General features: G+C 65.4%; 44 protein-coding genes (1 of these 44 running past the window's edge). 24 read left to right on the forward strand and 20 right to left on the reverse strand.

What is annotated here, in order from left to right; translation table 11 throughout:
• Positions 1-798 carry the 5' portion of a sulfurtransferase gene (locus L6D89_RS27350; RefSeq protein ID WP_236171448.1) on the reverse strand. It extends 57 nt beyond the left edge of the window, so the window shows 798 of its 855 coding nt (coding positions 1-798); the start codon lies at positions 796-798; the stop codon falls past the left edge of the window.
• A gap of 79 nt (positions 799-877) precedes the next feature.
• On the opposite strand from L6D89_RS27350, the gene L6D89_RS27355 reads away from it, so the two are divergent.
• Positions 878-1,672: a lysophospholipid acyltransferase family protein gene (locus L6D89_RS27355; protein WP_236201743.1), complete on the forward strand. Its 795-nt coding sequence runs from the start codon at positions 878-880 to the stop codon at positions 1,670-1,672.
• A 22-nt stretch (positions 1,673-1,694) separates the two neighbouring features.
• Here the strand turns inward: L6D89_RS27355 and L6D89_RS27360 are convergent, their stop codons facing one another.
• Positions 1,695-2,756: an SMP-30/gluconolactonase/LRE family protein gene (locus tag L6D89_RS27360; protein WP_236201744.1), complete on the reverse strand. Its 1,062-nt coding sequence runs from the start codon at positions 2,754-2,756 to the stop codon at positions 1,695-1,697.
• A 133-nt stretch (positions 2,757-2,889) separates the two neighbouring features.
• Here L6D89_RS27360 and rnd point away from each other — a divergent pair, with 133 nt between their 5' ends.
• From rnd to L6D89_RS27375, 3 genes are all read left to right on the forward strand, one after another.
• A complete protein-coding gene (gene rnd, locus L6D89_RS27365; protein ID WP_236201745.1) occupies positions 2,890-4,029 on the forward strand; it encodes a ribonuclease D in 1,140 nt (379 codons plus the stop codon).
• A gap of 33 nt (positions 4,030-4,062) precedes the next feature.
• A complete protein-coding gene (locus L6D89_RS27370; protein WP_236171444.1) occupies positions 4,063-4,356 on the forward strand; it encodes a YcgL domain-containing protein in 294 nt (97 codons plus the stop codon).
• Positions 4,357-4,605: 249 nt separating this feature from the next.
• Positions 4,606-5,538, forward strand: a complete 933-nt coding sequence (locus L6D89_RS27375) for a D-2-hydroxyacid dehydrogenase (RefSeq protein ID WP_236171443.1) — start codon at positions 4,606-4,608, stop codon at positions 5,536-5,538.
• Between the two features lie 147 nt (positions 5,539-5,685).
• Here the strand turns inward: L6D89_RS27375 and L6D89_RS27380 are convergent, their stop codons facing one another.
• Positions 5,686-6,279 (reverse strand): nitroreductase family protein, encoded by a 594-nt coding sequence (locus tag L6D89_RS27380; RefSeq protein ID WP_236201746.1) that lies wholly within the window; start codon positions 6,277-6,279, stop codon positions 5,686-5,688.
• Positions 6,280-6,526: 247 nt separating this feature from the next.
• Between L6D89_RS27380 and L6D89_RS27385 the strand changes: the two genes are divergently transcribed.
• Positions 6,527-6,976 carry a YcgN family cysteine cluster protein gene (locus L6D89_RS27385; RefSeq protein ID WP_236175062.1) on the forward strand — a complete coding sequence of 150 codons (450 nt, stop codon included), beginning with the start codon at positions 6,527-6,529 and terminating at the stop codon, positions 6,974-6,976.
• Position 6,977: 1 nt separating this feature from the next.
• On the opposite strand, the gene L6D89_RS27390 is transcribed toward L6D89_RS27385, so the two are convergent.
• Both L6D89_RS27390 and L6D89_RS27395 read right to left on the reverse strand, forming a co-directional pair.
• Entirely contained in the window at positions 6,978-7,325 is a 348-nt protein-coding gene (locus L6D89_RS27390) for a CPCC family cysteine-rich protein (RefSeq protein WP_236201747.1), read from the reverse strand.
• Complete coding sequence (locus tag L6D89_RS27395; protein ID WP_236201748.1) at positions 7,325-9,385, reverse strand: S9 family peptidase; 2,061 nt, start codon at positions 9,383-9,385, stop codon at positions 7,325-7,327. Before L6D89_RS27395 ends, L6D89_RS27390 begins: the two co-directional genes overlap by 1 nt.
• Before the next feature lie 103 nt (positions 9,386-9,488).
• Between L6D89_RS27395 and L6D89_RS27400 the strand changes: the two genes are divergently transcribed.
• The 4 genes from L6D89_RS27400 (at position 9,489) to L6D89_RS27415 (ending at position 11,870) form a co-directional block, all read left to right on the forward strand.
• A complete protein-coding gene (locus L6D89_RS27400) occupies positions 9,489-9,959 on the forward strand; it encodes an MFS transporter (RefSeq protein ID WP_236175059.1) in 471 nt (156 codons plus the stop codon).
• Between the two features lie 64 nt (positions 9,960-10,023).
• Positions 10,024-10,470 (forward strand): HIT family protein, encoded by a 447-nt coding sequence (locus tag L6D89_RS27405; protein WP_236201749.1) that lies wholly within the window; start codon positions 10,024-10,026, stop codon positions 10,468-10,470.
• Between the two features lie 3 nt (positions 10,471-10,473).
• Positions 10,474-11,247: a class II glutamine amidotransferase gene (locus L6D89_RS27410; protein WP_236175057.1), complete on the forward strand. Its 774-nt coding sequence runs from the start codon at positions 10,474-10,476 to the stop codon at positions 11,245-11,247.
• A gap of 98 nt (positions 11,248-11,345) precedes the next feature.
• On the forward strand, positions 11,346-11,870 hold the full coding sequence (locus tag L6D89_RS27415) for a DUF2937 family protein (RefSeq protein WP_236201750.1): 525 nt from the start codon (positions 11,346-11,348) through the stop codon (positions 11,868-11,870).
• 128 nt (positions 11,871-11,998) lie between these two features.
• Here L6D89_RS27415 and aceK read toward each other — a convergent pair whose 3' ends face one another.
• A complete protein-coding gene (aceK, locus tag L6D89_RS27420; RefSeq protein WP_236201751.1) occupies positions 11,999-13,735 on the reverse strand; it encodes a bifunctional isocitrate dehydrogenase kinase/phosphatase in 1,737 nt (578 codons plus the stop codon).
• A 151-nt stretch (positions 13,736-13,886) separates the two neighbouring features.
• Here aceK and L6D89_RS27425 point away from each other — a divergent pair, with 151 nt between their 5' ends.
• A complete protein-coding gene (locus tag L6D89_RS27425) occupies positions 13,887-14,384 on the forward strand; it encodes a GNAT family N-acetyltransferase (protein ID WP_236175054.1) in 498 nt (165 codons plus the stop codon).
• 85 nt (positions 14,385-14,469) lie between these two features.
• Positions 14,470-15,375, forward strand: coding sequence for a DMT family transporter (locus L6D89_RS27430; protein WP_236201752.1), 906 nt, complete (start codon positions 14,470-14,472; stop codon positions 15,373-15,375).
• Positions 15,376-15,836: 461 nt separating this feature from the next.
• On the opposite strand, the gene L6D89_RS27435 is transcribed toward L6D89_RS27430, so the two are convergent.
• The 5 genes from L6D89_RS27435 to L6D89_RS27455 all read right to left on the reverse strand — a co-directional run bounded on the left by L6D89_RS27435 (position 15,837) and on the right by L6D89_RS27455 (position 20,322).
• Positions 15,837-16,742 (reverse strand): DMT family transporter, encoded by a 906-nt coding sequence (locus L6D89_RS27435; RefSeq protein ID WP_236201753.1) that lies wholly within the window; start codon positions 16,740-16,742, stop codon positions 15,837-15,839.
• 618 nt (positions 16,743-17,360) lie between these two features.
• Positions 17,361-18,407, reverse strand: a complete 1,047-nt coding sequence (locus L6D89_RS27440; protein ID WP_236201767.1) for a polyamine ABC transporter substrate-binding protein — start codon at positions 18,405-18,407, stop codon at positions 17,361-17,363.
• A 260-nt stretch (positions 18,408-18,667) separates the two neighbouring features.
• A complete protein-coding gene (cysK, locus tag L6D89_RS27445; protein ID WP_236201754.1) occupies positions 18,668-19,642 on the reverse strand; it encodes a cysteine synthase A in 975 nt (324 codons plus the stop codon).
• An 80-nt stretch (positions 19,643-19,722) separates the two neighbouring features.
• Positions 19,723-19,923, reverse strand: a complete 201-nt coding sequence (locus tag L6D89_RS27450) for a helix-turn-helix transcriptional regulator (protein WP_236201755.1) — start codon at positions 19,921-19,923, stop codon at positions 19,723-19,725.
• A 9-nt stretch (positions 19,924-19,932) separates the two neighbouring features.
• Entirely contained in the window at positions 19,933-20,322 is a 390-nt protein-coding gene (locus L6D89_RS27455; RefSeq protein ID WP_236201756.1) for a hypothetical protein, read from the reverse strand.
• A 231-nt stretch (positions 20,323-20,553) separates the two neighbouring features.
• Here L6D89_RS27455 and L6D89_RS27460 point away from each other — a divergent pair, with 231 nt between their 5' ends.
• The 4 genes from L6D89_RS27460 (at position 20,554) to L6D89_RS27475 (ending at position 24,296) form a co-directional block, all read left to right on the forward strand.
• On the forward strand, positions 20,554-21,399 hold the full coding sequence (locus tag L6D89_RS27460) for an AAA family ATPase (protein ID WP_015476360.1): 846 nt from the start codon (positions 20,554-20,556) through the stop codon (positions 21,397-21,399).
• A 135-nt stretch (positions 21,400-21,534) separates the two neighbouring features.
• The gene (locus L6D89_RS27465) at positions 21,535-22,716 is read left to right on the forward strand and encodes a vWA domain-containing protein (RefSeq protein ID WP_015476361.1); all 1,182 of its coding nucleotides are present in this window, start codon (positions 21,535-21,537) and stop codon (positions 22,714-22,716) included.
• Positions 22,717-22,941: 225 nt separating this feature from the next.
• Positions 22,942-23,961, forward strand: coding sequence for an AraC family transcriptional regulator (locus L6D89_RS27470; RefSeq protein ID WP_236175048.1), 1,020 nt, complete (start codon positions 22,942-22,944; stop codon positions 23,959-23,961).
• A gap of 119 nt (positions 23,962-24,080) precedes the next feature.
• Positions 24,081-24,296: a DUF3079 domain-containing protein gene (locus L6D89_RS27475; protein WP_024765270.1), complete on the forward strand. Its 216-nt coding sequence runs from the start codon at positions 24,081-24,083 to the stop codon at positions 24,294-24,296.
• A gap of 75 nt (positions 24,297-24,371) precedes the next feature.
• Here L6D89_RS27475 and L6D89_RS27480 read toward each other — a convergent pair whose 3' ends face one another.
• Positions 24,372-24,938 (reverse strand): hypothetical protein, encoded by a 567-nt coding sequence (locus L6D89_RS27480; protein ID WP_236175047.1) that lies wholly within the window; start codon positions 24,936-24,938, stop codon positions 24,372-24,374.
• 169 nt (positions 24,939-25,107) lie between these two features.
• Positions 25,108-27,567, reverse strand: coding sequence for a DUF3772 domain-containing protein (locus L6D89_RS27485; RefSeq protein WP_236201757.1), 2,460 nt, complete (start codon positions 27,565-27,567; stop codon positions 25,108-25,110).
• A 253-nt stretch (positions 27,568-27,820) separates the two neighbouring features.
• Between L6D89_RS27485 and L6D89_RS27490 the strand changes: the two genes are divergently transcribed.
• The 4 genes from L6D89_RS27490 to L6D89_RS32660 all read left to right on the forward strand — a co-directional run bounded on the left by L6D89_RS27490 (position 27,821) and on the right by L6D89_RS32660 (position 31,522).
• Positions 27,821-28,861, forward strand: coding sequence for a histone deacetylase family protein (locus tag L6D89_RS27490; RefSeq protein ID WP_236175045.1), 1,041 nt, complete (start codon positions 27,821-27,823; stop codon positions 28,859-28,861).
• A gap of 104 nt (positions 28,862-28,965) precedes the next feature.
• Positions 28,966-30,063 carry an extracellular solute-binding protein gene (locus L6D89_RS27495; RefSeq protein ID WP_236175044.1) on the forward strand — a complete coding sequence of 366 codons (1,098 nt, stop codon included), beginning with the start codon at positions 28,966-28,968 and terminating at the stop codon, positions 30,061-30,063.
• A gap of 210 nt (positions 30,064-30,273) precedes the next feature.
• A complete protein-coding gene (locus L6D89_RS27500; RefSeq protein WP_236201758.1) occupies positions 30,274-31,212 on the forward strand; it encodes a DMT family transporter in 939 nt (312 codons plus the stop codon).
• A 175-nt stretch (positions 31,213-31,387) separates the two neighbouring features.
• Positions 31,388-31,522, forward strand: coding sequence for a PA1414 family protein (locus L6D89_RS32660; protein ID WP_276574846.1), 135 nt, complete (start codon positions 31,388-31,390; stop codon positions 31,520-31,522).
• 62 nt (positions 31,523-31,584) lie between these two features.
• Here the strand turns inward: L6D89_RS32660 and L6D89_RS27505 are convergent, their stop codons facing one another.
• The 6 genes from L6D89_RS27505 to speB form a co-directional block, all read right to left on the reverse strand.
• On the reverse strand, positions 31,585-32,310 hold the full coding sequence (locus L6D89_RS27505; protein WP_236175042.1) for an MBL fold metallo-hydrolase: 726 nt from the start codon (positions 32,308-32,310) through the stop codon (positions 31,585-31,587).
• A gap of 426 nt (positions 32,311-32,736) precedes the next feature.
• Positions 32,737-34,338, reverse strand: a complete 1,602-nt coding sequence (locus L6D89_RS27510; RefSeq protein WP_236201759.1) for a 5-guanidino-2-oxopentanoate decarboxylase — start codon at positions 34,336-34,338, stop codon at positions 32,737-32,739.
• Positions 34,339-34,438: 100 nt separating this feature from the next.
• Positions 34,439-35,818 carry a sodium:solute symporter family protein gene (locus L6D89_RS27515; RefSeq protein WP_045212329.1) on the reverse strand — a complete coding sequence of 460 codons (1,380 nt, stop codon included), beginning with the start codon at positions 35,816-35,818 and terminating at the stop codon, positions 34,439-34,441.
• A 133-nt stretch (positions 35,819-35,951) separates the two neighbouring features.
• Positions 35,952-37,466 (reverse strand): purine-cytosine permease family protein, encoded by a 1,515-nt coding sequence (locus tag L6D89_RS27520; protein ID WP_236201760.1) that lies wholly within the window; start codon positions 37,464-37,466, stop codon positions 35,952-35,954.
• Between the two features lie 25 nt (positions 37,467-37,491).
• On the reverse strand, positions 37,492-37,902 hold the full coding sequence (locus L6D89_RS27525; RefSeq protein WP_236175039.1) for a YybH family protein: 411 nt from the start codon (positions 37,900-37,902) through the stop codon (positions 37,492-37,494).
• Between the two features lie 16 nt (positions 37,903-37,918).
• A complete protein-coding gene (speB, locus tag L6D89_RS27530; protein WP_045212323.1) occupies positions 37,919-38,878 on the reverse strand; it encodes an agmatinase in 960 nt (319 codons plus the stop codon).
• 288 nt (positions 38,879-39,166) lie between these two features.
• On the opposite strand from speB, the gene L6D89_RS27535 reads away from it, so the two are divergent.
• The 4 genes from L6D89_RS27535 to L6D89_RS27550 all read left to right on the forward strand — a co-directional run bounded on the left by L6D89_RS27535 (position 39,167) and on the right by L6D89_RS27550 (position 43,242).
• A complete protein-coding gene (locus tag L6D89_RS27535; protein WP_024765259.1) occupies positions 39,167-40,063 on the forward strand; it encodes a LysR family transcriptional regulator in 897 nt (298 codons plus the stop codon).
• Positions 40,060-40,653 (forward strand): tRNA-uridine aminocarboxypropyltransferase, encoded by a 594-nt coding sequence (locus tag L6D89_RS27540; protein WP_236201761.1) that lies wholly within the window; start codon positions 40,060-40,062, stop codon positions 40,651-40,653. The genes L6D89_RS27535 and L6D89_RS27540 overlap by 4 nt, the downstream gene beginning before the upstream one ends.
• 363 nt (positions 40,654-41,016) lie before the next feature.
• Positions 41,017-42,627 (forward strand): ABC-F family ATP-binding cassette domain-containing protein, encoded by a 1,611-nt coding sequence (locus tag L6D89_RS27545; protein ID WP_236201762.1) that lies wholly within the window; start codon positions 41,017-41,019, stop codon positions 42,625-42,627.
• Between the two features lie 177 nt (positions 42,628-42,804).
• Entirely contained in the window at positions 42,805-43,242 is a 438-nt protein-coding gene (locus L6D89_RS27550; RefSeq protein ID WP_236201763.1) for an acetyltransferase, read from the forward strand.
• A 117-nt stretch (positions 43,243-43,359) separates the two neighbouring features.
• On the opposite strand, the gene L6D89_RS27555 is transcribed toward L6D89_RS27550, so the two are convergent.
• Positions 43,360-43,716, reverse strand: coding sequence for an antibiotic biosynthesis monooxygenase (locus L6D89_RS27555; RefSeq protein WP_236201764.1), 357 nt, complete (start codon positions 43,714-43,716; stop codon positions 43,360-43,362).
• A gap of 74 nt (positions 43,717-43,790) precedes the next feature.
• On the opposite strand from L6D89_RS27555, the gene soxR reads away from it, so the two are divergent.
• A partial coding sequence (soxR, locus tag L6D89_RS27560) for a redox-sensitive transcriptional activator SoxR (protein WP_236201765.1) occupies positions 43,791-44,224 on the forward strand: 434 nt, incomplete at its 3' end.

Genomic DNA, 44,224 nt, shown 5'->3' on the forward strand with positions numbered 1-44,224 from the left:
GGCGTACAGGCGGCCCATGGGATAGCCCGCCAGGCTCAGGGCGAACAGGTTGTGGCAGGCGGTGACGCCGGAGCCGCAGTAGGCCACCAGGTCCTCGGCCGGACGTCCGCGCAGCAGGCCGGCGAAGCGCTGGTGCAGGTGCTCGGGGCGCAAGAAGCGGCCGTCGTTGCCGAGGTTGTCGGTGAAGGCCGCGCACTGGGCGCCGGGGATATGCCCGGCGACCGGATCGATGGGTTCGACCTCGCCACGGAAGCGCGGCAGTCCGCGGGCGTCGATCAGCGGCAGTTCGGCGTTGCCGAGCTTGCTGGCCAGTTCGCTGGCGCTGATCAGCAGGCTGTTGTCCGGCTCGCCCTTGAAGTCGCCGGGGCGCAGCGGCGTTTCGGCGGTGGTCAGGCGCAGGCCGGCGTTGCGCCAGGCGGTCAGACCGCCGTCGAGCAGGTACACACCCTCGCTCTTGCCCAGCCAGAGCAGCAGCCACCAGGCGCGGGCGGCGAAGGCGCCGGGACCGTCGTCATACAGCACTACTTCGCTGTCGGCGTTCAGCCCCCAGGCGCGCAGATGTTCCAGCAGGTGCTGCGGGTCGGGCAGCGGATGACGGCCGGTGACCCCGGGAATCACCGGAGCGGAGAGATCCCGGTTGAGGTCGGCGAAGTGTGCGCCGGGGATGTGGTTCTCCTGATAGCTGCGCGCGCCGTAGGCGGGGTCTTCGAGGGCGAAGCGGCAGTCGAGCAGGACGAGATTCGGGTCATCGAGGCGGGCGGCCAGTTGCTCGGGCGTGAGCAGGCGGGCTTGAGTCATGGGCGCGTTCCTGTGTCGTGACGGGGCTGAGGCGCATCATAAGGCTTGTACGATGAAAAGTTGGGGGGAGTTGGCGAACATGCACAACCGGCAATCGGCACCGCGCAAGGCGGGCCCGCTGCGCGTCGCCCTGGTGGGGCTGGCGACCGTTCTGATCACCCTGGGCTACAGCGTCCGGGTCCTGGTGCTGGGCGCCATCGGCCGGCTGCGCCGCGCCAAGGTCGACGGCTTCACCCGCGACTGGTCCGGCAGCCTGCTGCGCCTGACCGGTGCGCGCCTGAGCCGCCATGGCGAGGTACCGGACTTCGGCGATGGCCGCCGCTACATGATCCTCTGCACCCATTCCAGCTTCTACGATATTCCGGCGATTTTCGTGACCATGCCCGGCTCGATCCGCATGCTCGCCAAGCGCGAGCTGTTCGCCGTGCCGGTGTGGGGCGCGGCCATGCGCGCGGCGGAGTTCCCATCCATCGACCGGCACAACCGCCACCAGGCCATGGCCGACCTGGCCAGGGCGCGGCAGATGATGGAGAGCGGCATCGTGCTCTGGGCTGCGCCCGAGGGCACGCGCTCCAGGGATGGCAGGCTGCAGCCGTTCAAGAAGGGCTGCTTCCGCCTGGCCCAGCAGACCGACGCGATCATTGTTCCGGTGGCGATTCGCGGCATCCAGCAACTGCTGCCGGCCGGCGGCCTCAAGCTGAATCTCGGGATGCCGGTGGAAGTGCATGTCGGCGCGCCGATCGATTCCACCGACTTCACCGAGCGCGGCGTCGATGCGCTGATGAGCGAGGTACGCGGGCGCATGTTGGAGCTGCTGGAGCCTTCCGCGCACCCCGTGTCGGCGCCGGCCCTGGAGGAGCAGGCGCCGGCTTGAGGCGTCAATCGGGCTGCTGCCCTCAGTGGATGGGCAGGCGGCCGATGCGATCGTTCTCCAGGCTGCCCAGGTAGAGCACGCCGTTCACCGGCTTGGCTGAAGTCACCATGCGCAGGTGCTGGCCGCTGGTGTCGTGCAGGCTGCGCACGATCTCGCCTTGCTCGTTAACCTGGATCACCAGGCCATAGGGCACCGGCTTGGGCAGGACCGCGCGCGGCAGCTTGGTCAGTTGGCGTTTCAGCCAGGGCAGTTGCTGGATCATGTCGGCGTCGGCCTTGCGCGGCGAGGGCAGGGCCACCCAGAAGGTGCCGCTGCGGTCGCTGGCGAGGTTGTCCGGCAGGCCCGGCAGGTTGTCGATGAACACCTCGTGCTGCCCGGCCTTCTCGCCCTTGAGCCAGTAACGGGTGATGCGGTAGCGGTAGGTTTCGTTGACCAGTACGAAGTCCTCGTGCTGCGACAGCGCCACGCCATTGGCGAAGTACAGGTCCTTGAGCAGCGTCTCGGTCTTGCCGGTGGTCGGGTCGTAGCGCAGCAGGCGGCCGTGGGGGCGGGCTTCGAGCAGGTCGAGAATATAGTCGGGCTGGTGGAAGCGGCTGGAGGCGTCGCTGAAATAGATGCGGCCATCGCTGGCGATGTCCAGGTCGTCGGTGAAGGCGAACGGAATACCGTCGGCCGAATCGCTCAGCACGCGGATCTTGCCTTGCGGATCGACCTCCAGCAGGCCTTTCCAGGCATCGGCAACGATCAGCTTGCCGCTCTTGTCGAACGCCAGGCCCAGCGGGCGGCCGCCGGTTTCGACAAAGGTTTCGGCCTTGCCGTCGGCGCCGATGCGCACGATGCGCCCGTCATCCAGCCCGGCGAATACCCGCCCCTGGCTGTCCACCGCGGTGTCTTCCGGGCCGACGATCTGGCCCTGGGCGAGGAGTTCGGCCTTCATCAGCGTGTCGTTGGGTTCCATCACGCCGGTCATCGGCGGCGCCTTGGGAGGCGTCCAGGCCAGCGGATCGATGGGGCTGGGCGTGAAGGCCAGGTAAACGGCAAGGGCGGCGACCAGCAGGACGATCAACCCGAGAAGCTTCTTCATGGAAAGCTGCCTTATTGTTGTTGTGGGCGGGGCAAAGCGTAGAGACCGCTGGCCGATCGTCACAGACCGATGACCGAGTGGAATGCTCGCACATCATGCATCTCTATATAATGCGCGCACCGAAACGAAGGAGATGTTCGTGACCGTCCTCGACATTCAGTGGATTCGCGACGATGCCACCCTGGAGCACAAGTGCCAGGACTGGAAAGAACTGCCGTACCTCGCGCTCGATACCGAGTTCATGCGTGTCGATACCTTCTACCCGGAAGCCGGGCTGGTGCAGGTTGGCGACGGCAGCGGGGTGTGGCTGATCGACCCGCTGCTGATCCGTGACTGGTCGCCGTTCGCTGCCGTGCTGGAGTCGCCGGTGGTGGTCAAGGTGTTCCATGCCTGCGGCGAGGACCTGGAAGTCTTCCAGCGTCTGACCGGCAGCCTGCCGCAGCCGCTGTTCGACACCCAACTGGCCGCCGCCTACCTCGGCATGCCGCACTCCATGGGTTACTCCAAGCTGGTGCTGGAAATCCTCGGCCTCGACCTGCCCAAGGACGAAACCCGCTCCGACTGGTTGCAGCGCCCGCTGACCGACATGCAGGTGCGCTACGCCGCCGAGGATGTGCAGCACCTGGCCGAGGTCTATGTGAAGCTGGCGCCGCGCCTGAGCGACGAGAAGTTGCAGTGGCTGCTGGCCGATGGTGCCGACCTGACCCAGAACCAGAGCCGTGTCAGCGATCCGCAGCAGGCTTACCTCGACGTCAAGCTGGCCTGGAAGCTCAATCCCCAGCAGCTGGCCGTGCTGCGCGAACTGTGTGTCTGGCGCGAGGAGCAGGCGCGGTTGCGCAACAAGCCGCGCAACCATGTGCTGCGCGAGCACACCCTGTGGCCGCTGTCGCGCTTCCAGCCTGGCGACAAGGTTGCACTGGCACGCATCGACGACATGCACCCGCGTACCGTGCGCCAGGACGGCGACACCCTGATCGCCTTGATCGCCCATGCGGCGAAGCTGCCCGAGGCCGATCGCCCGCAGACCCTGCCCGAGCCGCTGCCGCGCGAGATCACCCCGGTATTGAAGAAGCTGCGCGAAGTCGGCCAGAAGCAGGCCGAGCGCCTGGAGATGGCGCCCGAACTGATGTTGCGCAAGAAGATTCTCGAAGCCCTGCTCAAGACCGGCTGGCCGAACGGCCCCTACCAGTTGCCCGATTCGCTGCAAGGCTGGCGTCGCGAGCTGATGGGGCAGGCCCTGCTGGACAGCCTGGCTGCCCCCACTGCCGAATAACGCGGCTCACACCATCACGCAGAAAGAACCGATATGAAACGCATCTGCTCCATCTACAAGAGTCCGCGCAAGAACGAGATGTACCTGTACGTCGACAAGCGTGAAGCCCTCAGCCGCGTGCCCGAGGCGCTGCTGGCCGCGTTCGGCGCGCCACAGCACGCCTTCGACCTGGTCCTGAGCCCCGAGCGCCAGTTGGCTCGCGAGGACATCAACGTAGTGCTGGAAAACATCGAGAAACAAGGTTTTCACCTGCAGATGCCGCCGGCGGAGGAGGAGTACATCCAGCACCTGCCGGAAGAATTGCTGCGGCGGAACGATCCGGTCTGATCCTGACTTCCTGATCTTCCCCGTCAAGCCGCGAACTCGCTCAGTGCTGGCACTGTGCAAGTTCGCGGCTTGAGCGCATTATGCGCTCAGAAACAGGGTTCAACGGAGCGGAACGCTTGGTCTCTGGCTGTGTCTATAGCCGCCTGACTTCCCTAGAACTGACCACGTTTATCCCAGGGAAGCTCCCTTGAAGCGAGTCCAGATGCGCCAGCCGGAAATGCTCCACCGTTCGAAGCGAAAGGCCTGACCATGCGCCTGCTCGTACTCGATCGCGAACACTCCCTCTACGCCGCCCTGCTGATGGCGGCCGAACCCCGTTTGACGGTGATCTCCGGCAACAACCCCGACACCCTGGTGGAGGCGGCGGCAGAGTGCCCGGTGTGGCTCGGCGAGCCGACCCTGGCGGCACAACTGCTGCGCCAGGGCGTGCATCCGGTATGGATCCAGTCCAGCTGGGCGGGCATCACCCCGCTACTGGCCGACGACCTCCCCAAGGATTACGCCCTGACCCGTGCCGTCGGCATCTTCGGCCAGGTCATGACCGAATACCTGCTCACCTACATGCTTGCCCACGAACGCCAGTTCCTCGGCCGCCTGGCCAGCCAGGTCGGCGTGCAGTGGGACGACCGCGCCCCGGGCAGCCTGAGCGGTCGGCAGATACTCATTGTCGGCACCGGTGAGATCGGCCAGGCGGTGGCACACATGCTGGCGCCCTTCGGCGTGGACCTGGTCGGCGTGGCGAAGAACCCGCGCGCGCTGGTGCCCTTTGGGCGCATGGGCGGGCTGGATGACCTGCCGCGCCTGGCCGAGACCGCCGACTATGTGATCAACCTGCTGCCCGACACGCCGGAAACCGCGGATATCTACAACCTCGCGTTGTTCCAGCGGATGAAGCCCACCGCATTGTTCCTCAATGCCGGGCGCGGCACTTCGGTGGTCGACGAGGACCTGGTCGCGGCGCTGGAAGCCAACCAGCTGGCCGGCGCGGTGATCGACGTCTGTCGCCAGGAGCCGCTGCCGACTTCGCACCCGTTCTGGCACACACCACGCCTGCTGCTGACCGGCCACACCGCCGCGCCGACGCTGCCGAGCCTGCTGATCGACCTGTTCCGCGACAACCTCACGCGCTTCTGGGCGGGACAGGCGATGCGCGGCGAGGTGGATTTCTCCCGCGGTTACTGATCGTTGCGTACATGAAAAAGGCCCCTTTCGGGGCCTTTTCTTTTGCTCTGCTGTAGGAGCGAGCTTGCTCGCGAATCTGCACGGTACGGAGCTATGCGGTTCGCGAGCAAGCTCGCTCCTACAAGTGCGGAAGCCCGGGGCGGGGGCTTACAGCGAGAAATCGCCCTCGGCGACGATCTCCGCCAGCGGCCGGCGCGCATTCGGTACTTCGCGGGCCTGCAGGCTCTCGGAGAGGATCGACTTGTCGCCCAGTTTGCCGATGGCGATCACCGCGTGGATCTCGTGATCCGCCGGGACCTTCAGCTCGCTGCGCGCCAGTTCGCGGTCGAAACCGGCCATGCCATGGGTATGCCAGCCCGCCAGGCTCGCCTGCAGAGCGAGGAAGCCCCACGCCGAACCCGTGTCGAAACTGTGCCACAGGGCAGGCTTCTCTTCGCTGGAGCCGGGCGGAGCGAAGGTGGTCTTGGACAGCACCACCACCAGCGCCGAGGCGTGTTGCGCCCAGCCGCGGTTGAACTCGCCGAGCAGGTTCAGGTAGCGCTGCCAGTTCGGCGTGTCGCGCAGGGCGAAGAGGAAGCGCCAGGGCTGCGAGTTGAAGGAGGACGGCGCCCAGCGCGCGGCCTCGATGAAGCTCAGCAGAGTCTCCTGGGGAATGGCTTCGCCGCTGAAGGCGCGGGGCGACCAGCGATTGATGAACTGCGGGTCGATGGGGTGCTCGGAAACGCGAGGGTTGGCGCTCATGGTGGCTCCTTGAAGGGCGTGGAATCTGCCGATGGTGCCGTGGTCGGCCGGGCATCGCGGTGGGGGCGGGCGGCTGGTGGGTCTCGCGGCACTGGTAGCAGGCAGGCGGACCGGGCCCGTGGGGCGATCAAACTAACCAGCGCGACGCGCTCTGGCAAGCGCCGCGCGGTCAATGGTCGCCTGCGCTTGGCCTTACTGCTCGCGAGGCTTAAACTTTGCGCCCCGTGAAATAGCACCTGATTAAAAAATGGCCGCCAAAGTCGAACCCTTCTGGAAACGCAAGACCCTCGACCAGCTCGATCAGGAAGAGTGGGAGTCGCTGTGCGATGGCTGCGGCCTGTGCTGCCTGCAGAAGCTGGAGGACGAGGACGACGGTACCGTCTACTACACGCGCATTGCCTGCAAGCTGCTGGACCTGAAGACCTGCCGCTGCACCGATTACGCCAACCGCCGCGCCAGCGTACCCGACTGCATCCAGCTCACTCCGGCCCAGGCCGACGAGTTCCGGTGGCTGCCGCCAACCTGCGGCTATCGCCTGGTATCCGAAGGCAAGGACCTGCCGCTGTGGCACCATCTGGTCTGCGGTGATCCGGACGCGGTGCACCACGAGCGCATTTCGCAGTCCGGACGCATGCTCGCCGAGGGTTCGGTAGCGGAGGACGATTGGGAAGAGCACCTGATCTTCCGCGCCGGCTGAGTCAGCCCAGCGCCTGCGTGCGCAACCAGTAGCAGGCTTCCTCACCTGTCAGTGGGGCCTCGCCATCCGGCAGGTCCACGCGCTTTTCCCATAGCGGGAACCAGCGGTCATCTTGCTCGTCGTCGATGGTCGCCGGGCGCACCTGCGTGCGCAAGCGCCGTTCGCAGGCGCCCCATTGCACGAAGTTGACCTGCGCCTCGATCAGGCTCACGGCGTTGGCACCGCCGCGTGCGTCGGGGAAGCACAGCTGCAGGTGATCATCTTCCCAACAGCAGATCTCGCAGGTTTCGTACGACCCCGGAGGGTCGCCGAAACTGAAGTAGCCGCAGCAGGGGCAGGTGTAGAGCATCAGGCGTTGCCTTCGATGCCCAGTACCTTGAACAGGAAGGCGTACTCCAGCGCGACATCCTTCAGGCCCTGGTAGCGGCCGCTCATGCCGCCGTGGCCGGCGCCCAGGTCGGTCTTGAGCAGCAGCAGGCGCTCGTCGGTCTTGCTGACGCGCAGCTTGGCCACCCACTTGGCGGCTTCCCAGTACTGCACGCGGCTGTCGTTGTAGCCGGCCACCACCAGGAGTGCCGGGTAGTCCTGGGCGCTGACGTTCTCGTAGGGCGCGTAGGCACGGATGCGCTCGTAGACCTCAGGCTCCTGCGGATTGCCCCACTCGTCGTACTCGGTGACGGTCAGTGGCAGGTCAGGGTTGAGCATGCTGTTGAGCACGTCGACGAAGGGCACTTCGGCAATGGCGGCGGCGAACAGCTGCGGGCTCTGGTTGAGCACTGCACCGATCAGCAGGCCGCCGGCGCTGCCGCCGCTGATGGCCAGTTGCGCCGGGGTGCTGTAGCCGTGGCTCAGCAGGTGCTCGGCACAGGCGATGAAGTCGCTGAAGGTGTTCTGCTTGTGCTCCAGCTTGCCGGCGCGGTACCAGGCTTCACCCAGTTCGCCGCCGCCGCGCACATGGGCGATGGCGAAGACGAAGCCGCGCTCGAGCAGGCTCAGGCGCGCGTGAGAGAACCAGGGGTCGAGGCTCTCGCCGTAGGCGCCGTAGCCGTAGAGGTAGAGTGGCGCCGGCTGGCCACGAGCGATGCTCTCGAGCACATCGCGGCGGCCGACCAGGCTGATCGGCACCTGTACGCCGTCGCGGGCGACCGCCCAGAGGCGGCGGCTTTCATAGGCGTCGGCATCGAACGGGCCTTCCACCGGGGTCTGCTTCAATACCTTCTGTTCGCCGCTGGAAAGCTCCAGCTGGCGGATCTGCGCCGGACGGTTGAGGGCTTCATAGCGCAGGCGGATCACCGCGCTGTCGAACTCCAGGCTGTCCTGCACGTAGAGGTTGTAGGCGGCGTCCGGCAGGTCGACACGGTGCGCCGGTTGGCCGTGCGGGTGGACTTCGACGATCGGCAGGCCGCCTTCGCGCAGGCTCAGGGTCAGCGCGCTGGCGCTCAGGGTCAGGCCTTCGAGCATCACGTCGTCGCGGTGCGCCACCAGCTCGCGCCAATGGGGGCGCATCGGCTGCGCTTCGCTGGCCTGGTAGAGGGCGAAGTTGATGCCGGTCTGGTTGCTGCGGATCAGCCAGGCCCAGTCACCCTCAAGACGACCGTGGTCCGGATAGTACTCGTGGCCTTCCTCGCGGGGCGCCAGGCAGACGAACTCGCCTTCCGGCGTGCTGGCGTCCAGTACCCAGGCCTCACTGGTGGTCTTGCTGTTCAGCAGCAGCACCAGTTGGCGCTCGGAGCTGGCGCGGTAGCAGTTGAGGAAGAAGCGTCCGTCAGATTCCTCGAAGATCAGCTGTGCGCCGCTTTCGCCCAGGCGATGGCGGTAGAGTTTGTGCGGACGGTGGGTGTCGTCCAGCTCGCCGAAGAACAGCGTGCGGTTGTCGTTGGCCCAGGTCAGGCTGCCATCGCAATCGTCGAAGGGCAGGGTGGTGACGCTGCCATCAGCCAGTTCCTTCACGTACAGGGTATATATCTCGTCGCCACTGGTATCCAGGCTGTAGGCCAGCTTCGAATGATCGGGACTGATGCTGAAGGCACCGACCGACAGGAAACCGTCGCCAGCCAGGGCGTTCGGGTCCAGCAGCAACTGCTCGGCGCTCTCGTCGACGCTCAGCGAACCATCGGCCGGGCGCGGGCTGCGGTAGTGGCGCGGGTACTCGTCGCCAGCCGTGGTGCGCTGGTAATAGAGCCAGGGGCCCCAGGGCGTGGGCAGCGACAGGTCGGTCTCGCGGATACGGCTCTTGATCTCCTGGAACAGCGATTCGCGCAGGTTCGTCTGAGGAAGAAGCCGATCTTCGAGGTAGGCATTTTCTGCTTTCAGGTACTCGAGGACGTCTTCCGCATCGCGGTTTTCCAGCCAGGCGTAAGGATCGGCGGCGGCCTCGCGGCGGGCGATGGGGGGCTGGCGGTCAGTCATGGCGAATCCTCGGCGGCGGCATGGATGACGCCTGGCTGCGCACCCACGGGGAAAAGGAGCTATCATACGCACCCCTCTGTCGACACCGCACGTACGTACGCGCATGAACGAACACGATTACACGCTTGCCTGGGGCGCCTATATCGCCGCCGGCCTTGGCCTGACCCTGGTCTGGTTCCTGATGACCGGCTGGATGTGGCGCTGGCTGCGCGAACCCCTGCGGGTGATCGTCATCGTCCTGCTGTTCACCCCGACCCCAGTGGACCCGGCGAACAACCTGTACGCCCCGGCGATCGCGATCACCGCGCTGGATGTGGTGTTCAAGGTAGGCAACAACGCCTGGCGCGCCGTCTCCGATCTCGCCCTGGTACTGCTCGCGGCGTTTGGCCTGTACCTGCTGTTCGTGCTGATCCGCTGGCCGCTGGAGCGCTCCATGAAGAAGCGCCGCCAGGAGAAGATCGACGAAGACGAGCCGACCCTGCGCCAGTTGATGCAGCCTGAACTGGTTGAGGGCGTGGACTCCCACCCCAGCGAACGGCACGACAACCGCGCGCGGATCGAACCGCGCCTGTAGTCCGGCCTTGCGTCCCGCCCTGCACGCGTCCAGCATGAACTGAACGGCCTTTCGAGGAGTTCCCATGGACTGCGTGTTCTGTGCCATCGCGGCCGGTCGCGTGCCGGCCCGTACCCTCTACGAAGACGATCATTTCATCGTGCTGCTGGACATCTATCCGCTGCGCCCTGCGCACCTGCTGCTGGTGGCCCGCGAGCACGCGACCTTTCTGCACCAGCTCTCCGAGGCGGCGCAGCAGGACCTGATCCCGCTGGCCGAGCGCATGCAGCGTGTGTTGCGCCGCGCGGGCTATGGGCGGGTCGGCATCAACCTGCTGGTCAACGATGGTCCTGCGGCCAACCAGCATGTCCCACATTTTCATCTGCACCTTATCCCGCGCGAGTTGAGCGACTTGCCGGCGCTGCTGCTGCGCGCACTCACGCGGTTCCTGCCGTTGGGGCGGAAAAGGATGCAGAATCGCCTGGAACGCGAGCTGCATCAGCTGCGCGAGGCACTGATGGAGGAGAACTGATTCATGTGCGAGTTGCTCGGCATGAGCGCCAACGTCCCGACGGACATCGTCTTCAGCTTCACCGGGCTGATGCAGCGCGGCGGCGGCACCGGCCCGCACCGCGACGGCTGGGGCATCGCCTTCTATGAAGGACGCGGAGTGCGGCTGTTCCAGGATCCGACTGCGAGCGTCGACTCGGAAGTCGCGCGCTTGGTGCAGCGCTACCCGATCAAGAGCGAGTCGGTCATCGGCCATATCCGTCAGGCCAACGTCGGCAAGGTCTGCCTCTCCAACACCCACCCCTTCGTGCGTGAAATGGGCGGGCGCTACTGGACATTCGCCCACAACGGCCAGCTTGCCGACTTTCATCCCGAACCCGGGCTCTATCGCGCCGTGGGCGATACCGACAGCGAAGCGGCGTTCTGCGATCTGCTCAATCGTGTGCGCCGCGCCTTCCCCGAGCCGGTGCCGGTGGAAGTGCTGTTGCCCACCCTGGTCACCGCTTGCGCGTCGTATCGTGAGAAGGGGGTGTTCAACTGCCTGCTCAGTGACGGCGACTGGCTGTTCACCTTCTGCAGCACCAAGCTGGCCTGGATCACCCGCCGTGCGCCGTTCGGCCCGGCGCGGCTGCGCGATGCCGACCTGACCGTGGACTTCCAGTCGGAAACCACGCCCAACGACGTGGTGACGGTGATCGCGACCGAGCCGCTGACCGATAACGAGAACTGGACCCTGATGCAGGGCGGCGAATGGATGCTCTGGTGGCGCGGCGAGATCGTCACCCAGGGGCGTATCTGAGCGGGACGTGAGGCAGTCCCGGAAGTGGTGGGACGCGATGGGCGAGAATCGCCGCTGCCTTGCCTCTGGCATGCAGCTCACAAGAACAAGGGGGAAACATGCTGCGCAGTTACATTCGCATGGTGCTGTTCGCGCTGGGCCTGATGGTCGCGGTGCAGGTGCCGGGCTTCATCAAGGACTACGCACAACGCGTCGATGCCCACCGTATCGAGGCGGCCCAGGCGCTGGAAGGCTTCAAGGGGACTTCCGGGCAGTTCTTCCAAGGCGACCTGAATGCTCTGGTGGCGCACTATCGCGGCAGCCCGGACCCGGTTTTCCAGCGCGATGCCGACAATATCGAGCGGCTGATGCGCCGCGCCCAGCTGTTCGAGAACGAATGGCAGGCCCTGCAGGGCACCTGGTACCAGCGCGCCGTGCACATGGTGACGGCGCCGAACCACGAGCTGCTGCAGGAGACCTATGCCAATTATCGCTACCAGGTGGTGCTGGAGCCCGAGGCCATCGGCTGGGCGCTGGCCGGCGGCCTGCTGCTGGCCTGGATTGCCGAGGTGCTGATGGCCTCGGTGGCGGCGCTGGTCGGCCTGGGCGACAACCGCCGCGCTTCGCGGCGGCACTGGAACTGATACCGCCGACGGCTTTTCTGTAGGAGCGAGCTTGCTCGCGAACCCTTGTCAACCTGACGTCCTGCTGTCAGGCGGGACACCGATGTTCGCGAGCAAGCTCGCTCCTGCAAGGTGGTGCCTGAGGTCCGCTACCGCGCCAGTGCTTCTTCTGGCGACTCATGCCGGCGGTAGGGGAAGACATCGATCACTTTTCCCGCGCGAATCTGCTCCTGCAGCCCCTTCCAGTAATCCGCGTCGAACAGGTTGCCGTGCAGCTTGGCGAATTGCCGGCGCAGCTTCAGGTCGACGAACAGGAAGCGTGGGAATTCCTCCGGGAACACGTCCATCGGCCCCACCGAGTACCAGGGCTCGGATGACATCTCGTCCTCCTCGTAGCGCGCCGGCGGGATGTGGCGGAAATTCACTTCGGTCAGGTAGCTGATCTCGTCGTAGTCGTAGAACACCACCCTGCCGTGGCGGGTGACGCCGAAGTTCTTCAGCAGCATGTCGCCGGGGAAGATGTTCGCCGCCGCCAGTTGCTTGATCGCCAGCCCGTAGTCATACAGTGCCTCGTGTACCTGGGCTTCGGTGGCGTGCTCGAGGTAGAGGTTCAGCGGCGTCATGCGGCGCTCGGTCCAGCAGTGGCGGATCAGCACCACGTCGTCTTCCAGCACCACCGTGGAGGGTGCGACGTCCAGCAGCTCGGCCAGGCAGTCCGGGTCGAACTTGCTCACCGGGAAGCGGAAGTCGGCGAACTGCTGGGTGTCGGCCAGGCGGCCGACGCGGTCGTGGTTCTTCACCAACTGGTACTTCTGGATCACCGTGGCGTGGTCTACGGTCTTGGCCGGGTTGAAGTTGTCCTTGATGATCTTGAACACCGTATTGAAGCCGGGCAGGGTGAACACGCTCATCACCATGCCGCGCACGCCCGGGGCCATGACGAAGCGGTCGTCGGTGGCCGCCAGGTGGTTGATCAGCGCGCGGTAGAACTCGCTCTTGCCCTGCTTGTAGAAGCCGATGGAGGTGTACAGCTCGGCGATGTGCTTGCCCGGCAGCAGGCGCTTGAGGAAGGCGACCATCTCCGCCGGCACCGGCGCGTCGACCATGAAGTAGGAGCGGGTGAAGGAGAAGATGATCGAGACCTCGGCCTCGTCGGTGATCACCGTGTCGAACTGGATGCCGCGCCCTTCGTGGTGCACCAGCGGGAACACCAGCGGCCATTGCTCCTCGGGGGTGAACAGGCGGCCCACCAGGTAGGCGCCCTTGTTGCGGTAGAACACCGAGCCGATCAGCTCGATGGTCAGGGTCGGGTCCTTGCACACCCAGTCCGGCAGGTTGGCGTGCAGCAGGTGATCCATGCGCTCCAGGTCGCGCTCGCGGTCGTCGTAGTCCACGGCGAAGCGGTAGTCGTCGAAGATGTTCTCCAGCGCCTGGCGTAGCTTGCCGCCTGGGCGGTAGAGGCGCGTGTGCGGATCGCGCGAGTGGGCGCGTAGCGCGGGCCGGGTGGTGTGGACGAACATCGTGCCGTCGCTGATGTTGTCGTGGCTGAACAGGCCGCAGAAGATCGAGTTGAACCAGGTCTCCGCCAGCTCGTCGTCCAGCCGCGGGTCTATGAGGGTGATGTAGGCGCTCTTGGCGATGGGCCAGCGCTCCACGTCCACCAGGTCGATACCGGCCATGGCGCGGGTCAGGCGCTCGACGGTCTCGGCGACCTTTTCCTCGTACAGGTTAATGCGCTCGGCCGAGGCCTGCTGCGCTTCCTGCCAATGTGCCTGTTCGAAGCGTGCGGGCGCGCCGGCGGTGATCCGGTGGAACTGCGCGCGGTAGTCGTCGAAGCCTTCGAGGATCAGGGTCGCGATCTCGGTCGCCGGCCAGTGCTGAGCCATGGGAGCGCCTCTGCAGAATTCTTGTGCAGCGAGCTTAGCCACGGCCAACGGCGAGGGAAAGGGCGAATTCTCCGGACGATCCTTCAGCTTTCCCGGGCGTATCCCACGTATGCTGGTCGGCCCGTTCTTTCTGGCAAGGAGCTGACAAACGATGGACGGCATCCGCATCGAACGCTGCACGGAGCAGCACATCAATGGCCTCGCGGCCCTCTACAACGAGCCTGCGGTCGCTCGCCAGCTGCTGCAGATGCCGCACCAGGCGCCGGAGCTATGGCGCAAGCGACTGGTACTGGATGACGAGCGTCGGCTGACGCTGCTGGCGATGCACCAGGACCAGGTGGTGGGCAGCGCCAGCCTGGAACAGTACCCGCGCGTGCGCCGGGCGCATTGCGGCAGTATCGGCATGGGTGTGGCAACTGCCTGGCAGGGCCGGGGAGTCGGCACACGCTTGCTGGCGGAACTGATGGAAGTTGCCGACAACTGGATGGGCTTGCGCCGTGTCGAGCTCACCGTCTTTTCCGACAACCAGCCTGCCATCGCGCTGTACCAGAAGTTCGGCTTCGAGGTGGAGGGGCAATTGCGCGAATACGCCATTCGCGACGGCGTCTACACCGACGTGCTGAGCATGGCGCGCCTGCGCAGGAGCTGATGGTGGACTTTGAAAGTCAGCTGTGGATGGATGTGATTCTCCACCAGCGTAGTCTGGTGGCCTACCTGCCCTGGAGCTGTTCGCGATGAATCCCGCCGCCCTGCTGAACCTGCTCGCTCTGGCCGCCATCTGGGGTGCCAGCTTCCTGTTCATGCGCCAACTGGTGCCGGCCATCGGGGTAATGCCGACGGCGTTTTTCCGGGTGTTCCTGTCTGCGCTCGGGCTGGTGGTCATCCTGCTGGTGCTGCGCACGCGCTGGGATTTCCGCGGCAAGCTGGGGCGCATCCTGATCATCGGCGTAATCAGCTCGGGTATCCCGGTGCTGATGTACAGCCTGGCGGCGCAGACGTTGCCGGCCGGCTATTCGGCGATCTTCAACGCGACCACGCCGCTGATGGGCGTGCTGATCGGCTCGCTGTTCTTTGGCGAGGCGCTGACTGGCGCCAAGTCGCTGGGCGTGTTGCTGGGACTGGCGGGGGTCGCCGTGCTGACCCGCGCCGGCCCGGTGCCGTTCGATGCCGGGCTGCTCTGGGGGGCTGCCGCCTGCCTGGTGGCGACCACCTGCTACGGCTTCGCCGGCTTCATCACCAAGCGCTGGATCAACGACCAGGGTGGCCTGGACTTCGGCGTCTCGGCGCTGGGCAGCCAGACTGGTGCGACGCTGTGCCTGCTGCCGTTCTTCCTCGGTACCAGCCTGGACATGCCGCTGGCGCCGCTGCTGGAGCCGAAAGTCCTGCTGGCCCTGGCCGGGTTGGGTTTTCTCTGCACGTCCTTCGCCTACGTCCTGTACTTCCGCCTGCTGGCCAGCATCGGCCCGCTGAAGACCATGACGGTGACTTTCCTGATCCCGCCCTTCGGTGTGTTCTGGGGGGTACTGCTGCTGGACGAGTCGCTGTCCTGGGCGCACCTGCAGGGTGGCGTGCTGATCGCCGCGGCATTGTGGCTGGTGCTGCGCCCGGCGCCGGTGGCGAAGGTGGAAGCGGCGGGGTGATTGGGTAGTGAGGGGCGGGCGCTGAAAGTTCGGTGCAGCAGGTTCCCCTCACCCCAGCCCTCTCCCTGAGGGAGAGGGGGCCGTTCGTGGCGGCTGACACAAGGGCTTCTCCCTGCACCCAGACCGTCCCCTCTCCCAGAGGGAGAGGGAGCCGTTCGTGGCGGCCGACACAAGGGCTTCTCCCTGCACCCAAACCGTCCCCTCTCCCTGAGGGAGAGGGGGCCGTTCGTGGCGGCCGACACAAGGGCTTCTCCCTGCGCCCAAACCGTCCTCTCTCCCAGAGGGAGAGGGGGCCGTTCGTGCCGGCTGACACAGGGGCTTCTCCCTGCACCCAAACCGTCCCCTCTCCCTGAGGGAGAGGGAGCCGTTCGTGCCGGCCGACACAAGGGTTTCTTCCTGCGCCCAAGCTGTCCCTCTCCCCTTGGGAGAGGGTTAGGTGAGGGAGTCACCCTCGCAGCGGGCTATCCGTTATCCACCGCTTGTGCGTTCCCAGCGCCCTGCGCCGGAGCCGTCTTGCGAAACACCAGCATCAACCCCATCACGATCAGCCCCATACCCAGCAGGCCAAGGGCGGACAGGCGATTGCCGAACACCGCGTAATCCATCAGCGCCGTGACCGCCGGCACCAGGTAGAACAGGCTGGTGACGTTGACCAGGTTGCCCGCCGCGATCATCCGGTAGAGCAGCACGGTGGCCAGCACCGAGACCATCAGCCCCATCCACAGGGCACTGAGGATGAACGCAGCATTCCACTCCACGTGCAGTGGCTGGAACGGCGCCACGGCGACGCACAGCGCCAGCCCGGCGATGTACTGCAGCGGCAGGGTACCCAGCGGGTTCTCGCGAATGTTCTTCTGCAGGATCGAACCGCCGGTGATCGACAGCAGCGCCAGCAGGCAGCAGGCCAGCCCGGCGAAGGTCAGCCCGGACAGTCCGATGCTCTGGTAGACCACCATCACCAGCCCGATCAGCCCGAGCGCGAGACCGGCAAGGCGCGGCGCCGAGTGCCGGCGTTCGAGCAGGAAGCTGGTGAGCATCGGCTGCACGCCCAGTACCGTGGCGATGACGCCGGGGGTGACGTGCAGGTCCAGCGCCATCAGGTAGAAGATCGGATAGATGCCCAGCATTACCAGGCCGGTAAGCACGGCGTGGCGCACCTGTTTGCGCTCACGTGGCCAGCGCAGGCCGATCAGTGGGGAAATGACCAGCAAGGCGAGCAACGCGGTGCCGAAGCGAGCGATGAGGAACACCATCGGCGATGCATGGGCCAGGCCCCACTTGCTGATGATGGCGGCGCTGCTCCACAGCAGCACGAACAGCGAGGTACTGGCCAGGCCGGCCAGGGAAGAACGAGTGAACGAAATCATGCAATGCACCTGTCGTCAGGCAGATCACGACCGGCCTGCGCAGGGCCGGACACATACCGGGAGCCGCGTGAGTTGAACGCGGAAAACCAGGCGGTGAAAAACGCGTGAGGCGTCAGAAGCTCACGCCGGGTGGCGGGTAGGCCGCACCGGGTGGCGGAGGCGACGCGACAGCGACGACAGGAGGGGGAGGGCAGGCCGCGCCCGCACCCGCGCCGCGTGCCGGGGAGGCTGCAGCGCTGATTGCCGGATCGGGCAATGGGTATCGGGACATGGACGGCGAACCTGTTCAGTGGCGCAGCAACGGTGCTGCGTGGACTGACTATAGCGGCGCCGAAAGCCGCTGGCGAGCCCTGTGCGAGTCGCGCGGCAATCTGCGATTCCTGCGACAGAAACGACAACGCGCACAGGCTGCTCGTGGGCTGGCGCTTTTCGCAGGGGCGAGCCTGCTCGCGAACCGATTCCGTCGCGGCGCCCGTTCGCGAGCAGGCTCGCTCCTACAAGGCGTTCGCCTCCGGCATTGCTCAGGGGAGCGGGCTCCGTCTGCGAATCCGGCCCGGTGCAATCGGCAGAAACGACAACGCGCGGCCAGGGCCGCGCGTTGTCAGGCAAGGGTGACGCTTACTTGCCGGTCTTGATGGTGTTCCAGGTGCGGGTACGCACGCGGTCGATCTTCATCGGCATGGATTCGAGGGCGAACAGCTTGGCCATCTTGTCCTGCGGCGGGTAGATCGCCGGGTCGGCCTTGATCGCCTTGTCCACCAGCGGGTCGGCGGCCAGGTTGCCGTTGGCGTAGTGCACGTAGTTGCTCACGCCGGCCATCACTTCGGGGCGCAGCAGGTAGTTCATGAAGGCGTAGGCGGCCTTTTCATCCGGCGCGTCGTTCGGCATGGCGACCATGTCGAACCACAGCGGCGAGCCTTCCTTCGGGGTGGAGTACTGGATTTCCACGCCGTTCTTGGCTTCCTTGGCGCGGGTGGCAGCCTGCAGGATGTCGCCGGAGAAGCCGACGGCTACGCAGATCTCGCCGTTGGCCAGGTCGCTGACGTACTTGGAGGAGTGGAAGTAGCGGATGTACGGACGCACCTTGAGCAGCGCTTCCTCGGCCTTCTTGTAGTCATCCAACTTCTGGCTGTGATGCGGCAGGCCCAGGTAGTTCAGGGTGATCGGCAGCAGTTCCGGGCCGTTGTCCAGCACCGCTACGCCACACTTGGCCAGCTTTTCCATGTACTCGGGCTTGAAGAAGATGTCCCAGGAATCGATCGGCGCGTTGTCGCCGAGGACTTCCTTGATCTTCGCCGGGTTGTAGCCGATGCCGGTGGTGCCCCACAGGTAGGGGAAGCCGTGCTCGTTGCCCGGGTCGTTCACTTCCAGCGCCTTCATCAGCACCGGGTTGAGGTTTTTCCAGTTCGGCAGCTGGCTCTTGTCTAGCTTCTTCAGCGCGCCGGCCTGGATCTGCTTGGCCATGAAGTGGTTCGACGGCACCACGATGTCGTAACCGGATTTACCGGTCATCAGCTTGCCATCGAGGGTCTCGTTGCTGTCGTAGACGTCGTAGGTCGCCTGGATGCCGGTTTCCTTGGTGAAGGTCGGCACGGTGTCCGGGGCGATGTAGTCGGACCAGTTGTAGATCTTCACGCTGTCGGCCTGGGCGGCGCCGGCGGCCATCGTGAGCGAGAGTGCAAGGGTGGAGAGCAACGGGGCGGAAATTTTCATTCTTGTGTTCCTGACAACGGTGCGGAAAACCCCGGCCATCCACGAAAGATGGGCGACGCTGTGTCGCGGGGCTGGGCAAGAATTAACCATTTTGCCGGAACATGGCGAGGGGCCATGGCTGCCTGCGGGTCCGCAGACAGCGCACGTGACCCAGGCCGCACCCGATCGGAACGGCCGGTAGGAAACTGCCCCGGAGCGGGGCAGGTAATGTCTTACTGGACCAGTTCCTGGTCCTCGAACAGGCCGTCGAAGAGCATGGTGGAGAGGTAGCGCTCGCCCGAATCCGGCAGCACCACCACGATGGTCTTGCCCTGCATGGTCGGTTCTTCGGCGAGCTTCACTGCGGCGGCCATGGCAGCGCCGCTGGAGATGCCGCAGAGAATGCCTTCTTCCTGCATCAGGCGCAGGGCCATGTTCTTGGCGTCCTCGTCGGCAATGGTGGCGACGCGGTCGACCAGCGACAGGTCGAGGTTCTTCGGCACGAAACCAGCGCCGATGCCCTGGATCTTGTGCGGGCTGGGCTTGATCTCTTCGCCGGCCAGTGCCTGGCTGATCACCGGGGAGGCGACCGGCTCCACGGCTACCGAAAGGATCGGCTTGCCCTTGGTGTTCTTGATGAAGCGCGACACGCCGGTGATGGTCCCGCCGGTCCCCACGCCAGCCACCAGCACGTCCACTGCACCATCGGTATCGTTCCAGATTTCCGGGCCGGTGGTCTTCTCGTGGATCGCCGGGTTGGCCGGGTTGTCGAATTGCGCCGGCATGAAGTACTTGGCGGGGTCGCTGGCGAGAATTTCCTCGGCCTTGGCAATGGCGCCCTTCATGCCCTTGGCCGGTTCGGTCAGGACGATTTGCGCGCCCAAGGCCTTGAGCACCTTGCGCCGCTCCAGGCTCATGGAGGAGGGCATGGTCAGGATCAGCTTGTAGCCACGGGCGGCGGCGACGAAGGCCAGGCCAATGCCGGTGTTGCCGGAGGTCGGTTCGACCAGGGTCATGCCCGATTTCAGACGGCCACTGGACTCGGCATCCCAGATCATGTTGGCGCCGATCCGGCACTTCACCGAGTAACCCGGGTTGCGCCCTTCGATCTTGGCCAGGATGGTGACGCCGCGCGGGGCGATGCGGTTGATCTGGACCAGCGGCGTGTTGCCGATGGACTGCGCGTTGTCGGCGAAAATGCGGCTCATGATGCGTTCCTTAGGTTGGAGCTGTGCAGACCCAGCAGCCTATGCCCGGCGGGCTTCGTAGTCCAGTCGGGGCGCCCGGCTCAGTCGGGCTGTGCGTCGCTGAAGATGGCCTCGATGGGCAGGCCGAAGGCGCGGGCTATACGAAAGGCCAGCGGCAGGCTGGGGTCGAACTTGCCACTCTCGATGGCGATCACGCTCTGCCGCGAAACGCCCAGTTGCGCGGCGAGGTCCTGCTGGCTCCAGCCGTGCTCGGCACGCAGTTCCTTGAGGCGATTGTGCATAGGTCTTCCTCAGGCAAAACGCCGGCGCAGCAGCACCACGGCAACCCCGTAGGCGGCCCAGAACAGCGGGAAAGCGAGGATCACCGGAAAGCGTGGCCAGGCGGCGTACTGTTCGAGGAAGCCCCAGGCGCTGAACAGCCCGACCACCACGCCGCCGGCCAGCATCGCCGCGCGGGACAGGAGGAAACGCAGGAACTCGTCCGGCTCGCTGCACAGGTAGCGGTCGAATACATAAAGCATCGCCAGCAGCGGCAACGCAGGAGAGGCGGCGGCCAGGACGCGCAGGACATACGGCAGCTTCTGCAGGTCCAGCCCCCAGCTGATCAGCGCCACCAGGGCGGAGTAGAGGAACATGAGGGCGGCGCAGGACAGGGTGTAGCGGCGCAGGGCGGGATTCATCGCGGTCTCCATTTGATGTAAAGCAAACTTAACATCGGGAATTCTGCGATGTAAAGTAAACTTGTCATCGGCAGGCCAATCGCGATCAGTCATCCCCTGACCCGCCATTCAATGACTGAATGCCGCGTCTGCGTTCACACTCGCCTTGGCTGCGCGGTATAGTCGCAGCTTGTCCGACCATTCGCCCGGCCCGGCAGAACGCCCGGCCCGCTATCGTTCGAGGATTCACCGATGAAGTTCGAAGGCACCCAGTCCTACGTCGCCACCGACGACCTCAAGCTGGCGGTCAACGCCGCCATCACCCTGCAGCGCCCGCTGCTGGTGAAAGGCGAGCCGGGCACCGGCAAGACCATGCTCGCTGAGCAGTTGGCGGAGTCCTTCGGCGCCAAGCTGATCACCTGGCACATCAAGTCCACCACCAAGGCCCACCAGGGCCTCTACGAGTACGATGCGGTGAGCCGCCTGCGCGACTCGCAGTTGGGTGTGGACAAGGTCCACGACGTGCGCAACTACATCAAGAAGGGCAAGCTCTGGGAGGCCTTCGAGGCCGAGGAGCGCGTGATCCTGCTGATCGACGAGATCGACAAGGCCGACATCGAGTTCCCCAACGACCTGTTGCAGGAACTCGACAAGATGGAGTTCTTCGTTTACGAGACCAACGAGACCATCAAGGCCAAGCAGCGCCCGATCATCATCATCACCTCGAACAACGAGAAGGAACTGCCGGACGCCTTCCTGCGCCGCTGCTTCTTCCACTACATCGCCTTCCCCGACCGCGAGACGCTGCAGAAGATCGTCGACGTTCACTACCCGAAGATCAGCGGCACGCTGGTCAGCGAGGCGCTGGACATCTTCTTCGACGTGCGCAAGGTGCCGGGCCTGAAGAAGAAGCCTTCCACCTCCGAGCTGGTGGACTGGCTGAAGCTGCTGATGGCCGACAACATCGGCGAAGCCGTGCTGCGCGAACGCGACCCCACCAAGGCCATCCCGCCGCTGGCTGGCGCCCTGGTGAAGAACGAGCAGGATGTGCAACTGCTTGAACGCCTGGCGTTCATGAGCCGCCGCGCTTCGCGCTGATCACCGAATCTGCTCTTTTGTTTTAGGAGCGAGGGGGACGCCTAGTCCTTGCTCGCGAACCTTGCTGACTCGCAGAGAGCTTCGCGAGCAAGCTCGCTCCTACGAAGAGCACCTGCTTCATGAGAGGGTGCAGCCATGCTGCTCAACCTGTTCAACGAAATGCGCGCGGCCAAGGTGCCGGTGTCGGTGCGCGAGCTGCTCGACCTGATCGATGCGCTCAAGCACCGCGTCGTGTTCGCCGACATGGACGAGTTCTACTACCTCGCCCGCACCATCATGGTGAAGGACGAGCGCCATTTCGATAAGTTCGACCGGGCCTTCGGCGCCTACTTCAAGGGCCTGGAAAAGCTCGACGACCACCTCAAGGCGCTGATCCCCGAAGAGTGGCTGCGCAAGGAATTCGAGCGCCTGCTGACCGACGAGGAGCGCGCGCAGATCCAGTCCCTGGGTGGCCTGGACAAGCTCATCGAGGAGTTCAAGAAGCGCCTGGAAGAGCAGAAGGAACGCCACGCCGGCGGCAACAAGTGGATCGGCACCGGCGGCACCAGCCCGTTCGGCTCCGGTGGCTTCAACCCCGAGGGCATCCGCGTCGGCGACGCCGGCAAGCGCCAGGGCAAGGCCGCCAAGGTCTGGGACCAGCGCGAGTACAAGAACCTCGACGACCAGGTCGAGCTGGGCACGCGCAACATCAAGATCGCCCTGCGCCGCCTGCGCAAGTTCGCCCGCGAAGGCGCGGCGGAAGAGCTGGATATCGACGGCACCATCGACCACACCGCGAAGGACGCCGGGCTGCTCAACATCCAGATGCGTCCCGAACGCCGCAACACCGTGAAGCTCCTGTTGCTGCTGGATATCGGCGGCTCGATGGACGCCCACGTGAAGGTCTGCGAGGAACTGTTCTCGGCCTGCAAGACCGAGTTCAAGCACCTCGAGTACTTCTACTTCCACAACTTCATCTATGAATCGGTGTGGAAGAACAACCTGCGCCGTTCCAGCGAGCGCACCGCCACCTTCGACCTGCTGCACAAGTACGGGCCGGACTACAAGGTGGTGTTCGTCGGCGACGCCGCCATGGCGCCCTACGAGATCACCCAGGCCGGCGGCAGCGTCGAGCACTGGAACGAGGAGGCCGGCTATGTCTGGATGCAGCGCTTCATGGAGAAGTACAAGAAGCTCATCTGGATCAACCCGTACCCCAAGGACACCTGGAACTACACCGCCTCCACCGGCCTGGTGCGCGAGCTGGTGAAGGAACAGATGTTCCCGCTGACCCTGAGCGGCCTGGAAGAGGGCATGCGCTTCCTTTCCCGTGGTTGAACTCTGCCGCGTCTGAGCACCGGGACGGTGCGTCCGCAGCGTCCCGATGTCCGCAAAGGTAACCCCGCAGCGGAGGCTCGAAACTTCCGCATCACGCCCGAGGCCCCGTAAGATGGGGATCGATCCGGCCAGGCTGGGTGGCCGGCACGCAACTTGCCTGCTCCTGACCTGCCCCTGCGCTGGTAACACTGACGGGGGCGCCGTAGCGTCTACGATGGGCATCGAATGAATCCTCTGACCTTCTCCCGCTCCACCTGGCTCAACTCCCTGCACATGACCTCGCTGACCGTCGCGCTGATGGAGTCCGAGGGGCACAGCCGCGAGTCCATCCTCGAGGGCAGCGGTATCACCGGCGACGACCTGCTCGACCTGCGTCGGCTGGTCAGCCCCTGGCAGGAACAGCAGGTCTTCGGCAATGTGCAGAATCTCGCCGGCGAGCCCGCACTTGGCCTGCGCCTGGGCGTGCGCACGCGGATCACCGCCTATGGCCTGCTCGGCTACGCGCTGATCTCCGCGCCGACCCTGGGCGAAGCGCTGCGCATCGGCCTGAGCTACCCGGTATTGCTGGGCACCTACTTCCACCTCGCGCTGGAAGTGGACGGCGACATGGCCTGGCTGGTCGCCACCGGCTACGGCGAAGAGGAGGAGTTGCGCCCGTTCAACACCGAGCTGTGCCTGGGCTCGCTGAAGGTGGCCTGCGCCGACCTGCTCGGCCAGCCGCTGCCGCTGGTGCGCGCGGAGTTCGACTACGAGGGCCCGGTCGATCGCCGTGCTGCCTACGCCACGTTGTTTGGCTGCCAGTTGAGTTTCAATTGCGCGCGCAGTGCCATCGGCTTCCCTGCCAGCTGGCTGGACATGCGCCTGCCGCTGGCTGATGCCGTGACCCACCGCGAGATGCTCGAACAGTGCCGCCGCCAGAACATCGACCTGGCCGCCCGTCGCGCCTGGCTGGACAAGGTCCGCGCAATCCTCGGTGAGCGCCTGCAGGAACCACCGGGCCTGGAAGAACTGGCGCGCCGCCTCAACTGCTCCTCGCGCAGCCTGCGCCGCCACCTGCAGCAACAGCAGACCAGCTACCAGCAACTGCTCGACGAATTGCGCTTCGCCCGTGCCAAGGAACTGCTGCAGGACGGTGACATGCCGATCTACCGAATCGCCGAGGAACTCGGCTTCAGCGAAACCGCCAGCCTGCGCCACGCCTTCCAGCGCTGGAGCGGCCAGCCGCCGAGCCACTTCCGCGCTTGAGAACCGTGCGCAGGAGCAGCGCCTGAAATTCGCGCGCAGTTGCCGTAGATCAAGGAGCAGGCGCGTCTGACAGGCATAGCCTTCAGGAATCCCACAAGGAAACCTCCGAGGGCCTGACCATGGCCAAGAAATTCCCGCTCAATCCACCGCACCCCGAACGCATCTGCTGGGGCTGCGACCGCTACTGCCCGGCCACCAACCTGGCCTGTGGCAACGGTGCGGACCGCACCATGCACCCGGCCGAGATGCTCGGCGATGACTGGTATCAATTCGGTGATTGGGGTATCGAGGCGCCGAAAACGATTTCTGCCGTGCAACTGGAGCCTTCCAGCTAGCACACACCCGCGCCGTTGCGGCGCCGGCCATGAAAAAGCGCGCATTCCCTCCCCGGAATGCGCGCTTTTTCGTCATCAGCCCTTGGCGGGCGTGATGCCGTAGATCTTCTGGAAGCGGGCGATCAGGCCGACCGGCTTCTTCTCTTCCTTCTGCATCAGGTACACCACACGCTCGCCGTTGGGGCCGCTGGCGATTTCGGTGTGGCGGAAGATCGGCTCGCCCAGGCCGTTCATGTCGACCATGTCGCCATAGCGCTGGGCTACATAGATCACGCCTTCCTGGCGGATTTCTCCGTAGAAGCCGGCGGCCGGCGGCAGGCTCTGCTTGTAGAACTGGTAGGAGGCGACCTTCTTCGCGTCCTTGTCCTTGTCCTCGGCGCGCACGACCAGGACGACGTTCTGGCCGAACTTGTCCTTCTCGCCGACTTCCTTGGTGTAGGCGGTCTTGCCGGTCACGATGTAGTCGCGGTAAACGGCGGCGTCATCGAACAGGTAGAGGGTTTCGTCAGTACGCACCAGGTACCAGTCGTCGTTGTTGGGCGTGGCTTCCTTGCTGGCTACCGGAGCCTGGGCGGCGCAGCCAGCGAGGGCGGCGACGAGCAGAGCGATGGATGCAGCTTTGTTGGCTTTGTTATTGAACATCTCGGGGGCTTCCCTGGGGTTGAAAGCCTGCGAGTTTCACGGCGCCACATAACCGATTGATGACGGGCAAATGACGAATTGTTTCCGGCCGCAAGCGCCTGGAATTCGTGGCTGCGTGCGGCACGGATGGCTACGCGAGGCTGCTGCGGGCGGTCCCGCAGCAACTGCTCTAGGGCTGGGGTTTGGGCAGGGGAGTTTCCTCTGCCGAAGGCTCTGGCACCTCGTCGGTTGGCTCGCCGCGGGTGAGCGACGGTCGCTGCAGGATCAGGTTCTGGGGCGTAGAGAGGTTGATCCCGGCCTCGCGCAGGCCACTGAAGATGGTGAACAGCAGGTCGCTCTTGGTGCCGTACACCGCTCGCGGGCTGCTGACGTTGCCGGAAGCTGCCAGCGTCAGGCCGGTGGCGCTGAGGTCCTTGAAGGTCACCGAAGGAGCGGGTGTCTCGACGATGTTCTCGTGCTCGGTGTAGGCCTTGAGCATCAGCTCGCGAACTTTCTGCACGTCGGTGTCGAGCGGCAGGGTGAGGTTGATGCCGACCACGCCCAGGGCGCTGCCCATGGTCACGTTGCGCACGTTCTGCGAGATGAACTGGGAGTTCGGCACGATCACTGTGGACTGGTCGGACATCTGGATTTCCGTGGCGCGCACGTTGATGCGGCGGATGTCGCCCTCGACGCCGCCGGTCAGGCTGACCCAGTCGCCGACCTTGACCGGACGCTCGGTGAGCAGGATGAGGCCGGAGATGAAGTTCTGCACGATGGCCTGCAGGCCGAAACCGATCCCCACCGAGAGGGCACTGACCACCCAGGTCAGGCTGGTGAGGTTGATGCGCAGCGCCGAGAGCACCAGCAGCACCAGGATGACCATGCCGATGTAGCCCACCAGGGTCACCAGCGATGCGCGCATGCCCACGTCCATGCTGGTTTCCGGCAACAGCTCGTCGGCCAGCCAGCGCTTGAGCAGACGCAGGCCGAACAGCCCGGCGGCGAGGGTGCCGAGTGCCAGCAGGATGTCCTGCGGGACGATGTTCAGCCGGCCCAGGGACTGGCCGCTTTCCACCAGTCGCACCAGGCCCTGGAGCAGCTCGCCGGGGCTGGTGCCGGTGGTGGAGAAGGCGATCAGTACGGTGGACAGCACCAGCAGGGTGCGCCCGGCACCGGTCAGCAGGGTGGCGAACTGCGCCTGATGGCGAGGGTCGACACCGAGGTTCTCGGCCAGCCGCGCGCCGAGCTTCTGCCTGGGCGAGAGCAGCGCTTCGCAAAGGTCGACGAACAGGGTCGTGAGCAGGTAGCCCGTGGCACAGACGACGCTGGCCCAGAGCAGTTTGCCGGCGAGGAAGTAGGCCAGCGACAGGTAGCCACTGACCAGCGCCAGGACGATCAGCAGCACGGTGATCATCATTGCCAGCACGATGATCCCGGCCAGCGCCGAGGTCTCGTGGCCCTCGGTCTCGCGACGGGCGCGACGGTAGCGGTACAGCGCGATGGAGAACAGCACGGCGGTGGCGATGGCAGTGATGGCGTTCACCGCAACGGTCAACGCCAGGCTGGCGCCGCTGACGCTGTTCAGGCGCTCCTGGGTGCCGAGCACCAGCAGCAGCCAGGCCATCAGCCAGGGGAAGGGGGAGAGGGCGTCGGCCACCGGGTCGGGGAGGTCCGGCAGGCGCCAGGACGGTCGCTGCACGGCGAGCAGGGCGCGGCCCAGGCCGGCGGTGAAGGTGCAGAAGATCACCAGGGTGAGCAATTGATCGCCCAGGCTGGTCATGCTGCCGTTGAGTTGATCGTGCCAGTCCAGCCCCTCGCGGATCAGCGCGGCACCGCCGCCCAGGGTAACGATGGTGGCGAGGCTGACTGCCACGGCAAGGGCGCTGCGACGCAGGCGGCCCACCGGAATCCAGCGGATCATCGCCTTGGTCAGCAACTGTTCCAGCAGGCGCCGGCCGGGAATCCACAGCAGCGCTCCGAGGACCAGACAGCCGATGAAGGGCCAGCGGTGCTCGGGTTGCCAGGTCAGCGCAAAGGTATCGCCGATCTGCCCGCGAACCGCTTGCAGGCGGGACAGGTCATCGTCGGTGGGGCGGATCAGGCTCGACCAGAAGCGCGGGCTCAGCGGCGGCGGGTAGCGCGTGGCGATCTGCGAGTTGAACTGGCTGCGGCGCAGATTGACGATCTGTGCGGCGAGATCCTGGGCGTTCTTGTCCAGCTGGTTGGCGCGGTCCTGCTGCTTCTGCTGCTGCTTCTGCTCGGCCAGCAGGTCGTTGCGCTGGTTGGTAAGGCTCTGTGCTTCATTGGGGGTGGCGGGGCCGAGTACCTTGAGCTGGTCGTCGCTGCGCGCCAGTTGCGAGCCGAGATCGGTGGCGCTCTGCTCGGCGCGCGCCTGAACCTGCAGTGCGGCCTGGCGCAGGTTGGAGAGCAGGCCGTCGTCGCTGTCGGCGGAAACGCGCTGGCGGATCAGTTCCAGGCGCTCGCTCAACTGGTCGAGGCTGGCGTCTTCGGGCAGCTCGGGCAGTTCGATGGTGTCGCCGGCCTGGACATCGGTCGGCTCGTCCGCCAGCACGACGCCGGCGCCGGCCAGCGCCAAGGTCAGCATCAGCAGCGCACGGCTGCAGGCGCGTATGAAGGTTTCCCGCATATTCCCCCATCCTGTGGTCAAAACGCTTGTCGGTGTTCGACCGGCCAAAGGCCGGGACAATTCCCTGGAGCATAGCGCCGCAGTGGCTGGCCTTTGCCGGGGGAATCCGGATAATCAACGCATGCAGATGGTTAAGGGTCAGAAATTCTGGCCACATCGATCCCCTTTTGGCCGCTTCCGCTGTTTTGTGCAGCGCAGTCGCTGGGCAGAATTCCCGTCACCGGACAACAAGAATCCTTCAGAGGGTACTCCCATGCTTACCGTGTACAGCGATGATCACCGCCTGCATTTCGGCCAGTCCGAACTGGTCGACGGCAAACTCCAGCCCTGCTTCGAGATGCCTAGCCGCGCGGATACCGTGCTGGCCCGCGTAAAGTCGCAGAATCTGGGCGAAATCATCGAGCCCAAGGATTTCGGCATGGAGCCGATCCTGCGCGCGCACAACACCCGCTACGTCGAATTCCTCAAGGGCGCCTGGGCCCGCTGGGCGGCCGAAGGCCACAGCGGCGACCTGGTCTCCACCACCTTCCCGGGCCGCCGCCTGCTGCGTGACGGTCCGATCCCGACTGCGCTGATGGGCGAAGTGGGCCACTACAGCTTCGACACTGAGGCGCCGATCACCGCCGGCACCTGGCAGGCCGTGTACAGCTCGGCCCAGGTCGCGCTGACCGCCCAGGACCACATGCGCCAGGGTGCCAACACGGCTTTCGCTCTGTGCCGTCCGCCGGGCCACCACGCCGGCAGCGACTTCATGGGCGGCTACTGCTTCCTGAACAACGCCGCCATCGTCAGCCAGGCGTTCCTCGACCAGGGCGCCAAGCGCGTGGCGATCCTCGACGTCGACTACCACCACGGCAACGGCACCCAGGACATCTTCTACCGCCGCAACGATGTGCTGTTCGCCTCGATCCACGGCGACCCGCTGGTGGAGTACCCGTATTTCCTCGGTCACGCCAACGAGCACGGCGAGGGCGCCGGTGAAGGCTACAACCACAACTACCCGCTGCCCCATGGCACCGGCTGGGATGGCTGGTTCGCCGCGCTGGACGATGCGTGCCGGAAGATCGCCGACTATGCGCCGGACGCGGTGGTTGTATCGCTGGGCGTGGATACGTATAAGGACGACCCGATTTCCGAGTTCAAGCTGGACAGCCCGGACTACCTGAAGATGGGCGAGCGCATCGCCGCACTGGGTATCCCGACCCTGTTCATCATGGAAGGCGGTTACGCGGTGGAGGCCATCGGCGTCAACGCGGTGAACGTGCTGCAGGGCTACGAAGGCGCTGCACGCTAAGTAGAGAAGATCGGGCGGATGAATTTCCGCCCGATTGCTTTTTATGGCTCGCGACCCGTCGTTGGTAATGGTCAGAGTGCGAGCGCATCCAACTGGGGAAGGACATGAACAAGAATACCGCGCTGCGCGGCCTGCTCGCCGCCGCCACCCTCGTCACCGCCGGTGCCGCCAGCGCCGCGCCGGAAGTGCGCATCTACAACTGGTTCGACTACATCGGCCCGGACACCCTCAAGGGCTTCCAGAGCGAGACCGGCATCAAGCCGCAATACGACGTCTACGACAGCAACGAAGTACTGGAAGCCAAGCTGCTTTCCGGCCACTCCGGCTATGACGTGGTCGTGCCCAGCGACAGCTTCCTGCCCAACTACCTCAAGGCCGGCGTGTTCCAGCCGCTGGACAAGAGCAAGCTGCCGAACTGGAAGAATCTCAATCCCGCCCTGCTCAAGGTGCTGGAGAGCAAGGACCCGGGCAACCAGTACGTGATGCCCTACATGTGGGGCACCAACGGCATCGCCTACAACGTCGACAAGGTCAAGGCCGTGCTCGGCGACAACGCGCCGGTGGACTCCTGGGACCTGGTGTTCAAGCCGGAGAACCTGGCCAAGCTGAAATCCTGCGGCGTGGCCTTCCTCGATTCGCCCACCGAAGTCATCCCGCAGGTCCTGCATTACCTCGGCCTGTCGCCGAACAGCCACAATCCGGACGACTACAAGAAAGCCGAGGCGCTGCTGGCGCAACTGCGCCCGCACATTACCTACTTCAGCTCCTCGAAGTTCGTCACCGACCTCGCCAACGGTGATGTCTGCGTGGCCCTGGCCTGGTCCGGCGGCGCAATGCAGGCGGCCAACCGCGCGAAGGAAGCCAACAACGGTATCCACATCGAGTACCGCATTCCCAAGGAAGGCGCCGCAGCGTGGTTCGACGTACTGGCGATTCCGAAGGACTCGAAGAACGTCGAGCAGGCCCACGCCTTCCTCAACTACCTGCTGCGCCCGGAAGTGGTCGCGCCGATCTCCGACTATGTCGCCTACGCCAACCCCAACCAGGCGGCGGACGGGCTGATCTCCAAGGAGCTGCACGACAACCCCAACGTCTACCCGCCGGCGGACGTGCAGGCCAAGCTGTTCTCGGTGGAAATGCTGCCGCCCAAGCTCGAGCGTATCCGCACGCGCACCTGGACCCAGGTGAAATCCGGCAAATAATGTCGCCCACGGCGCTCTGAACAGCGGATTTCCGTTGGCGGCCGAGCGCCGCGAACTGGCATGATCGGCGGACCTTCTTCGAGGAGGTCCGCCGATTTTCATTGGGCTTCCCGAATATCCTCAATTGCTGAGCCTTGAGCGCTGAGCTTTGCTGCCGAGCCTTGCCATGACCTGCCGTGCTGCTGCACACGCCTTCTCAGGGAGGCGTTCATGAATTCCCCAGCCACTATCGTTGAGCGCAAGGGCGCCGATGCCTTCGCCATCCAGGTCATGACCGGCCTGTGCATCATCTGGGGTATCCAGGCGGTGATGGTGAAACTGGCTGCCCACGACATCGCGCCGATCATGCAGGCCTTCGGCCGCAACCTGGTGGCCGCCGTGGTGGTGGGGCTGCTGATGTGCTGGCGTGGCGGTTGGGAAGGCTTCCTGCGCCATGGCACTGTCAAGGGCGGGCTGCTGGCCGGCGTGCTGTTCGCCGCCGAGTTCTTCTTCATCGCCCAGGGGCTGGTCTACACGTCGGCCTCGCACATGGCGGTGTTCATCTATACGGCACCGATCTTCTCGGCGCTGGCGTTGCACTTCCTGCTGCCCAGCGAGCGCCTGCGGCCGCTGCAGTGGCTGGGGATCGGTGTGTGCTTCGCGGGGATCGCGATGTGCTTCGGTGGCGGGTTCGAGCTGGCGAACATGGATGGCCGCATGCTGCTGGGCGACGCCTTCGGTGTGCTGGCCGGCTTCGCCTGGGGCATGACCACGGTGGCCGTGCGCACCACGCGGCTGTCCGAGGCCAAGCCGATCCTCACGCTGTTCTACCAGTTGCTCATCGCTGCGCTGCTGCTGCCTTTCGCCGCGCTGGCGCTGGGCAAGACCCAGGATGTGAGCTTCACCGCCATCGGCGTGGGCAGCGTGCTGTTCCAGGGCCTGGTGGTGTCGTTCTTCAGCTACTTCACCTGGTTCTGGCTGCTGCGCCGCTACCTGGCATCGAACCTGGCGGTGTTCTCCTTCATGACGCCGATGTTCGGCATCGCCTTTGGCGTGCTGATCCTCGGCGAGCCACTGACCCTGAACTTCGTCGCGGGCGCCGTGCTGGTGCTGGCCGGCATCACGCTGGTGAGCAGCGAACAGTGGATCCGGCGGATGCTTCGTCGCTGATATGGGAATTGTCGCGCTCTTGATTCAGGTCAGGCGCCGCGATGAGGGAAGACGATAGTCTTTGTTTCAAGGAGTGAGTGGCACGGGCGGAGAGTGGGACGCCGGGCTATTCTTCCTAGGGCGGCCCATGGTGGTAACGGGTCGCCCGACCTGAATTCGAACGAGGAGGCATTCCATGAAAGTCTGGCTGCAAAGCATTGCGTGGAAACTCGGTGTCGCGCTCGGCCTGATCGAGCCTCCACGTCTGCAACCCATCCCCATCCGCAGCGACGATCAGCGTCGCCTGATGGAGCAGCGTCGGCGCTACTGATCGCGCCCCGCTACCGCAAGAGAAAAACCCGCCAATTGGCGGGTTTTTTCATGGTGCGCCCGTTATTCGTGGGCCTTGAACCAGTCGTCGATCATCGATTTCAGTCTTTCCCCGGAGAAGCTGTCGAAGTGCCCGCCGTGCACGGTGCGCACCGGCAGCTCGCGCAGGCGTGCGAGGCTGGCGGCGTAGTCGTCGAGGTCGGAATGGTAGGCGTCTTCGATCAGCGGGCCGTCATAGATGATGTCGCCGGAGAACAGCGTCTGCGTCTTCTCTTCCCAGAGGCTGATGCCGCCCGGTGAATGGCCGGGGGTGTGCAGGACCTGCAGGGCGCGGTCGCCGAGGTCGAGCACGTCGCCCTCATCGATGGTGCGGGTGGCCGGCGCAGCCTTGACGCGGTATTCGGCATAGCACAGCGGACAGTCCGGGTGGGCGTCGAACATTTCGTCGTCGACGAAAGCGCTGGCCAGGGTGCGCTCGCCGTCGGGGCTGGCGAGGATGTCGGCTTCGGCCGGGTGCACCAGGCGCTCGGCGAACTCGTGGTGGCCGGCGATGTGGTCGAAATGGGTATGGCTGGCCACGGCCAGCAGTGGGCGCTCGGTGAGCCAGGGCAGTTGTTCGCGCAGGCTGACCAGGCCCGAGCCGCTGTCCACCAGCACGTCGCGGTCGCGCCCCTGGATGTGCCACATGTTGCAGCGGTAGAAGGGGCGGACGTAGGGCTCGTGGATCAGGCTGACGCCGTCGTAGCAGTGACGGACCTCGAACCAGCGGTCGCGGGTGACGATCTTCATGGTTGCGCGCCTTGTCGTGCTGAACGTAGGGCGTACAACCGCTAATGGTTGTACGCCGATGCACCGTGCCATTGATTGATGGCAGGGCCAGGCTCGGAGCGTTTGGGACTCTCGTAGGAGCGAGCTTGCTCGCGAACAGTTCCGAGGTGGGTGGTTCGCGAGCGAGCTCGCTCCTACAAGGAGACTTCACCCTAACCTCTCCCAGGGGGAGAGGGAACCGTTCGGAGCCTTGGGGGATTGGAGCGGCGTCGCCGGTAGCTGCGCCGCCGCTCGGCTCTGGCGGATTCCCGCTCCCCCTGGGAGAGGGCAGGGGGATGGAGTGACGCGAACGTAGGGCGAATAACCGTTCACGGTTATCCGCCATCAGCGCCGGAGTCGAGGGCTGGCGGCGGATAACGCTGGCGCGTTATGCGCCCTACGAAAGCGTTACGGTGCGAAAGGCGCCGCTTCCATCACTTCCACGATCAGCGGGCGATCGCTAGGCGCGCTGCGCAGCAATTCCTGCAGGTGCGCGTGGTCGCGGGCGCGTTCGGCTTCGCAACCAAAGCCCTTGGCGATGGCGAGGAAGTCCGGGGTGTAGATATCCACGCCCAGCGGGGTGATGTCGCGGCGTTCCATGTAGCGCTTGATCTCGCCGTAGCCGTAGTTGTTCCACAGCAGGACGATGATTCCCACCTTGGCTTCCACGGCGCTGGCCAGTTCGGTCATGGTGAACTGCAGGCCACCGTCGCCCATCAGGCTGATCACCGGGCGGCCCGGCTCGCCGAGCTTGGCGCCGATGGCGGCCGGGAGGCCGTAGCCGAGGGTGCCGTAGCCGGTGGAAGCGTTGAACCAGCGGCGGCCGCCGTCCAGTTCCACCAGGTGGTTGCCGCTGTAGACGGTCTGCGTCGAGTCGCCGACGAAGCGCGCATCGGGCAGCACTTCGAGGATCTTGCCGAACAGCTCGCGGTAGTGCGCCCAGCCGCTGAAGTCCTCGGCCAGTTGTGCGCGTACCTTGGCTGCGCGCTGGGCGCCGGGGCTGTTGGCGTCGGCCTGGCGGGCCGGCAGCAGTTCGAGCAGGGCGCGCATGGCGGTGCGGGCGTCGCTGTGGATGGCGATGCTCGGCGCGTAGTTGCGCATCAGCTGCTGCGGGTCGATGTCGATGCGGATCAGCTCGCCGCCGATCTTGAAGTTGCCGTCGAACACCACGTCGTAGTCGGTCTCGCCCAGCTCGGTACCGATGGCCAGGACCACGTCGGCCTGCTCGGCCAGCTCACGCACGGGGATCAGCGACTGGTTGCTGCCGATCAGCAGCGGGTGTTCCGGTTGCAGCAGGCCCTTGGCGTTGATGGTCAGTGCGGTCGGGGCATCGAGGGCGATGGCCAGCGCGCGGGCTTCGGCCTGGGCTTCGACGCAGCCGCCGCCGAGCAGCAGCAGCGGGTTCTTCGCCTTGGCCAGCTTGGCGGCGGCCTCGTGCAGCGGCGAGCGCGCCGGAGCCGGGCGGGCCAGTTGCACGCGCGGGCGCACCTGCATGTGGTCGGCCGGGGCGGTGATGATGTCCAGCGGCAGCTCGATGTGCACCGGGCGCGGACGCTCGCTGTCGAACACGGCGAAGGCGCGGGCCAGCACGGCGGGGAGTTCCTCGACGCTCATCAGCGTATGGCTGAAGGCGCTGACCCCGGCGACCATGGCGCGCTGGTTCGGCAGCTCGTGCAGGTAGCCGTTGCCGTGGGCCAGGCGCGAGCGTTCGTTGACGCTGCTGATCACCAGCATGGGGATCGAGTCGGCGTAGGCCTGGCCCATGGCGGTGAGGATGTTGGTCATGCCCGGGCCGGTGATGATGAAGCACACGCCCGGCTTGCCGGTGACGCGGGCGTAGCCGTCGGACATGAAGCCGGCGCCCTGTTCGTGGCGCGGGGTGATGTGGCGGATGCCGCTGTGGGGCAGGCCGCGGTACAGCTCGACGGTGTGTACGCCGGGGATGCCGAAAACGGTATCGACGCCCCAGGCTTCGAGTTGCTTGACGAGGAATTCGCCGCAGGTGGTCATGGCAGTTCCTTGGAGTTCGTGGGTGAGGTCGTGGTCGTTGATCATGCAAAAGGGCGCGGAGATCAGCTCGCCGCGCCCTTTTGCCTAGCGCAATGCCTTGTCAGGCCGCGTCGGCAACAGCTGCCGGGCGGGGCGACAGCAGGCTGACGACGATGAAGCTGACCAGGCCGATGGCCAGGCTGTAGTAGATCGGGGTGTTGGCGTCGAAGCCATCCTTGAGCATGAACACCAGCGCGGTGATGAAGCCCAGGGCCATGCTGGTGATCGCGCCGGCAGTGGTGGCGCGCTTCCAGTAGATGGCACCGATCAGCGGGATCAGCATACCGCCCACCAGCAGGTTGTACGCCAGGGTCAGGGCGCTGATCACGTCGTTCACCACCAGGGCGATGCCCAGGACCAGGATGCCGGTCAGCAGGGTGCAGATGCGGTTCAGGCTCAGGCGGGTGGAACGCTGGCCGGTGAAGATCGGCAGCAGGTCTTCGGTGATGGTGGTGGAAGCGGCGAGCAGGCCGGCGCTGGCGGTGGACATCATGGCGGCCAGGGCGGCGGCGATCACCAGGCCACGGATGCCGTCCGGCAGGGCGGACTGGACGATGGCGGCGAACGCGTTGTTGACGTTGTCCAGGTCGGGCAGCAGCACCTTGGCGCACATGCCGATCAGCGCGCCGACCAGGCCGTAGATCACGCAGTACACGCCTGCAGCGGTGCCGGCGTACTTGGTGACCTTCTCATCGCGGGCGGTGAACACGCGCTGCCAGATGTCCTGGCCGATCAGGATGCCGAAGAAGTAGATCAGGAAGTAGGTGATGATGGTGTCGTAGCCGATGGTGTGGAAGCTGAAGGCGGTGCTCGGCAGCTTGGCTACCAGCTCGTCCCAGCCACCGACACGATGCAGGCAGATCGGCAGCAGGATGAACATCAGGCCGACGGTCTTGATGATGAACTGCACGATGTCGGTCAGGGTCAGCGACCACATGCCGCCGATGGTGGAGTAGATCACCACGACGCCGCCGCCGAGCAGCACGGACACCCAGAACGGCAGGCCGAACAGGACCTGCATCACGGTGCCGATGGCCAGGGTGGAGACCACGCCGATCATCAGTGCGTAGGCGAACATGATCACCGCCGAAGCCTGGCGTGCCATCGGGTTGTAGCGGCGCTCCAGGACCTGGGTGACGGTGAAGATGCGCAGCTTGAGCAGCGGCTTGGCGAGGAACAGGTTCAGCGCGATGATGCCGGCGCCGAGTGCGGCGCACAGCCAGAAGCCGGAGATGCCATGGACGTAGCCCAGGCGCACGGTGCCAACGGTGGAGGCGCCGCCCAGCACGGTAGCGGCCATGGTGCCCATGTAGAACGCCGGGCCGAGGTTGCGGCCGGCCACCAGGTAGTCTTCGTGGGTCTTGGCGCGGCGCATGCCGTACCAGCCCAGCCACAACATGCCAGCGGCATATATCAGTACGACGATCAGATCTAACGCCATGGTCGGCTCCTCACACTTGCATTGTCATTGTTGCCGCGCGCTTGTGGCGTGCGGTAGGGCATCGGACCGGCGGCAACCGGTCCGATGGGGCTTTCAGGTGATGCGTTTTGCGTCAGCTCGCGCGAAGCCGGGCTCAGGCCGCCGGCTCGCTGATGCTGCGCACCGGGCGGTCATTGCTGCCGACCCAGCGCGGGCCCTTGGGGCCGTAGACGCCGGCGGGTTCCGGGAAGGTCCGCAGCAGGGCGATGTAGAGCAGGGCAGCGACGCCGAGGGTGACCGGCAGGCTGATGTCGATACCGCCGGCCAGGTTGCCCAGCGGGCCGACGAACTGGCCCGGCAGGTTGACGAAGCACAGGCCCAGGGCCGCGCTCGGGATCCACGCACCCATGCCACGCCAGTTCCAGCCGTTGTGGAACCAGTAGGCGCCGCCTTCCTGGCCACGGGTGAACACCTGCAGGTCATCGGCGTGGTAGAAGCCACGACGGATGATCAGGCCGAGGATCATGATGATCATCCACGGGCTGGTGCAGGTGATGATCAGCACGGCGAAGGTGGACACGCTCTGCACCAGGTTCGCGGCGAAGCGACCGATGAAGATGAAGGCAATCGACAGCAGGCCGATCAGCAGGGTGGCCTGTACGCGGTTGAGCAGGCGCGGGAACACGCTGGACATGTCCAGGCCGGTGCCATACAGCGAGGTGGTACCGGTGGACATGCCGCCGATCACCGCGATCAGGCACACCGGCAGGAAGAACCAGCTCGGCGAAACCGCCAGCAGGCCGCCGACGTAGTTGTTCTGCGCGATGTAGTCCGGGGCGTTGACGGCAACGATGGTCGCTGTGGCCAGGCCGAACAGGAACGGGATCAGGGTCGCCAGCTGGGCGCAGATCACCGCCAGCATGATGCGCTTCTGCGAGGTCTGGCGCGGGATGTAGCGCGCCCAGTCACCGAGGAAGGCGCCGAACGACACCGGGTTGCTCATGGCCAGCAGGGCGGCGCCGATGAAGGCGGCCCAGAAGCCTTCGCTACCCATCTGCACGGTGCCGGCGTAGCTGGCGTCGAACGGGCCGGAGAAGGCGAACAGGCCGAGCAGGAACAGCAGGCTCGCGGCCCATACGGCGATCTTGTTGACCATCAGCATGAAGCGGAAGCCGTAGATGCAGACGATCAGCACCAGCACGGCGAACAGACCGTAGGCCAGGCCCAGGGTCAGGTCGGTTTCCGGCAGGTCGAACAGGCGCTTGGCGCCACCGATCAGCGCATCGCCCGAGCTCCACACGGAGAGCGAGAAGAACGCGACAGCGGTGAGCAGCGACAGGAACGAACCGACGATCCGCCCGTGCACGCCGAAGTGGGCGCCCGAGGAGACCGCGTTGTTGGTGCCGTTGAGCGGACCGAACAGGCCCATCGGTGCGAGGATCAGCGAGCCGACCAGTACGCCGAGGACGATGGCCCAGACGCCGGCCTGGAACGACAGCCCGAACAGCACCGGGAAGCTGCCGAGCACGGCGGTGGCGAAGGTGTTGGCGCCACCGAAGATCATGCGGAACAGGTCGGTGGGCGTGGCGTTGCGTTCGCTATCCGGGATCTGTTCGACCCCGAATGTCTCGATGGTTGTAATTGCGTGTGCGTTGTTCTTGTTATCCATGACTTCCTCCCGGGGAGCCCTGTCTTTATGGCGTCGGAGACGGTGACAGGTGCTCGTGTGTGGCCAGCCAGCGGCCCTGTTTCGGATCACGGCGGAAGATGATGGTCTCCCGTTCGTGGTTCAGGCTTTCCTCTCCCTGGATGCGCAGCCGCGTGGCGACGTCGTGGCAGAACACCGCCACGTCTTCGCTTTGCAGGCTCACAAAGGTGTTGCTCGAAAGGCAGTCAAGGACTTCGAAACCATCGTCACGCAGCCAGCCTTCCCACACTTCGCGATAAGCCGCGCGCGACAGCAGCGGCACCGGCCAGGTGTGGAAGATGAAGGAGGCGTCTTCGCTGAAGGCGGCGAAGTAGGCTTCGGTGTCGGTGCGCGCGAAGGCTGCCACGAGATCGCGGGCAGCCTCCAGCACCTGTGCTACGCAGGCGTCGTTATTCATGGGTGTGCTCGTGCGCTCAGCGGCGCTCTACGCCCGGGAGGATGCAGAGCATTTCGTACAGCAGGTTGGCGCCGAGCAACGAGGTGTTGCCGGTGGTGTCGTAGGGCGGGGAGACCTCGACCAGATCGCAGCCGATGATGTCCAGGCCCTGGCAGCCACGGACGATCTCGATCGCCTGGATGGTGGTCAGGCCGCCGATTTCCGGGGTGCCGGTGCCGGGCGCCCAGGCCGGGTCGATGCCGTCGATGTCGAAGGACAGGTACACCGGGCCGCCGCCGACTTTCTCGCGGACTTCGGCCATCAGCGGTTCCAGCGACTTGTGCCAGCACTCTTCGGCCTGCACTACGCGGAAGCCCTGCTTGCGGCTCCAGTTGAAGTCTTCGGCGGTGTAGCCCTGCGCACGCAGGCCGATCTGCACCACGCGGTCGCAGTCCAGCAGGCCTTCTTCCACCGCGCGGCGGAAGGTGGTGCCGTGGGCGATCTTCTCGCCGAACATGTGGTCGTTCACGTCGGCGTGGGCGTCGATGTGAACCAGGCCGACCTTGCCGTGCTTCTTGTGGATGGCACGCAGGATCGGCAGGGTGATGGTGTGGTCGCCGCCCAGGGTCAGCGGGAGGATGCCGTGGTCGAGGATCTTGTCGTACGCCTCTTCGATGATGCGTACGGCTTCCATCAGGTTGAAGGTGTTGATCGCCACGTCACCGATGTCGGCGATGTTCAGCGAGTCGAACGGCGCAGCGCCGGTAGCCATGTTGTACGGACGGATCATCACCGACTCGGCGCGGATTTCGCGCGGCCCGAAACGAGTGCCGGAGCGCAGGGAGGTGCCGATGTCCAGGGGCACGCCGACGAAGGCGGCATCGAGCTGGTTGAGCTCTTCGGGGGACTGGATATGCGGCAGGCGCATCATGGTGGCGATGCCGCCGAAACGCGGCATTTCGTTACCGCCCAGGGGCTGGTGAAGTTTCTTGTCCATGGGGAGGGCCTCAGGCTGATCGCTGTCTTCGTGGAAACAGGCTTGTTGAATACAGGGGGTCGATTTTCTTCATGCCGGGTAGTGGAAAAAATCGCTGGCTACAAATAATCACTTCAGAGTTTTCTAAACTAATGACGGCGGCTAGACTGCGCCACCTTGCCGCAGCAGACGGCTCGCCGGGCTTGTGGCCTGCGGTTCCTGAATAGATAGGTGGCTTGCTATCATCCTTTTTTCAGGTATAGAAACTACTGAACTAGAGCGGCCCGGCCGCGGTTTTGCGGAGTCTTCATGAGCGCGAGCGCATTGCCCGACGTCAAACTGCTGCGGATTTTCGCCTGCGTGGTGCGCAGCCAGGGCTTCGCCGCGGCACAGCAGGAACTGAACCTGTCGACCTCGGCGATCAGCACCTACATGAGCCAACTGGAGAACCAGTTGGGCATCGTGCTCTGCCACCGTGGGCGTGGCGGTTTCGGCCTGACCAGCAAGGGCGAGCTGTTCCACCAGGAAACCCTGCGCATCCTCGGTGAGCTGGAAGGCTTCGAGCGCTATGCGGCGACCCTCAAGGGTGAGCTGCGCGGCACCCTGAACCTTGGCGTGCTGGATTCCACCGTGAGCGACCCGGCGCTGCCGCTGGCGGATGTGATCGGCTCCTTCAGCAGCCTGCACCCCGCGGTGCACCTGCACTTGCAGGTGCAGAGCCCGTACGAGCTGCAACTGGCGGTGCTGGACAACCGCCTGGACCTGGCCATCGGCTCGTTCTTCAGCCGGATGAACGGCCTGGTCTACCAGCCTCTTTATAGAGAGCAGCACTGGTTGTACTGCAGCGACCGCCACCCGCTGTTCGACGGACGGCGCATCCCCGCCGAGCTGATCACCCAGCAGCGCATGGTTGGCCGCGGCTACTGGAGCCAGGCGGAGCTGGCGCGGCACGGCTTCAAGCACAGCGCCGGCACGGTGGAAAGTATGGAGGCGCAGCTGATCCTGATTCTTTCCGGCGGCTACATCGGCTACCTGCCCGAGCACTACGCCCATCCCTGGGTGGAGCAGGGCCGCCTGCGCGCGCTGCTGCCGGCGACCTTCGGCTACCAGGCGCCGTTTTCGCTGATCCTGCGCCGGGGCCGCTCGCGCGAGCCGCTGATCCAGAACTTCCGCGACCTGCTGCGCACCCAGCCGAGCCAGTCATGAGCCGCGCCCGTTGTCCGCGCTGCGAGCGCCCGTTGAAGCATTGCCTGTGTGCGCTGATTCCCCGTGTGGATAACCGCACCCGCGTGCTGCTGTTGCAGCATCCGAGCGAGGTCGGCCACGCGCTGAACACTGCGCGGCTGGCGGCGCTTGGCCTGGTCAATGCGGAATTGATGGTTGACGAGGACTTCAGCAGCCTCGACCTGTCCGCCTGGGACGCCTGGCTATTGTTCCCCGGCGAATCCGCTGTCGGTCTGGCTGATCTGGCCGCGCAGCCTGTGGATAAACCACGCCTGCTGGTCGTCCCAGACGGCACCTGGCGCAAGGCGCGCAAGCTGCTGCACCTCAACCCGAACCTCGCTGCGCTGCCGCGCGTTGTGCTGCCGGAAGGACTCACCTCGCGCTACCGCCTGCGCAAGGCGCCGGTCGAAGGCGCACTGTCGACCATCGAAGCGGTGGTGCATGCGCTCGATGCGCTGGATGCGCCGCAGTCCCACGCCGCGCTGCTGCGCCCGTTCGATGCACTGATCGAAGGGCAGATCGCCGCGATGGGCGAGGAAACCTTCCAGCGCAACCACGGGCCGCGCTGCTGATCCGCTCCTACGAGATACCTCTGCGCTTGGACCATCCCTCACCCTAGCCCTCTCCCAAGGGGAGAGGGGACCGTTCGGTGCAGGATGAAACCTTCGCGTCAGTCGGCTCGGACTGCCCCCTCTCCCTGAGGAGCGGGGCGCGCAGCCAGGGTTGGGGTGAGGGGGAAGACGCAGAGACGGGCTATCCAGAGAAGACAGTTGCTCCTACAGGAGCAGGAGCGCGGGGACGCGCGTATACTGCGCCCCTTACTCCCCTTCGCGAGGTGTTCGTCCGATGCGTCATTGATGCCGCCGTGGTTTCACGGCCCGTTTCCGTCCCAGGTTCCGTTCCTGGGGGTTACCCGGCATCCGATGGATTGGCGTATGACGAACCCTGTCTCCCTGACGCTGCATGGCGTCACGTTTCAATTGCCCACGGGCGAACCGCTGTTTCACGACCTCGATGAAACCTTTGATGGCCGTCGCACCGCATTGGTCGGGCGCAATGGCGTGGGCAAGTCCGTGCTGGCGCGGATCATGGCGGGCGAGCTGGCTGCCAGCGCCGGTCGTTGCCTGCTCTCCGGGCCGGTGCATTACCTGCCACAGCGCCTCGAGCCACAAGGGTTTGGCTGCGTCGCAGAATTGGCAGGCGTACAACCGCTGCTGGATTCGCTGGCGCGCGTCGAAGCCGGTGGGGTCGCCCAGGCCGATTTTGAACGCCTCGATGGCCACTGGGACATCCGCGCCCGCCTGGAGGCGGAACTGTCGGCGGCCGGGCTCGCCCATCTGCTGCCAGATACGCCCGCCTCGCGCCTCAGTGGTGGCGAGTGCACACGGGTTGCGCTGCTTGGCGCCTGGCTCAGCGGCGCCGATTGGCTGATCCTCGACGAACCGAGCAACCACCTTGACCGCACCGGCCGCGATGCCCTGTGCGACCAACTGCAGCGCTGGCGCGGCGGCCTGATTCTGATAAGCCATGACCGCCTGTTGCTCGACGACATGCAACGCATCGTCGAGCTGTCTTCGGCTGGACTGCGCAGCTACTCCGGTGGCTACGCCTTCTACCGTGAGGTGCGTCAGCAGGAGCAGGACAATGCCCAGCGCGAGTTGCAGCGGCGCAAGCTGGAGCGTGATCGCCAGCAGCACGCCATGCAGGAGCAGCGCGAGCGCCAGGAGCATCGGCAGGCGAAGGGGCGCAAGGAGGCCAAGGAAGCCAATCAGGCGAAGATTCTCGTCGACCGGCAGAAGGAGCGCAGCCAGGGCAGCATCGCGCGCCTGGCCACGCAGCATGACGAGCGTCGGCAACGGCTGACGCGGGAGGTGAGCGAGGCTTTCGAGCAGTTGCGCGAGGACCGCGCGGTGGTCCTCAACGCGCCGGACTGCGAGCTGCCCGAGTCCCGTGGGGTAATGCTGCTGGAGTCGCTGCGCCTGCCATACGGCAACGCTGCGCCGCTGGACTTGCAGTTGAACGGGCCGCGCCGTGTGGCGGTCACCGGGCGCAACGGCAGCGGCAAGTCGACCCTGCTCAAGGTGATGGCCGGCGTACTCAGCCCCGCTGCTGGCTTCTGCGAAGTGAGGGTGCGCAGTGCCTATCTGGATCAGCACCTGACCGCGCTGGCGCCGGAGCGTTCGGTGTTCGAGCAGCTACAGGAGCGCAATCGCGTGGCGGACCCTGCGCTGCTGCGTACCCGGCTGGCGCAGCTGGGTTTGCCGGCGGCACGGGTCGAGTTGCCCAGTGCGCTGCTCAGCGGTGGCGAGCGGCTGAAAGCGGCGCTGGCCTGCGAACTCTACGCCGAGCATCCGGCGCAGCTGCTGCTTCTGGACGAGCCGGACAACCACCTCGACCTGCCTTCCCGCGAGGCGCTGGAAAACCTCCTGCGTCAGTACCGGGGCGCGCTGCTGGTGGTCTCCCATGACGCTGCGTTTCTCGACCGGCTCGAACTCGATGCGCGGCTGGAGTGCGGGGAGATCGGCTGGCGCTGGCTGGCCGGGTGAGGCTTTACCGGTCGGGAAGGGCTGGGTAGGATCGTCGTCCTTCCCTCTCCGGCTGCCTCTGCCGTGCACCGCCCAGGCGTTGATTCGCGAAGCGGGCATTCATGCTGCCGACGCTCCAACGGCCGTCACCTGCGTGGCGCGCTATCCCATTGTGATTTGCTGAATCAGGATGAATTCATGCTCATTCGCCAACGCATTGCTGCGGACAACCCGCGGCTGCTCGACATCTGGCTGGGCGCCGTGCGCGCGACCCACGACTTCCTGCAACCCGCCGACATAGACGCGCTGCTGCCGCAGGTTCGCGATCTCTACCTGCCCGCCGTCGAGGTCTGGGTGGCGGTCGATGCCGACGACTGTCCCCAGGGCTTCATCGGCCTCAACGACAACCATGTGGAAATGCTTTTCATCGACCCGGATTGCCGGGGGCGGGGCCTTGGCCGCGCGCTGCTGGATTTCGTGCGCGAATCGCGCGGTACGCTGAGTGTCGACGTCAATGAACAGAATCCTCAGGCAGTGGGGTTCTATCTGCACTATGGCTTTGTCCAGACCGGGCGCTCGCCGCTGGATGGCGAAGGGCGGCCATTCCCCTTGCTGCATATGAGCCTGCCGGCATAAGCGGCTCTGTGTAGGAGCGAGCTTGCTCGCGAATGGATTTCCCGACGATGCCGTTGCCTCAGACGGGTTCGCGAGCAAGGACTAGGCATCCCCCTCGGTCCTACAAAAAGCCGGGGGTCACGCTGTGTGCTCGGTCTCGCCGCTGCCGAAGCGGATGCTCCGCGCGCCGAGCCTGAGCAGGCTGTCGGCGAACAGGTCGCTGGCGGTGTGGCGGCAGTCCCAGGCGGCTTCCCAGTCTTCCTGGCGGCGCCAGTGCAGGCGACCGACCAGCCGTTGTGGCTCGCCTTCGGCATGCAGCTCGCTGGCGAGGTAGCCGGGGCGTCGGTAGAACAGCTCCTGCAGGTGCGACAGGTAATCGCCCAGCCGCGCGGCAATGTGCGGGCGTTGCCGGGGTGGTACGTCAATCTCGATCTGCAGGATGAAGTGCGGGTTGTCCACGCAGGCATGGGCGGTGATCGGGGCGGGTTGCGTCATGTTCCTGGGCTCCCTGGCTTGAACCGAATGCCTGGCGAGGGTAAAACCTCAACTTAAGTTGAGGTCAATAGCCCATGAAAGAATCTTCTTCCTGCTCCATGCATCGCGAGCTGAGCGTCGGCGAGCTGGCCAAGCGTGCCGGCGTGGCGGTTTCCGCGCTGCACTTCTACGAGGCCAAGGGCCTGATCAGCAGCTCGCGCAATGCTGGCAACCAGCGCCGTTATTCCCGCGACACACTGCGCCGGGTGGCAGTGATCAAGGTGGCGCAACGGGTCGGCATTCCCCTGGGGGAGATCGCCGAGGCACTGGGTTCGTTGCCGAAAGGGCACAACCCGTCGGCGGCGGACTGGGCGCGATTGTCGGCACGCTGGCGCGAGGACCTGAACGAGCGGATCGAGAAATTGCTGCTGCTGCGCGATCAACTCGACGGCTGCATCGGTTGCGGGTGTTTGTCGATGGAGGCCTGCCCGTTGCGCAATCCGGGGGACAGGTTGGCGGAGGAGGGGCC

Source organism: Pseudomonas pseudonitroreducens (genome assembly GCF_021603645.1).
Lineage (GTDB): Bacteria > Pseudomonadota > Gammaproteobacteria > Pseudomonadales > Pseudomonadaceae > Pseudomonas > Pseudomonas pseudonitroreducens.

Bases quoted from the DNA above. Each gene is read 5' to 3' on its own strand.
- L6D89_RS27395 (WP_236201748.1), bottom strand. From the start codon at position 9,385: ATGACTGACCGCCAGCCCCCCATCGCCCGCCGCGAGGCCGCCGCCGAT.
- L6D89_RS27385 (WP_236175062.1), top strand. From the start codon at position 6,527: ATGGCCGCCAAAGTCGAACCCTTCTGGAAACGCAAGACCCTCGACCAG.
- L6D89_RS27455 (WP_236201756.1), bottom strand. From the start codon at position 20,322: ATGAATCCCGCCCTGCGCCGCTACACCCTGTCCTGCGCCGCCCTCATG.
- L6D89_RS27510 (WP_236201759.1), bottom strand. From the start codon at position 34,338: ATGACCACCTGCGGCGAATTCCTCGTCAAGCAACTCGAAGCCTGGGGC.
- L6D89_RS27415 (WP_236201750.1), top strand. From the start codon at position 11,346: ATGCTGCGCAGTTACATTCGCATGGTGCTGTTCGCGCTGGGCCTGATG.
- L6D89_RS27500 (WP_236201758.1), top strand. From the start codon at position 30,274: ATGAATTCCCCAGCCACTATCGTTGAGCGCAAGGGCGCCGATGCCTTC.
- L6D89_RS27515 (WP_045212329.1), bottom strand. From the start codon at position 35,818: ATGGCGTTAGATCTGATCGTCGTACTGATATATGCCGCTGGCATGTTG.
- L6D89_RS27525 (WP_236175039.1), bottom strand. From the start codon at position 37,902: ATGAATAACGACGCCTGCGTAGCACAGGTGCTGGAGGCTGCCCGCGAT.
- L6D89_RS27470 (WP_236175048.1), top strand. From the start codon at position 22,942: ATGAATCCTCTGACCTTCTCCCGCTCCACCTGGCTCAACTCCCTGCAC.
- L6D89_RS27465 (WP_015476361.1), top strand. From the start codon at position 21,535: ATGCTGCTCAACCTGTTCAACGAAATGCGCGCGGCCAAGGTGCCGGTG.
- L6D89_RS27440 (WP_236201767.1), bottom strand. From the start codon at position 18,407: ATGGCCGCCGGCGCCGCCCAGGCCGACAGCGTGAAGATCTACAACTGG.
- L6D89_RS27545 (WP_236201762.1), top strand. From the start codon at position 41,017: ATGACGAACCCTGTCTCCCTGACGCTGCATGGCGTCACGTTTCAATTG.
- L6D89_RS27540 (WP_236201761.1), top strand. From the start codon at position 40,060: ATGAGCCGCGCCCGTTGTCCGCGCTGCGAGCGCCCGTTGAAGCATTGC.
- L6D89_RS27355 (WP_236201743.1), top strand. From the start codon at position 878: ATGCACAACCGGCAATCGGCACCGCGCAAGGCGGGCCCGCTGCGCGTC.
- speB (WP_045212323.1), bottom strand. From the start codon at position 38,878: ATGGACAAGAAACTTCACCAGCCCCTGGGCGGTAACGAAATGCCGCGT.
- L6D89_RS27535 (WP_024765259.1), top strand. From the start codon at position 39,167: ATGAGCGCGAGCGCATTGCCCGACGTCAAACTGCTGCGGATTTTCGCC.
- L6D89_RS27475 (WP_024765270.1), top strand. From the start codon at position 24,081: ATGGCCAAGAAATTCCCGCTCAATCCACCGCACCCCGAACGCATCTGC.
- L6D89_RS27435 (WP_236201753.1), bottom strand. From the start codon at position 16,742: ATGATTTCGTTCACTCGTTCTTCCCTGGCCGGCCTGGCCAGTACCTCG.
- L6D89_RS32660 (WP_276574846.1), top strand. From the start codon at position 31,388: ATGAAAGTCTGGCTGCAAAGCATTGCGTGGAAACTCGGTGTCGCGCTC.
- L6D89_RS27450 (WP_236201755.1), bottom strand. From the start codon at position 19,923: ATGCACAATCGCCTCAAGGAACTGCGTGCCGAGCACGGCTGGAGCCAG.
- L6D89_RS27485 (WP_236201757.1), bottom strand. From the start codon at position 27,567: ATGCGGGAAACCTTCATACGCGCCTGCAGCCGTGCGCTGCTGATGCTG.
- L6D89_RS27375 (WP_236171443.1), top strand. From the start codon at position 4,606: ATGCGCCTGCTCGTACTCGATCGCGAACACTCCCTCTACGCCGCCCTG.
- L6D89_RS27360 (WP_236201744.1), bottom strand. From the start codon at position 2,756: ATGAAGAAGCTTCTCGGGTTGATCGTCCTGCTGGTCGCCGCCCTTGCC.
- L6D89_RS27480 (WP_236175047.1), bottom strand. From the start codon at position 24,938: ATGTTCAATAACAAAGCCAACAAAGCTGCATCCATCGCTCTGCTCGTC.
- L6D89_RS27555 (WP_236201764.1), bottom strand. From the start codon at position 43,716: ATGACGCAACCCGCCCCGATCACCGCCCATGCCTGCGTGGACAACCCG.
- L6D89_RS27425 (WP_236175054.1), top strand. From the start codon at position 13,887: ATGGACGGCATCCGCATCGAACGCTGCACGGAGCAGCACATCAATGGC.
- L6D89_RS27370 (WP_236171444.1), top strand. From the start codon at position 4,063: ATGAAACGCATCTGCTCCATCTACAAGAGTCCGCGCAAGAACGAGATG.
- L6D89_RS27520 (WP_236201760.1), bottom strand. From the start codon at position 37,466: ATGGATAACAAGAACAACGCACACGCAATTACAACCATCGAGACATTC.
- L6D89_RS27400 (WP_236175059.1), top strand. From the start codon at position 9,489: ATGAACGAACACGATTACACGCTTGCCTGGGGCGCCTATATCGCCGCC.
- rnd (WP_236201745.1), top strand. From the start codon at position 2,890: ATGTTCGTGACCGTCCTCGACATTCAGTGGATTCGCGACGATGCCACC.
- L6D89_RS27495 (WP_236175044.1), top strand. From the start codon at position 28,966: ATGAACAAGAATACCGCGCTGCGCGGCCTGCTCGCCGCCGCCACCCTC.
- L6D89_RS27380 (WP_236201746.1), bottom strand. From the start codon at position 6,279: ATGAGCGCCAACCCTCGCGTTTCCGAGCACCCCATCGACCCGCAGTTC.
- L6D89_RS27405 (WP_236201749.1), top strand. From the start codon at position 10,024: ATGGACTGCGTGTTCTGTGCCATCGCGGCCGGTCGCGTGCCGGCCCGT.
- L6D89_RS27490 (WP_236175045.1), top strand. From the start codon at position 27,821: ATGCTTACCGTGTACAGCGATGATCACCGCCTGCATTTCGGCCAGTCC.
- L6D89_RS27410 (WP_236175057.1), top strand. From the start codon at position 10,474: ATGTGCGAGTTGCTCGGCATGAGCGCCAACGTCCCGACGGACATCGTC.
- aceK (WP_236201751.1), bottom strand. From the start codon at position 13,735: ATGGCTCAGCACTGGCCGGCGACCGAGATCGCGACCCTGATCCTCGAA.
- L6D89_RS27460 (WP_015476360.1), top strand. From the start codon at position 20,554: ATGAAGTTCGAAGGCACCCAGTCCTACGTCGCCACCGACGACCTCAAG.
- L6D89_RS27390 (WP_236201747.1), bottom strand. From the start codon at position 7,325: ATGCTCTACACCTGCCCCTGCTGCGGCTACTTCAGTTTCGGCGACCCT.
- L6D89_RS27430 (WP_236201752.1), top strand. From the start codon at position 14,470: ATGAATCCCGCCGCCCTGCTGAACCTGCTCGCTCTGGCCGCCATCTGG.
- cysK (WP_236201754.1), bottom strand. From the start codon at position 19,642: ATGAGCCGCATTTTCGCCGACAACGCGCAGTCCATCGGCAACACGCCG.
- L6D89_RS27505 (WP_236175042.1), bottom strand. From the start codon at position 32,310: ATGAAGATCGTCACCCGCGACCGCTGGTTCGAGGTCCGTCACTGCTAC.
- L6D89_RS27550 (WP_236201763.1), top strand. From the start codon at position 42,805: ATGCTCATTCGCCAACGCATTGCTGCGGACAACCCGCGGCTGCTCGAC.